A 57,671-nucleotide genomic window follows, 5' to 3' on the forward strand; every position below is an offset into this window, starting at 1 on the left:
TTAAATTTATGAATGGGGGCGCTTTTAAAGATTTAGTGGCACCTGGCACTAATGGAATGGATATGAATAATATTTTTAATTCAATGTTTAAAGATTATGCCTATAAAATTAAAGGCGAAAACGAAAATTTGGACAATAAGATTTTATTTAAAATTCCTTTAACATTTGAAAGTGAATTTGAAAGTTCTTACAGTGTAGATGATTTATTTGTAGGAAAGGTTTCGATAGTAGGGCTTTATAAAGGGAAAATAAAAGTTGATGATTTAAAGAATTCTTTTGAATATTTTCAAGAAATTGGTCAGCTTCAAAATTCTTTTAACATAAATAAAGAGGATGACGAAATACAGGATAGCCATTATTCTGCTCAAAACGTGAATAGCACTCCTTTTGATTTTAAAAGTTCCGGAGATGGTAATGATTATCATTATATTGATTTATTGGCGATAGTTCAAAATGTTAATATTTCATCAAAAAACGACTAGTAATGAGGTTAGAGTTATTATTTTATGAGAAAGATGATTTTTTTGATTATAGAGAATTAAAATACAGTGAAGGATATTCCATTATTAGTGTTTCTAAATTCATAAAAGATAATGAGTTGATTTATGAAGTGGATCCAGAAACGGAAATCATTGACCTTTCAGTTCTTTCAGAGTATGTAAGTCTTCAATTATTACCAGAGCAAATACTGCCTCTATTTGATGATGAAATTATTTTTATTGCTGATAAAAAGCATAAAAAACTTCTATCATATGAATTACGATTTCTTTTTAAAGATTTTAAAGATGTAGAAAAAAGTTATTTAAATAAAGAAGTTAATTTAGAAAATGATTCAAACGAAATACCAAAAAAAAGGCATACTAAAATTATTGATTTAGATGATGAATCTATTGAGGTGTTTTTTCAAAGTTTTAGAGAAAAATTATATGGGCATCCTAAATTTAAAGATGATTTAAAAGAAGAAATTAATACTTTCAGAATTTTTAATAAACTGGGAGAACATAAAATACTTTCTTTGTTTTTAATGGGAGATTCCGGAGTTGGTAAGACAGAAGTAGCAAGAACCATGTTCAATTGTCTTGATGGTAAAAAGAAATTAGCAAAAATAAACTTTGGGAATTATAGTAATGAATTTTCTTTAAGTTCATTAATTGGTTCCGCTAGAGGATATACGGGGAGCGATGATGGCGAAATATTTATGAAAGTTAGAGACACTGATGTCGGGATTCTCTTAATAGATGAGTTTGAAAAATCAAACGCATCTTTATTTAATTATTTTTTGGATGTTTTGGAAAGTGGTAAAATGACAAGCTCCTTAGGTGATGAAATTGACTTGAATGGGTTTATTATTATTTTTACTTCGAATATTAGCAAAGAGGATTTTTCTAAAAGAATTTCCCCTGAATTGAGATCAAGATTTAATTATAAATGTATGTTTACTGTACTAAGTAATAAAGATAAAGAGAAATATATTGAATTTAGGGTTGGAAGTTTAATCAAAAAAGTAAAACAAGAATACAATATTGAATTTCCTGATAATACGATTAATTATTTTGTAAAATTAATTGATGTATCAAAATATAAAAATATGCGTGATATAAATAAACAAATCAAAAAAGTTTTTTTAAAATATATTGAAGATAATAATTATATCGATATTGAGCATGAAGAAGTTCAGTCTGCATCAAAATTTGCTGTAGGCCGGAAAATTATTAGTTTATTTAGATAAATAAAAATAATTCAAGAATATTTTAAATGCCAAATTTGATTTCTCCAAATGAAATAGATGTTGATGGCTTTTTAGATGATTATTTTTTTTATCGATTAGTATTTATAAACGTTTTGGATACTAGTCTAATTGAGATTGAAGATAGTCTTCAGATTGTTGAAGCAACGGATGTTAATTTTCGCTATATAAAACTAATTAATGATGAAAATGATAATTTATCAGTATTACGTTTACAAGAAAAAAACTATGGTGGTAATAGATATTATTTAATAAATAAGTCGTACTCATTTGTACAACAAAAGGGTTACGCGTCAATTTTATACGAATATTGTTTTTGTCATTTGGAATTACCTATAATTTCTGATAAATATCAAACAAAAGCAGGTTCATCAAACTTGTGGAGTAAACTCCATAGAAAAATAAATAAAAACTATGAAATTTTCATTTACAATGATATAATAGAAAAAAGTAAAAGATTAAACTCAAAAGTTAATGATTACTCAGTATGGGGAGTGGACTTAGAGATTGTGGAAATTTATAAGCAAACAAAAGATTTTCAATTTGATGCTATTGACTACCGAGATGTTTTTGAAGTTTATGATCCTTATACAAATATAGGTAACGAATATATTCATAAGCAATTGGAGGATTTTATAAAAAATGGATTAGCTAAGAGGAAAAATAAAAAATCATTCAAGCAAAAAGTTAATGATAGAGTGCATCTTAGGTTAGTCGGTAAAAAAAAAATGACAAAATCTATTCCATGATTTTATAAGATATTATCTGTGTACAATACTTTTCAGTAAAATTTATTAGCTTTATTTAATTAATCAGATAAAAAATACAATTATGGATTTTAATATTTTAGAAGAAGGTGAATTTTCAGAAGCTTTTTTTGTAGAAAAAATTAATCAAGCAAAACGGCGTATTGTTGTTGAAAATAATTTGACAGATTTTAACTTTGATAAAGTTAGGCACTCATTAAGTATAAGCTTAAGCACTAATGGCCGGTCATTTCAAGGTCAGTATATAATTTATGAAGTTCAAAGTGGCAAACATATTATTTGTCATTTAGAATGCTTTATGGATCACAACTTTAAATATATTGATATAGTTGCAAGAAGTATAAATTGAAAAAGTTATTTAGGATGTTTTTTGGGTGTTTATATGAGATAGCACGATTTACAATCCGATATCGATAATTTATTATTATACTTATTCGGGAAATTATCCTTGTAGGATTTTCAAACAGATGGCAAAAATGTTACATCTATATCATTAAGACATGAGTTACGAAAAAATCAGAGAAGAATTTATTAAAAGTGCGGAAGAGTATATAAACGCAAAGCGCCAACCTTTTGAAAAATTATCAGGTATCGAACTAGTAGATGCAAAATCTCGTTATCTGGATGATTTTCAAGATTACATTACGCACCTAAACTTTACATTAAATGCATTGATTGACGAGCATTTGATACCTTTTCAAACCCTTGAAGAGGCAAATGCTTTTCAAGCTTACATGAAACCAACTTTTGGTAGTATTGCTGTAAAGTTTACGGAAGGACTTATTGATTAAATTTCTTCAAAATCATCATAAGGTAATACTTCGATATCCCAACTTTAGATATAAGATTCCATATTTTGTGTCCACAATCAAAATGCTGACGCTAGCGAATGAGCCTTCTTCAACCATCGGAGACGTATAAGCATCCAAATTATACGTCATGCACCGTCAAAATTGAGCCTTTTCGGGTCATTTTTGAGGTCAGAGACGTCAAAATTGGAGTCATGCTACCTCAAATTTGACGTCGATAACCTCAAATTTGACCTTCAAGACGTCAAATTTGGAGCTCGGAACCTCAAATGACCAGTATAGAACGTCAAATTTGGGGTTTGGAACGTCAATTAACCATTATCGAACCTCAAATTTGGGTTTGATTTTCAAAAGAGAAGATTTACATTTTCATAAGCCTTCTCCCGATAACTATCGAGAACGCTCAGGATGACAACCAGGTTAAAATTTCAAAAATAAAATCCCAAATTCCAACTCAAAAAACGATCTCAAAGAAAACCTCTGAACCTTTGTCACTATGTCACTTTGAACCTTAAAAAAATCCCTATTTTTGTATTTCAAAAGAAAGCAAATGTCAATACTTAAGGATTTAGAGCAATTAGCCGGCGAACTCGAGGGCACACTTTTATACGATGATCTTCATAAAACACTTTATTCGACAGATGCATCGGTGTACCGGATTCGGCCAAACGCGGTGGCTTTGCCTAAATCTACGGCAGATATCAGCAGGTTAATTCGCTTTGCGAGAGAACACAATATTTCGGTTACGCCAAGAACGGCTGGAACTTCACTTGCCGGACAAGCCGTTGGCGACGGACTTGTGATTGATGTTTCGAAGCATTTTACCAAAATATTAGGTTATAATGCCGAGAAAAAAACGGTTACCGTTCAGCCCGGCGTTATTCGCGATGAACTTAATTTATATTTAAAACCTCACGGCGTATTTTTTGCACCCATTACATCAACATCAAACCGTGCGATGATTGGCGGAATGGTGGGAAATAATTCTTCCGGAACAACTTCAATTCGTTATGGCGTTACGCGCGATAAAATTGCGGAAGTAAAAGCGATTTTGAGCGATGGATCGGAAGTAGTTTTTGGTGAATTGACTTCTGCAGAATTTATCGAGAAAACCAAAGGCGATTCTTTAGAAAATAAAATCTACAAAAGCGTTTACGACGAACTTTCGTTAAAAGAAAATCAGGAAGAAATTATAAAGGAGTTTCCGAAACCGGAAATTCACAGACGAAATACAGGTTATGCGGTTGATATTCTGCTAAAATCAGAAATCTTTGGCGGAACTGAACCAACAATAAACCTCGGAAAACTACTTTGCGGAAGCGAAGGAACTTTGGCCTTTACAACCGAAATTACTTTAAAAGTTGACGATTTACCGCCGGCGCACAGTATAATGGTTGTTGGGCATTATCATACGATTCAGGAATCTTTGGAATCTGTTGTGGTGGCGATGAAACATCATTTGTACACTTGCGAAATGATCGACGACACGATTTTAGATTGTACCAAAACGAATCGTGAACATATTAAAAACAGGTTCTTTTTAGTTGGCGAACCTAAAGCGATTATGTTGTTTGAAGTAGCATCGCACACTTTAGAAGATGCCGAAAATCAAGCAAACGCGTTAATTGCCGATTTAGAAAAACACAATTTTGGTTACGCGCTCGTAAAAATTTACGGTCCTGATATTGACAAAGCCAACGAACTGAGAAAAGCCGGTCTCGGACTTTTAGGAAGTATTGTAGGCGACAACAAAGCAGCCGATTCAATTGAAGATACAGCCGTAGAATTAAGCGATTTGCCAGCTTATATTGCGGAGTTTTCGGCGATGATGTTAAGCCACGGACAGGAAGCGATTTATTATGCTCATGCAGGTGCGGGAGAATTGCATTTGCGTCCGGTTTTGAATTTGAAGAAAACGGAAGATCTAAAATTATTCAGAACCATTGCGACCGATGTGGCGCATTTGGTGAAAAAATACAGAGGTTCGTTAAGCGGTGAACATGGTGACGGAATCGTGCGCGGCGAGTTTATTCCGTTTATGATTGGCGAGAAGAATTATGAATTGCTGAAAAGGATCAAATTAGCGTTTGACCCGAATTCGGTTTTCAATATCGGAAAGATTGTCAACGCTTTGAAAATGGACGAAAACCATCGTGTAATTTCGGGCAGAGTAGAACCGGATATTAAAACGTTTCAGGATTTCTCAGATAGTTTAGGGATTTTGCGTGCGGCCGAAAAATGCAACGGTTCTGGCGATTGCCGAAAAATGCCATCAGCAGGCGGAGCAATGTGCCCAAGTTATCGTGCGACGCGAAATGAAAAAGAAACAACTCGTGCAAGAGCAAACGCTTTGCGCGAATATTTGACATATTCTGAAAAAGAAAACAAATTTGACCAGAAAGAATTATACGAAGTTTTTGAGTTGTGTGTGAGCTGTAAAGCCTGTGCCAGCGAATGTCCGAGTAATGTTGACGTTGCGACTCTTAAAGCAGAGTTTTTATACCAATACCAAAAAGCAAACGGATTTTCGACCCGAAGCAAGATTTTTGCCAATAACGCCAAATTGAACAAAATGGGAAGCAAATTCCCGTCGATCACGAATTTTATTTCGAATCAGTCATTGGTCAAAAAAACAATGGGAATTGCGCCTGAAAGACAAGTTCCGCTTTTAGCGAAAAAGACTTTTAGAAAATGGTATGAAAACAACAAACCAAAAAACGCCGATTTTCCAAACGGACAATTGTATTTGTTTGTTGATGAATTCACGAATTATTATGACGTAAATATCGGGATTGATGCTTTTGAATTGTTGACGAAATTAGGTTACGAAGTTTTAATCGTAAATCACGAAGAAAGCGGAAGAACGTATCTTTCAAAAGGGTTTTTGGAAGAAGCTAAAAAGATCACGGATATCAATGTCAATATTTTCAAAGACTTAATTGCCGCGAAAGCGCCATTAATTGGAATTGAACCTTCGGCGATTTTGACTTTTAGAGATGAATACTTACGATTGGCATCGGATAAAGAAAATGCTGAACGTATTTCGCAAAACGCTTTCACCATTGAAGAATTCTTCAAAAAAGAAATTATCGACGGAAAAATAACGCCAGATTCGTTTTCGGAAGAAACAAAAGAAATCAAAATTCACGGACATTGCCATCAAAAGTCATTAAGTTCTGTTGAAGCGACTTTCGCCATGCTGAATCTTCCAAAAAATAATACGGTTACGATTTATAATTCGGGTTGCTGCGGAATGGCGGGTTCTTTTGGTTATGAAAAAGAGCATTATAAAGTGAGCATGCAAATGGGCGAGGACACACTTTTCCCAAAAGTGCGCAACACTGCCGAAAAAGTGAAAATCGCCGCTGCGGGAACGAGTTGCCGTCATCAAATTTATGATGGAACAAAACGTGAAGCACAGCATCCGGTTAGTATTTTGAGGAATTGTTTGAAGTAAATTTTAACCGCAAAGGACGCAAAGAATTACGCAAAAGAACGTAAAGTTTTTTTGCCTCTCGCAGATTTTGCTGATTGAGCGGATTATCTAAAATTTGCGTAATCTTTTCATTGCAATAAAATCAGCTATATCTGCTAAATCTGCGAGAGAAAATATAGACACAGATAGAAAAAATAATTCGTGAATTCGTGGCAAAAAAAACATTAGAAAACAAAATCATCTATTATATTTGAAATAAAGATAATTTTTGCATTATTTGCAAAATAAAACAAAAACAACTGAATTAAATTAATTTATAACAGTAAAACATATATGGCATTATCAAGCTTATTCCGAAAGAAAACAGTACAGGATATTCTAAAGCAGGTTGCTCAGAACGAAACAGACGGTCATAATGCATTAGGAAAACATTTGACTACAAGAGATTTAACTGCATTCGGGATAGCGGCTATTGTTGGGGCAGGAATCTTTAGTACGATTGGAAAAGCCAGTGCAGACGGCGGACCAGCTGTTATTTTCTTATTCTTATTTACCGCTTTGGCTTGTAGTTTTGCTGCTTTCGCTTACGCTGAATTTGCTTCGATGGTTCCGGTTTCAGGAAGTGCTTATACGTATTCTTATGTTGCTTTTGGAGAATTAATTGCATGGATTATTGGTTGGGCATTAATCATGGAATATGCCGTCGGAAATATAACGGTCGCAATATCCTGGAGTGACTATTTTACTGGATTGCTCCAGAGTGGCGGAATCCATTTACCACAATGGATTCAGATGGATTATCTAACCGCTTCAAACGGATTTAACGACGCCGAAGCTTTAATGCGTGGCGGAAAATCGTTCGAAAATTTAAGCGTTGCTTTACAACAAGCACATACAGCCTGGACAACGGCACCAACAATCGGTTCTTTTCATTTTGTAACGGATATTCCGGCTTTGTTTATCATTATTTTGATTACAGCTTTGGTTTACAGAGGAATGAAAGAATCTCGTAACGCAAGTAACTTAATGGTAGTTGTAAAACTTTGCGTTGTACTTTTGGTTATCGCAGTCGGCGTATTTTATGTAGATACAGCAAACTGGGATCCGTTTGCTCCAAATGGAGTTGGAGGAGTTTTAAAAGGAGTATCAGCAGTTTTCTTTGCTTATATTGGTTTTGATGCTATTTCGACAACTGCAGAAGAATGTAAAAACCCACAAAGAGATTTACCACGCGGAATGATGTGGGCGATTATCATTTGCACAATATTATATATTGCCATTGCCTTGGTTTTAACCGGAATGGTAAAATATCACGAATTAAATGTTGGAGATCCTCTTGCGTTTGTTTTCGATAAATTAGACTTAAAATGGATGTCGGGAATTATTGCTGTAAGTGCAGTAGTGGCAATGGCGAGTGTTTTATTGGTTTTCCAAATGGGGCAACCTCGTATCTGGATGAGTATGAGCCGTGATGGTTTATTACCAAAGAAATTTTCTACTGTTCACCCAAAATTCAAAACACCATCTTTTGCTACAATTGTAACTGGTTTTGTGGTTGCGGTTCCGGCTTTGTTTTTGAACTTAACAATGGTAACCGATTTGTGTAGTATCGGGACTTTATTTGCCTTTGTATTGGTTTGCGCGGGAGTTCTGGTTTTACAGAATAAACCAGATATTCCAAGAGGAAAATTCAAAACGCCTTATGTAAATTCGAAATACATTTTGCCTGTTTTAATGATTGTGGGTCTGTATTATGCTTTTACATTCAATAATAAAGCAACAATGGCTTTTATTAATAATGAAGCGCAAATAAACGATGCAACGACTATTATTACGTCTTTAAATAAAGAAGAATCGGCTAAAGTTTTCAGTTATTTAGAAAGTATTGATGTTCAAAATAAAACTGCTGAAACATCAGATTTAGAACATTTATTAAGTCAATATCAAGACGATGACGCTAAATATGCTGAAGTTGTAAAAGGTTTACCAATTGATGATTCATTAAAATTTGAATCAGGTTTCAGTTTATTCAAACATAAAATCCCAATGTGGATATTCTTATTCGTTTTGGTTGGATTAGCGGTTTGGGCATTCAGAAAAAACCTGTCTTTAATTCCGCTTTTAGGATTAATCTGCTGCCTTTACATGATGGCCGAATTAAGCGTTTGGAACTGGATTTATTTTACAATCTGGTTGTTAATCGGGTTGTTGATTTACTTTACTTATAGTAGAAAAAATAGTAAACTTAATACTCAAGTTGTGAGTTAAATGTAAAAAGTTATATGTGAAAAGCCGTTCTGAGAATAATTTCAGAACGGCTTTTTTATGTAAACATCACTTAAATTTTCTCGCGCAGATTGTGCAGATTTTACGGATTTTTTATAGATACAATAATCAGCATAATCAGCCAAATCTGCGAGAGATAAATTTTAGCGAACCTCTGCGAAAACTTCTTTACGTCCCGATAGCTATCGGGATTGCGGAATTCAAAATTCCAAGCTCAATCATACAAGCTTTCATCATTTCATAAGTACGATCAATATCATTATCCAAACCAATCGAAAAACGAATCAAACCATCCGTCAAGCCCATTTCTTTTTGTTCTTCTAACGGAATTTCACTTGAAGTTGAGGTTCCCGGCGCGCTGAAAAGTGTTTTGTAAAAACCTAAACTTACTGCCAAATAACCCAAGTTTCTTGCTTGCATTAATTCCATTAATTCATTGGCTTTTTCTAAAGTTCCAACATCAATCGTCAGCATTCCGCCAAAACCATATTCCGGATTAATCATCGTTTTGTATAATTCATGACTTGGGTGGCTTTTCAATCCCGGATAAACCGTTTTTAATCCGTCTTTTTCAAATTGATCAGCTAGAAAATGCGCATTATGACTGTGTTGTTTAATTCGGATATGAAGCGTGCGCAAATTTTTCATCACACTTGCAGAACGCAAACTATCCATTGTTGGTCCCAAAAGCATGCTCGCTCCGGAATTTACATTTTTCAGCGAATTTATAAATTCTTTTGACGCACAAGTCACACCGCCAACCGTATCGCTGCTTCCGTTAATGTATTTTGTTAAACTATGAATTACAATATCAGCACCCAATTTTGCAGGAGAAACTGATAAAGGAGAAAACGTATTATCAACAACCAATTTCAAATTATGCCTTTTCGCGATTTGTGCTAAACCAGCAATATCAGCAACTTCTAATAATGGATTACTTACCGTTTCGCAATACAAAACTTTTGTTTTTGCTGTAATTGCCGCTTCAACAATATCCAATTTTGTAATGTCAACAAAGCTCGTTTCAATTCCGAATCTTGGTGTAAAGTTTTTTAAGAAAGCATAAGTTCCTCCATAAATGGTTCGGCTAGAAACAATATGATCGCCCGCGCCGCACAATTGCAATAGAGTAGGCGTAATCGCTCCCATTCCCGAAGCCGAAACATTCGCTGTTTCCGTTTCTTCCATCGCTGCCAAAGCCTGATCCAAATATAAATTACTTGGCGATGAATGGCGTGAATACAAATAACAGCCTTCCATGTTTCCCTCAAAAGTATCAAACATGGTTTTTGCCGAAAGAAAAGTGTAAGTCGAAGAATCAGAAATCGACGGATTCACACCGCCAAATTCACCAAAATATTGCAAATCCTGAATTTTATCTGCTGGATTGAAGTTTTTCATATAGATAGTTTTTGTTTGTTTTGTTTCAAGTTTCAGGTTTCAAGTTCCAACAACCTGAAACTTGAAACCTGAAACAATTTTTTTTAGGAGCTGTTTCCTGCTATCCGCTGTATCTTTTATGGTTCCCGATAGCTATCGGGACCACCATAAAAGGATGCCGCTTCTATCAGGGCTAGGGCACTCGTTTTCAAAAGAAATTCTATCCAAAATAAGATCTAATAAGAAAATTAATCAACTATAAAATGTATAATTAGATTTTAAAACTATAAAAATGTATTTATAATGATTTTTAATCTAAATTTAAATTAAGAAAACTCAATTGATAGATTTTCTTTCATCTCTTAAAAGCAAGCAAAATGACTCTAGACGCCACAGATAAAAAACTTTTGGTTTTACTTCAAACCGACAGCAAAAAAACAACCAAAGAATTATCCTTAAAATTGGATCTTTCTGTTACAGCAGTGTACGAACGAATCAAAAAATTAGAAAGAGAAGGAATAATTAAAAACTACGTTGCCTTAGTCGATAAATCCAAAATCGAAAAGGGTTTTGTAGTTTTCTGTCATTTAAAATTGATTCAGCACACCAAAGAATTCCTAACCAAATTTGAAAGCGAAGTAATCAAATTAAACGAAGTTTTGGAATGCCATCACGTAAGCGGTGATTATGATTACATTCTGAAAGTATTAGTAAAAGATATGGAGGCTTATCGTGAATTCTTAGTTACAAAACTTACTTCACTTCAACACATTGGCAGTACGCAAAGTATGTTTATGATTAGCGAAGTGAAGAATTCAACGGTGATTTCTTTTTAAAAAGGTACAAAGATTCAGAGGAGCAAAGGATCAAAGGTTTTTTCTGTAGAGACGTACTTCAGAGCGTCTAACGTCCTTTTTGTCATCCTGAGGAACGAAGGATCACACGCGAAACTCTACAAAGATTGGCGATTTTGCATGCCGAGCTTCTAGTGTGATCCTTCGTTCCTCAGGATGACAAGCTTGCGTATAAACTTTGCGACTCTGCTCCCGATAGTTATCGGGATTGCGAGATTCAAAAAAAACAAAAAAACTTGGTGTCTTTGAGTCTTCGTGGCAAAAAACTTTCACTAAACTTTCACACAAAAAACATTGAAAATTAAACTTCAAACAAAACTTTATTCCTTAATTTTGTAACCGCTAAAATAAAAACAAAATACTATGAGTTCATTTGACGTAGTCATTATAGGTTCAGGTCCTGGAGGATATGTATCAGCAATTCGTTGCGCACAATTAGGTTTCAAAACTGCAATTGTAGAAAAATATAATTCATTAGGCGGAACTTGCCTTAACGTAGGTTGTATTCCTTCAAAAGCATTATTATCTTCTTCTCATCATTATGCTGAAATTGCTCATTTTGCAGATCACGGAATCGAAGTTTCTGGAGATGTAAAAATCAATTTAGAGAAAATGATCGCGCGCAAACAAGCTGTTGTAGATCAAACTGTAGGTGGAATCAACTACTTAATGGATAAAAATAAAATCACTGTTTTCAATGGTTTAGGTTCTTTCGTAGACGCAACACACATTGCTGTTGCAAAAGCTGACGGAACTTCAGAAACTATCGAAGCAAAATATACTGTAATTGCTACAGGTTCAAAACCATCTTCTTTGCCTTTCATCAAAATTGATAAAGAAAGAATCATTACTTCTACTGAAGCTTTGGCTTTAAAAGAAGTTCCAAAACACTTGGTAATTATTGGTGGAGGAGTTATCGGAATCGAGCTTGGACAAGTTTACCTTCGTTTAGGAGCTCAGGTTTCTGTAGTTGAATTCATGGACAGAATCATTCCAGGAATGGACGGTTCTCTTTCTAAAGAATTAACTAAAGTATTGAAAAAACAAGGAATGAAATTCTATGTTTCTCATAAAGTAAAATCGGTTGAAAGAAACGGTGATGCTGTTACCGTTCAGGCTGAAAATGCAAAAGGAGAAACAATCACTCTTGAAGGAGATTATTCATTAGTTTCTGTTGGTCGTCGTCCTTACACAGACGGATTAAACGCTGACAAAGCCGGAGTTAAAATTTCAGATAGAGGACAAGTTGAAGTAAACGATCATTTACAAACTAGCGTTCCAAATATCTATGCAATTGGTGACGTTGTTCGTGGAGCGATGTTAGCGCATAAAGCGGAAGAAGAAGGAGTTATGGTTGCTGAAATTTTAGCAGGTCAAAAACCACATATCGATTACAACTTAATTCCTGGTGTAGTTTACACTTGGCCAGAAGTTGCTGCAGTTGGACAAACTGAAGAGCAATTGAAAGCTGCTGGAGTAAAATACAAATCAGGAAGTTTCCCGTTCAAAGCGTTAGGACGTGCTAGAGCAAGTGCTGATTTAGACGGATTCGTAAAAATCTTGGCTGATGAAAAAACAGATGAGGTTTTAGGAGTTCACATGATTGGAGCACGTACAGCTGATTTAATTGCTGAAGCGGTAACTGCAATGGAATTCAAAGCTTCTGCTGAAGATATTTCAAGAATGAGCCACGCGCACCCAACTTTCGCGGAAGCGGTAAAAGAAGCAGCATTGGCAGCAACAGAAAACAGAGCTTTACACGTATAAATTTTTACGTAAATCATATTTCAAAAACCGTCTCGTTTTTTAACGAGACGGTTTTTTTATTAGTTTATTTTGTGTAGCAAATAATTATGTTTCGTTATATTATGTATAGTCCCTACGGGACATTTCTATTGCGTTTGTTTTATTCTACCGATATTAAACTCCTAGCGGAGTTGAGATTGTGAGAAAAAAATAAAATGGAGGAGTTATTTAACAACACTGTATTTGAAGAATGTTTTTTAAATCTCGGAGAGATTAAATTTCGGTAGAAAAGATAGTATTATGGTCTTCGTTATGTCCCATAGGTATTAAATATTTATGCGACTAATAGTTCCTACAAGACAAGTTGGAATTACGATGTACTAAAATATGGGTTCAACTCCGCTAGGAGTTTAATATCGGTAGAACAAAATAAATAGCAATAAAATGTCCCGTAAGGACTAAATATTTATGCGACTGATAGTTATGCAATATTTTAATTCGAAAAATATAAACCTAAAGAAAAATTTTGTAAATTAGATGTGTATTTCAGATGCTATCTTTATGATAATTAAAAAGATAACATTATGAAAAATACATATGTCGCTCCAATTCTTCTTGGAGCAGGAATTGCAGCTTTACTTTATTCCTGCGGTTCTACTATACCAAATAAAGCTGTTGCCGTGACAAACTTTGACAAGGCAAAATATTTGGGAAAGTGGTACGAGATCGCAAGGTTAGATTATAAATGGGAAAAAGATTTAGATAATGTCACCGCCGAATATTCGCTGAATGATAATGGTACCATAAAGGTTGATAATAAGGGCTATGATGTCAAAAAAGACAAGTGGGAGGAAAGTATCGGGAAAGCCAAGTTTGTCAAAAAGGACAATGTTGGTATGCTTAAGGTCTCATTTTTTGGTCCTTTTTATGCTGGATACAATGTTATCGCAGTAGATAAGGATTATAAGTATGCCCTTGTTGCAGGCGAAAGCTTAAAATACATGTGGATACTTTCAAGAGAAACCACGATTCCTGAAAGTATAAAAGCCGATTTCTTAATCAAAGCGCAGGAAATAGGATATAAAGTTTCAGATCTGATCTGGGTAAAACATGACAAAACAAGTTGAAAAAGAAACCCGACACTTTAAAGGTGTCGGGTTTTTTATTTTAAACTGAAATGATTTAGGCAGTAAAAACACTTTTGTAGTTATCCCAATATCTGTAAATCAAAAATAAATTTCCTAGAAATAATAATCCTGCGATTGGTAGGCCGTCCGGAGTTAGGAAGTAATTGATAAACAAGATATTTACCGTAATAGGCAAGATCAAAATATTAGCTAATGTTACATAACGTCCTGTTACAAATGCGATTCCGCAAAGCAATTCAATTGATTTAGCCATTGGCATTAAATAAGTAGAAGCCATTAAACCTACATTAAAGGCTTTAAAATTCCCTGTTGTTTCTGGCTCTGGCATTAGGTGGAAAAAATAACTGATTGAGGCAAAAAGTAACAAAAGACCAATTAAAACACGGACAATAATAGTAGCAATTTTCATAATACTTAGGATTTTTAAATAGTTAAAAAAATATAAATAATCTGCTGGAAATCGTTTAACCTAAATTCTGAATAAAATGAAATTCAGTTTTTAAAGTCATTTTATTGAGAATTTTACAATCAATTTTGATCTATTTTGGTATTTATTGAATGCTATATCAAATATAACGATTTTTTCATTATTAAATTGCTATTTTATTAACACTTTTCTTATTTCTTAACGTATTTTTTGTAGATAAAAAAACCACCTAAACCAATAAGTACAAAAGGCCAAAGATTAACAAAGAAAACCAGAATAGCTTCCAATATATACCAGCCACTTTTTAAAGCATCAATTGTCTGAATCCCTAGATTTGGCTTATAAGCAGCGCTGTCTTTTTCGCTTGCCATAGTTTCTTGTCTAATCGTTTCGTTTTGATAAAGCTGTAATGTTACCGTGCTGAAATTAATCTGATCCTGTATAGACAAATTCTCTATTGTGTGATTGTCATTAGCTTCTTTTTGATTGGCCAAAGCGTTTTCGGCTTGCATAATATCGTTAATTTTTTTGCCTTTAGAATCAATTGCTTTTTCGACTCTTTTTTCAGAAACAGCGCTTCTTTTTTGCGAAAGCTGATTCGCAAGTAATTTCAACGAAACATCATCGGCTTTTATAACTCTGAAATCTAAAAAGTCAATTTGCTTGGCAATACTTTTAATAACAGTATCGAGTTGTGTGTTAGGCACTCGGATTGTGATATTATTTTCGACAGTGTATTTTGTAGTTTGTAAAGTACTGTCCTGGCTAATTTTGGTTTTAATCTGATTCTGAATATTGCTTTGAAGATTCGTGTAAGTAACAAAACCGCCAAATTTTGTAACGGCATTTTCAATTGCATAAGTTGACTTGACGACGTTTTTAACCTTGAATTTGATGTCAGCAGTTCGAATGAATTTCTGTTTGCTGTCTTTTTGTTCCACTGCTGCCGATGACGAAACTGCGGTGCTGTCTGTGGCCATTTTTAAATCTGCAGATTCTTCTGAAGCATAATCTGCTTTTTTACAAGAAAATAGTAATGCGATAATCATCAAGGAAGTCAATCCTAATTTTGCAATTGTTTTCATAAAGGTTTTAAAATTTGATTAATAAATATACTCGCCTGTTTTTCAGGTTTGTTTGGTTTTTTGCCACAGATTATATGATTTAAAAAGATTTTTAATCTGTGGGAATCTGTGAAATCTGTGGCATTTTTTGATGAGTAATTTTTTAATCAAATGGCAAGAAAAGTTTTAATAATTAGCACTAATTCGATATACTAAAAAGTGTGCCAATAATTTTTCGGGATTACTTTATTGAAGGATTTTTTTTGTCGTAATTTTGAAGTCTAAAATTTATACTTTTTTGAGAGTTTCCATTCATAAACAAATTTCAAATCCAGAGCAGTTTAAACAACAGCTTTTAAGCTGGTCACAGCAGTTTCGGGAGATTGTTTTTCTAGACAGCAATTCGTACCCGCAGGAATATTCAAGTTTTGATTTTATCTTGGCGGTCGACGCTTTTACATCTTTAAAAACCGATTTTCAAAACGCTTTTGATGATTTAAAACAATATCAGCAAACTACCAAAGACTGGCTTTTTGGCTATCTTTCTTATGATTTGAAAAATGATACAGAAGATTTAAGTTCTGCTAATTTTGACGGATTAGATTTTCCCGATTTATTTTTCTTTCAGCCAAAAAAAATATTCTTACTAAAAGGCGACCAACTTGAAATTAAATATCTATTTCTTTGTGACGACGAAGTTGAAGATGATTTTGATGAAATCGTACAAACCCAGAATGATTCGTTTGTCACACTGAGCGATCCCGGGGCTTCAGGAGAAGTGCAACAACGTATTTCAAAAGATTTATATATTGAAAAAGTAAATAAAATGCTCGAACATATTCACATTGGTGATATGTATGAAGCTAATTTTTGTATGGAATTTTTCGCTGAAAACGCCGAAATAAATCCGTTGGAAAAATTTCAAAAACTGAATACTATTTCACAAGCGCCATTTTCAGTTTTCTTTAAAAATAACAAACAATATCTGCTTTCGGCTTCGCCAGAACGTTATTTGAAAAAAGTAGGCGAAAATGTTATTTCGCAGCCTATAAAAGGAACTTCAAAACGATCTTCAGATCCTGTTGAAGACGAAAATTCGAAACAATTTCTAGAATCCGATTCAAAAGAAAGAGCCGAAAACATCATGATAACCGATTTGGTTCGTAATGACTTATCACACACCGCTCAAAAAGGTTCCGTTGAGGTTGTAGAACTTTGCAAAATTTATTCGTTTCTGCAAGTGCATCAAATGATTTCGACAATAACTTCAAAAGTTGATCCTCAATATTCTGCGGTTGATGTTTTAAAAACGACTTTCCCAATGGGAAGCATGACAGGAGCACCAAAGATTTCGGTTATGAAAATTATCGAAAATCTGGAAGAAACAAAACGTGGTTTATACAGCGGAGCAGTTGGTTATTTTACACCAGAAGGCGATTTTGATTTTAATGTCGTAATCAGAAGTATTTTATACAATCAGGAAAATAAATATGTTTCATTTTCTGTTGGAAGTGCCATCACATCGCTTTCAGATCCAGAAAAAGAATACGAAGAATGTTTATTGAAAGCTAAAGCAATGCACGAGGTTTTGCAGTAATTTTTTGCCACAGATTTTGCAGATTGAGCTGATTTTTTTTTACGCAGATTTTGCTGATTAAGCAGATTTAATTTCAAATAAATAAAATCTGTGTAAATCTTTTCAAGAGTAAAAAAAATCAGCTCAATCTGCAAAATCTGCGTGAGAAAATATTTGTGTAATTCGTGGTTAATAAACACCACTTAACATTTCATTTAAAAATAGAACGAATTTAATTTTTTACTTTTATCAGATGTTTTCAAAATTTCAAGATCATATCGTTTCGAGATTTCCATTTTTGGAAAGTAAAAAACTATTTCTGGCTGTTAGCGGAGGCTTGGACAGTATGGTTTTGTTGCATTTAATGAAGCAATTGCCTTTTGAAATTGCAGTTTTGCACTGCAACTTTCAGCTTCGCGGTATAGAAAGTTTTGGAGATCAGGAATTTGTCCAGAAGTATTGCAATCAAAATGACATTCCGTTTTTTACTACTCAATTTGATACTAAGGCTTTCGCCGAAGATTATAAATTATCCACACAAGTCGCTGCGAGAGAACTACGATACAGCTGGTTTTACGAACTTTTGGATGAAGAAAATTTCGATTATATCTTAACCGCACATCACGCCGACGATAATCTGGAAACCTTTATTATAAATCTAACCCGCGGAACCGGATTAGATGGATTAACCGGAATTCCGGAAGAAAATGACCGAATTATTCGTCCGCTTTTGCCTTTTTCAAGAGAAGAAATTCTGAAATTTGCCGAAGGAAATAATATTGAATGGCGCGAAGACAGCAGCAACGCTTCAAACAAATATCTTCGAAATAAAATTCGGCACGACTTAGTTCCGGTTTTAAAGGAAATCAATCCAAATTTTCTGGATGCTTTTCAGAAAACGCAATCCTATTTGCAGGAATCACAAGAAATGGTTGAAGATGCTTCGATTATGATTTATCAGCAAGTAGCGAGAGAAGAAGGAGAAGATATTCACTTTGATTTGAATCAGCTTAAAAAATTACCCAATTATAAATCGTATCTGTATCAATGGCTGAATGAATTTGGTTTTACAGCCTGGAATGATATTTATGATTTGGTAAAAGGACAATCAGGAAAGCAAGTGATTTCTTCTGCATTCAGATTACTTAAAAACAGGGAAACGCTTATTTTGAGTCCACTTTCTGAAGAGTCAGAAAACGAAGAATTCGAAATTCAGGAAAACGATACAGAAGTTAATTTTCCCTTAAAATTGAGACTTTGTAACGTAGATCACATAAGTATAGAATCAAATAAGGCTATATTTGTGGATTCTGAAAAAATCCGGTTTCCTCTAATTTTACGTAAATGGAATGAAGGAGATGTTTTTCATCCTTTTGGAATGCAGGGAAAATCAAAAAAAGTAAGTAAGCTTTTTAAAGATGAAAAACTATCGCTGATTGAAAAAGAAAAAACATGGATTTTGTCTTCAGATAACCAAATTGTCTGGGTTGTTGGACTGAGACAGGATGAGCGCTTTAAAATTGAAAATACCACAAATAACATACTTAAAATAGAATTGCAATAATGAACTTTAATCAATACCGTCAAACGATAATGCTAAAAAATTACTGGAGCAAATCCCTTTTATTTCTGCTGTTTTTCTTTTTTGCTTTTGCAAAAGGTAATGCACAGGTTTTAGAACCGGTTAAATGGACTGCTAAAATTGAAAAGAAAACAGGAAATAATGCTGTTTTAGTTTTTGATGGAACAATTGAAAAAGACTGGCATATGTATTCACAGTTCACGCCTGAAGGTGGACCACTTGCATTGGAAATTGCATTTAAAAATCAAAAAGGAAACTACGAATTAATAGGCAAAGCCAAAGAAGGAAAAACCAAGACAGCTTTCAATGATGTTTTTGGTGTAAATGAAACTTTCTTTGAAGGAAAAGCACACATTGAGCAGGAAATCAAGATCATCAACCCAAATTTAAAAACGGTTGATGTAGAGTTTGATTTTCAGGTTTGTAAAGAAGTTTGTATCAATTCGAATAAAAAATTCTCTATTGCTATTCCGTCAACTTTCAATATGGAAGCAGTTCCGGCAATAACAGAGGCGAAAAAAGATGAAACAAAAGTACCTGGAATTGCTGTAGATACAATCGCGAAAGCAACAGATACTGCAAAAACTCAAGTTGTAAAATCGAACATAGAAGAACCAGTTTCAAAAGAAGATATGCCGGCACCTGCAGCAGCAAGAAGCTTGTGGTCAATCTTTTTCCTTGCTTTTTTAGGTGGTTTTGCGGCCTTATTTACACCTTGTGTTTTCCCAATGATTCCAATGACGGTGAGTTTCTTTACGAAGCAAAGCAAAAGCAGAGCAAAAGGAATTAGAAATGCTATTATATACGGACTTTCAATTATTGCTATTTACGTGATTTTAGGTTTAATTGTAACTAAAATATTTGGTGCAGATGCCTTAAATGCATTGTCTACAGATGTTTGGTTCAACTTAATATTCTTTGTTATTTTAATCATTTTTGCTACATCATTTTTGGGAGCTTTTGAAATCATGTTGCCAAATTCGTGGGCAAACAAAGCCGATCAACAAGCAGACAAAGGCGGAATAGTTGGAATATTATTCATGGCTTTGGCTTTAGCAATCGTATCTTTCTCTTGTACGGGACCAATTGTTGGAACATTATTAGTAGACGCGGCTTCAAATGGTGGAATCGCTCCGGTTGTTGGAATGTTAGGATTTTCTTCAGCTTTAGCTCTTCCATTTATGTTATTTGCAATGTTCCCTGGTTGGTTGAATTCATTGCCAAAATCTGGCGGATGGTTAAATACAGTAAAAGTTGTTTTAGGATTTTTAGAATTAGCTTTAGCGTTTAAATTTTTATCAAATGCCGATTTAGTACTTCAATTGCATTTCTTAGAAAGAGAAGTTTTCTTAGCGATCTGGATTGCTATTTTTGGAGCTTTGGCGTTTTATTTATTCGGAAAAATTACATTGCCACACGATAGCCCGACGAATCACATTTCGGTTGGAAGATTGTCTTTGGGATTACTTGTTTTAAGTTTTACAGTTTATATGATTCCGGGATTATGGGGAGCGCCTTTAAAATTAATTAGTGCTTTTCCACCTCCTCAAACCTATAGCGAAAGCCCTTTTGGAGTTGGTGGTTCAGGAAATTCAGTTGGAAGTGCAGAAACAGTAAAGGGGCTTCCTGAAGGAGCAGAATTAGGTCCTCACGGAATTATGGTTTTCCATGATTATGAAGATGGGGTGGCTTATGCAAAAGAAATCAATAAGCCAATTATGTTGGACTTTACAGGTTATGCATGCGTAAACTGTAGAAAAATGGAAAATAATGTTTGGTCGGACCCAGCGGTTTTGCCAATCTTAAAAAATGAAGTTGTTTTGATTTCTTTATATGTTGATGACAAAAGAGAATTGCCAAAAGAAGAGCAATTTGTAACAAAAGCCGGTGATGAAATTGTTACAGTAGGTGATAAGTGGACTGATTTTATGATTTCAAAATATAAAACAAATACGCAGCCTTTATATGTTATTACAGATTTAGAAGGTAATAATTTACATACTTCTAAGCCAACAATTAGTTATGTAAGTACTGCAGAATATTTGGAATGGCTTAAAGAAGGAATTGCGAATTTTAAATGAATTATTTAGTTCTTAGTGATTGGTAATTAGTTCCTAGTCTTTTTCCTTTATAATTTTATGAAGTTAAATGGTTGAACTAAACAAAGTAACTAATCACTGATAACTAATTACTAAGGACTAATAAGTTGATATTAATTCAAATGAAAATCCCTCTAAGTTGTAGCTTAGAGGGATTTTTTTGTAAAGGCAAAAAGAGGGTAATTAATTTTTATAGATATTCTCCGTGTTGAGAGATGTCTAATCCTAATTCTTCTTTTTCTTCAGTAACTCTTAGAGGAGTAATTTTATTTACAATGAAGAATAAAACATAAGAAGCTACAAAAGCAAAGATTGAAACGATTACTAATGCTTTCAATTGTGTTAAGAATAATGTAGCGTCACCAAAGATCAATCCTTCGTGGTCACCTACAACAGAGTTTACACTTTTAGAAGCAAAAACTCCAGTTAATAACATTCCTACCATTCCTCCAACACCGTGACAAGCGAAAACATCAAGAGCATCGTCAATTTTCCCTTTAGGGAATTTACTAACCACAAGATTACTTATTACAGCAGCAATAATACCGATTGCTAAAGCGTGAGGAATACTTACGAAACCAGCAGCAGGTGTAATTGCTACTAATCCAACAACAGCTCCAATACAAGCGCCCATTGCAGATAATTTATGTCCTAATATTTTGTCAAGGAAAACCCAAGCCATAGCAGCAGAAGCAGCAGCAATTGTAGTTGTTCCTAAAGCCTGTGCAGCAAGACTGCTTGCTCCAACTGCAGAACCTGCATTGAAACCAAACCATCCAAACCATAATAGACCTGTACCTAATAATACATAAGTAATTCTGGCAGGATTTACTTTTTGAACTTTACGTTTTCCTAAGAAAATTGCTCCAGCCAAAGCAGCCCATCCAGCACTCATGTGTACTACAGTACCACCAGCAAAGTCAAGAACTCCCCATCCGAAGAACAATCCGTCAGGATGCCAAGTCATGTGGCAAAGTGGAGCGTATATGAATAAGATGAATAAAACCATGAATAATAAGTAAGCCCAGAAACGTACACGCTCAGCAAAAGCTCCCGTGATTAGCGCTGGAGTAATGATGGCGAATTTTGCCTGGAATAAAGCAAAAAGAATCATTGGGATTGTTGGTGCCAATTCCCATGCCGTATTGGCGCTTACGCCCTGGAAAAATATATTTGAAGAAGGATCTCCAATGAAACCGCCTATAGATGGTCCAAAACATAATCCGAAACCAATTACGATCCAAAGAACGGTAACAATTACCATTGCCATGAAACTTTGTAGCATTGTGCTGATTACGTTTTTCTTTCCTACCATTCCGCCATAGAAAAATCCTAGTCCCGGAGTCATTAATAATACAAATGCAGTAGCAACTACCATCCATGCTGTATCACCCGTGTCTAATTTTAGTTCGACAACATGAGCGCCTAATGTTTTTGATTCAGTAACAAATGAGATAGAAAAAATAGATAGTAACAAAATCGTGATGAGGATCACACTTAAAATAATTTTTCGCATAGTTATTTAGTTTTAAATTTTTGATAAAAGTATGAAATCATTTAATACCCCCTAAAAAAATAGGGTTGTGTGTTTGATTTTTGTTAAATTTAAAATTTAACCCCTTGTATTTTGCGTGAATTTCTTAAAACAAACTTAAAATTTACAATTTAGCAACATTTTTTTTTCACTTATCCTCATTTTTAATAATTTTTGGGGTAATTGATTGCTATTTTTTGTAGGATAATAGATATTTGTTGTTTAAAAAACGTCTTTAGTTTGTTGTGGGAGATTTTTTTTAATCTTTTTAACAATTTTGATGATTATAATATAAGAATGGAAAATAGAAGAATTAAATGGGGAATAATCGGACTCGGAAATATTGCAACTCAGTTTGCGTCTGATTTAGTATTGATTGAAAATGCCGAATTAACTGCTGTTGCATCAAGAGATATAGTAAAAGCGAAAGACTTTGAGGCAAAATTTAAATCTTCAAAAGTATACGATTCATATGATTTACTTTTTGAAGATCCGGAGGTTGAGATTGTGTATATCGCAACGCCTCATAATTCACACGCCGAATTGTCTATAAAAGCATTAGAAAGCGGTAAGCACGTTTTATGCGAAAAACCAATGGCATTATCTTATAATGATGCACTTCGAATGACAGAAGCTTCAGTAAAATACAATAGGTTTTTTATGGAAGCTTTCTGGACGCGTTTTATTCCTTCTGTTCAGGATGTTTTGGAAAAAATTAAAAATGGATTAATTGGAAATGTTAACTATATAAATGCCGATTTTGCCTTCCACGGAAGTGAAACAGAACATAAAAGACTTTTTGATAAAAAACTAGGCGGCGGAGCATTGTATGATATCGGCGTATATCCCTTATTCCTTTCTTATATACTATTGGGAAACCCGAAAGAGGTTTTAGCGAAAGCGATTAAACATAAAAATGATATCGATTTACAGACTTCTATGATTTTACAATACGAATCGGCTCAAGCTGTTTTGCACGCTTCAATTGTTTCTGATTCTGAAATGAAAGCCATCATTTCAGGAACAAAAGGACGAATCGAACTCAACGCACCCTGGTTTGTTGCTGACGGATATTCTATATTTCAAAATGGAGAAAAGGAAGCAGTTTTTAGTTTGCCAACTCTCGGAAAAGGATATTCACATGAAATTATAGAATGTCAAAAATGCATCCAAAACAACCAAATCGAAAGCGAGCTTTGGTCGCATAAAAACTGTTTGGAATTGAGTCAATTGGTTGAAGAAATTAAAAATCAAATTAATTTGTCTTTCTAGAATATTTTTGAAAGAAAATATTTACATAACAACATTTTTTCATTAGATTTAAAAATCATTTAATGAAAAGATAATTATGTTAGTAAAAGTTTACGGAAGTGCTGTTTTTGGAGTTGAAGCCACAACTATAACCATAGAAGTACATATGGACAAAGGGATTGGCTATCATTTAGTTGGCCTTCCAGATAATGCAATAAAAGAAAGCAGTTACCGAATTGCTGCGGCGCTCAAAAACAACGGATTAAGTTTTCCTGGAAAAAAAATAACCATAAATATGGCACCGGCCGACCTTAGAAAAGAAGGTTCGGCTTATGATTTACCACTCGCAATGGGAATTCTTGTTGGTTCTGATCAGATCAAAGCACCGGAAATTGAGCAATATATCATTATGGGCGAACTTTCCTTAGATGGAAGTTTGCAGCCTATTCGCGGTGCATTGCCTATTGCCATAAAAGCAAAAGAGGAAGGTTATAAAGGTTTTTTTCTGCCAATACAAAATGTAAAAGAAGCTGCAATTGTCGCGGGACTTGATGTTTATGGAGTAAGTAATTTGCAGGAAATTATTGACTTTTTTATCGGAAAAGGTACTTTATTACCAACCGTTATTGACACAAGGGCAGAGTTTTACAAAACCCTCGATTTTCCCGAATTTGATTTTTCTGACGTTCGCGGACAAGAAAGTATAAAACGCTGCATGGAAATTGCAGCAGCAGGTGGACATAATATTATTTTAATTGGTCCGCCCGGCGCAGGAAAAACGATGCTGGCCAAAAGAGTTCCGAGTATTTTGCCGCCAATGACATTGCGTGAAGCGCTCGAAACAACTAAAATTCATAGCGTCGCCGGAAAATTAAAGGAAGTCGGATTAATGAATCAGCGGCCTTTTCGCTCGCCGCACCACACTATTTCAAATGTTGCGCTTGTTGGTGGAGGAAGTTATCCTCAACCTGGAGAAATTTCTATGGCGCACAATGGTGTTTTGTTTCTGGACGAATTGCCCGAGTTTAAACGCGATGTTTTAGAAGTCATGCGCCAACCTCTTGAAGATCGTGAAGTAACTATTTCGCGCGCCAAATTTACCGTTACTTATCCGTCTTCATTTATGCTTGTGGCAAGTATGAATCCCAGTCCAAGCGGATTTTTTAACGATCCAAGCATGCCAAACACTTCTTCTCCGCATGAAATGCAGCGTTATATGAGTAAAATTTCCGGTCCGCTTTTAGACCGAATCGATATTCATATTGAGGTTACGCCCGTTCCTTTTGAGAAATTGGCGGATGACAGAAAAGCGGAAAACAGTGTAGAAATCAGAAAACGCGTTACTGCAGCCAGAGAAATTCAGACCCAACGTTTTGAGACTGTCGAAAACATTCATTACAATGCGCAAATGAGCAGTAAATTGATTCGTGAGTATTGTATGTTAGACGAACAATCCAAAGAACTTCTCAAAAATGCTATGGAACGTCTGAATCTTTCTGCCAGAGCCTATGACAGAATTTTGAAGGTTTCCCGTACCATCGCCGACTTAGATAACGCACCAAATATAATCGCGCAACACATCGCCGAAGCTATTCAATACAGGAGTCTGGATAGGGAAGGTTGGCTTGGATAATTTTCTTTAGGAGCAGAAAAAAAAGTATTTCAGGAACAGTTGTCCCGCTTTCGCCTATATCTTTTTGTCCCGCAGTGGCGGGACAAAAAGGATACCGGCTCTATCGGGGCTAGATCGGAAATTTCATTTTCATAAGATTATGGAAGCGAAATAAAATCGGAAATCTTTATTTCTTCCAAAAACAAATCATCGTGCGAAACCACAATTAATGTTCCGTCATATTCATTAATGGCAGCAGTAAGGATTTCGATATTCTGTATGTCGAGATTGTTTGTGGGTTCATCAAGAATAATAACATCCGGAGCTTTTGTATTTATGGTTAAGCAACACAATAGTAAACGCATTTTTTCGCCTCCGCTTAAGGCACTGCAAGGTTTAGCCCAGTCATTCTGTGAAAACAAAAACTTATTCAGTTTCATTTTTAAAGTATGTTCTTCTAAACCGGAATCATTAAACTGCTGAATCTGATCAAAAACCGTTAATTGATTTTGAATCAACGAATAATCCTGATCTATGTAAATTACTTTTGCATCGGTTTTGTAAATTGTTCCTGTTTTTGGTTGCAGAGTTCCGATGATCATTTTGATTAAAGTGGTTTTTCCGGAGCCGTTTATACCTTGTATGGCAATTCTGTCGCCACTTTTTATTTGAAGGTTTAAATTCTCTCGCCACAAATATTGATTCTCAAAACTGTGATTGACATCTTTCGCCGTAAAAAGAATTTTGCCTTTATGTAAAGCTGTTTTCTCAAAACCAAATTTCATTTTATCGATTTCTGGCAAACCAGAACGCAAATCTTGCAAGTTCTGCGAAATGTTTCCAATTTTTTCTGCGTGAATATCTTTCGCTTTAGCAGTACTATTTTCTGCATTGTTGCGCAAAGTATTCATCATAATTCTGGAAACGCCCGCTTTCTTTTGTTTCTTTTCGCCTCTGGAATCTAATTTGTTTTGACGTTGTAGTGTTTCGCGCTCTTTTTCTTTCGCTTTGCGTAATGCTTTTTCCTTGCTCTGAATATCATTGGCTAAAGCATTCTTTTCAATTTGTTTTTGTTCTGCATAAAAGGCATAATTGCCGCCATAAACAGTAATTCCGTGTTTGCTTAATTCGTAAACAGCGTTTAGCAAATTCAATAATTTTCGATCATGACTAACGATAATTAAAGTTGCAGTTGTGTTTTTTATAAATTGATACAGCAGCGCTCTTGCAACAACATCCAGATGATTGCTCGGTTCATCCAACAGAATAATTTCAGGCTGATGAATAGAAATTCCGGCCAGAAAAACTTTTGTCTTTTGGCCTCCGCTGAGTGTTTCCAGTTTTTGATTCAGGTTTAAATCATTGAGTTCCCAATATTGCAAAGCTTCATTGCAACGTTCTTCGATGGTCCAGTCGTCGTTTAAAATATTTAGGTTTTCTTCAGAGACATTTCCGTTCAGAATTTCATGAAATGCAGTTAGTTTTTCATCTATCTGTAAAGCCTGAGCAATTGTAAGATGATTAAATTGTCCGAAAATCTGCGGTATAAAATAGGGTTTAGAAGCTACTTTAATCGATCCTTCAGCAGGTTGTAATTCTCTTGAGATGATTTTTAATAAAGTGGATTTTCCAACACCATTGTTGCCAATTAAAGCAACTTTTTCGTGACTGTTGATTGTAAAAGTAATTTTATCGAACAGCAAGTGTCTGTTCGCATGTAGATATGAGATGTTTTGTAAAGTAAGCATAATTTCTTCTTTGAAAGTGAATAATCATAGCAAACCCATTGGGAGCTATCTATTTTTTCCTAAAGAAATTATTTCTCACATAAAATTACCTGTTTGTTTTTACTGCGGCAAAGATACAAATGTTTTTGCAAAACCTGAAAAGCTTAAGAAATCTGCTTTTAATTATTTGTTTTTCAAAATAAGACTATCAATTTCAATATATTTTTCCTTCATCAAACTCAAAGCAAAACAAGCCGCCGAACCTGTAAAAACTGAATAATCTAAAGGCGCTTTTATGCCAACTGAAAAGACCATCGAAAGACCAAAAAGCAATAACAAATAACCGCTAAGTTTCGCGAATAGCTCCGTTTTAAATCCGATTAAGAGAAACAAAGGAAAAATGATTTCGAGAGCTGTTGCTACAATGCCGATTGGTGAAATTAAATTATCAGGTAAAAAAGGATTTAGAACTTTCGTATAACTAAGAAAGTTTTCCCAATTTCCCCAAGTAGAGTTTTCTTTACTCCATAACCCAAATCGGTCTGCAACTGCAGATAGAAATCCAATCGAAATTGCAAGGCGTAAAAAGAGTTTAACTAGATTTGAATTCATAAAACAGGATTTAAAAAGTTGCTATTTATATTCTAATTATTCAATTATTGGATAGAAGAATTTAAAGGAATTCGAAACAGCAGGATGCAAAATGGTACCATGATTTTCTAATGGAAAATAGTCAAAATACACTTTAATGTTTTTGCTTTTCGAAGCTTTTATTTTATCCGCCAATATATTTGCATCAACTTCCATAACTCTTGGTATTGCTGTTGGAGTTAATCCTTCCTTGCCAACCGCAATATAAATCTCAGTCGGTTCTTTGAAACTTTCCTTAAAAATTTCAGAATCTAAATTTAGAATAGAACCGTTATTCCACCATAAGCTCGGACTTACAATTACATATTTATTAAAAAGAGAAGGCTTTGTCAGCAGGATTTCCGTTTCTAATAATCCTCCTAAAGATTGACCGATAATGGTTTTGGATTCTGTGGTTTTGTATTTTTTATCTATAAAAGGCTGTAATTCTTTTTCGATAAAAGCAATAAAATTATCCGAATGTCCGGTAGTTGGAAAACGTTTTTTATCTTCTTCAAGAGTGGTTGGAAAAGTAAAATCCCTGCGTCTATCAACTGTTGCAATACCAACTACAATCGATTTTGGAACCTGATTAATCCATTCGAAACTATTAAATTGAACCAATCCTGCGATGTGAATAAAATCTTCATCGGCAGAACCGTCTAATAAATATATAACAGGATATCGCGTTGCATCTTCGGATTTATAACCTTCCGGAAGATAAATATTTAAAGTCCTTTTTTCGTTTAATTCTTTCGATTGAATTTCATCAATAACACCTAAAACGAATGGTTTAGAAGTTTCTGTAGTTTTTTGTTTTACTTTTTGGCTGAATATGAAAGTGGGTGCTAATAGTAAAAAGGCTAAGGCAATAAATTTGTTCATTAAGTGGAAAGTAAAATGTTTTGTAAAAACGAAAATACGAATTTAATATCAGTTCACTTTTCTTTTGCATTAGCCTTTTTGCGTAAGCTGGAATATTATTTTGCCTGTTCTGCAAAAATTTTGTCCAGACCTTCCATTGCAATGGTAAAACCTTCTTTGAAGCCCATTTCAATAATCATTTCCAGGTCTGAAAGCTTATCGTGTTTGATTACAATGTCAACAAAAGTAGTAGCGCCTTGTTCAGAAAAATTAACATCCCAGTCAGAACGCGGAAAATCTTTATTTAAATTTCCGTCACTATCTGAGAAAGCATCAAGATATTTAAAATTAGTTTTAGGAGTTATCGAAGTAAAATCGGCAATTGCCCAATGTTCTTCTCCTTGTGGGCCAACCATAGCGTAAAGTCTGCGACCACCTTCTTTGAATTCCATACTTTTTGTTCTCGCTTTCCACGGAGCCGGCGCCCACCATTGATCCAGAATTTCAGCTTCTGTCCAAGCCGACCAAACATTAGCTAACGAAGCCGCAAATTCACGTTTTACATGTACTGTACTTGTTTCTTTATTTACAGTAAAATCCATTAATAGATTTGATTTCATTTTCTTGAGATTTTAGATTAGTCAATAATTTGAAAAGTCTTTATTTTTTTGCCTCCAGGATTTTTTCCAAACCTGTCAGTGCACTTGTAAATCCTTCTTTAAATCCTGTAGCAATTAGTTGTTCAATTTCGGCAAAATTGTCACGACTAATTGCGATATCGACAACTGTCAATTCGCCTTTTTCAGAAAAAGTAATATCCCAAAGCGAGCTTCCAAAATTCGGAATCGGATTAGCATCAGCATCACAAAAAGTAGAAGTATGTTTGAAGTTTGTTTTTGGAGAAATCGAAGTATATTCAAAAAAACTCCAGCGTTCATCGCCTTCAGGACTTACCATGGCGTACATTCTTCGTCCGCCTTCTTTAAATTCCATACTTTTTGTTTTAGATTTAAAAGGAGCCGGCGCCCACCATTGATCCAGAATTTCTGCTTCTGTCCAGGCAGACCATACATTTGACAATGACGCGTTAAATTCGCGTTTTACATTTACGGTTTTATTTTCCTTATCTATGGAAAAATTCATAATAAGATCAGATTTCATTTTCTTTAGATTTTAAATTTATTAATACTTGATCTAATTGACTAAATCTGCTTTCCCAAATCTTTTTGAATTGCTCCAGCCATTGATCAACTTCTTTCATTTTTTCAATTTTGAGCTGGTAGTAAATTTCCCTGCCCATTTTTTTTTCTTCCAATAAATCACATTCACTTAAAATTTTAATGTGTTTAGATACTGCTTGTCTTGTAGTTTGAAATTGTTCTGCAATAGCATTTGGTGTTAATGCACTTGAAGAAATCAAAACTAAAATCGCTCTGCGGGTCGGATCGGCAATAGCCTGAAAAATATCTCGTTTCATTTTTGTGAAAATTAATTCGCAACTAATTAGTTGCAAATATACGCAACTTTTTGGTTGCGCAATGTGAAAAAATGATTTTTATTTAAAAACCAATATAATGCAATGAAAAAAGGCACATAGAAATGTGCCTTAAAAAAATAGGGAAGATGTATTTTTACAACTTATGTGGTTGTTTCAAAAGAAATGGGAAATACTTTTTAAAAAGTCTCAATAGCACATTTTACATTAAAATCAAAATTATTGCCATATCCAAAGCTCCAGTAAGAAACAGGTTCGTAACTTCCTACAACTTTTAATCCATCAGTAGTTAGTAAAGGAAATAAGGGATATAATTTTGTATCAATGACTTCGACCAGTTTGTATTCGGAGTTGAATTTATGAATTTTCTTTTCACCTTGTACAGTAGCATAGATGTTGTTTTGAGCATCAAAAGCAAACTGAAAATAATGTTTACCGGTAATATCATTTAATCTTATTTCGGGTTTTAGCGTGCTGGTATTAAAAACACAACCATTAATTGAAGAAATGCATTTTGATTTGTCAGTATTCCATGAGAAAATATTAGCATCTATTGAATTGGGTTTTAGAGCCCACGGTGTATAATAGTAAGTGACAGGAGAGCAATCCATAAAACCCGGACAATTTGCTGGAGTATAACCTACAAATCCCATCGAACCATATTGTTCATTTTGGCAATACAACAACAAGGTTTTGTCGTTGCCCATATATTCTGAGTAGTCTGAATTACTAATATATCCTGTTTTTGTAGATGTTCGCGCAGAAGTATCATAAATGCACCAATCTTCGTCATCCTGATAGTAAATACGATTTCCTGAAACGGAAAAAGAATTCAGATTATCAGTAACTAAAGCTAAATAAGAGTCTATAGTTTCATAGCTATTAGTATTAATTCGGTATATTCTGCCTTTTGTATCAGCAATGTAAATTTCATTGTTGTTTACAATATGAAATTTATTATTTAGGTAGAAACCATTTTCAAATGTGGTAGTATGCTCAATACTATTTTTTGTACTATTATATTTTATTAAAGAACCGGCTTGATCTTTATTTAGAATATGAAAAATATTGGGTTGAGTAGGATCTTTTTGAACCTGAAAAGGAACACGATCGAATTTTATAATATCGCGTATGAATTTTTTTGTTTCGCTTTTCATTTCGTTACCGTAAGTAGGTACCTTCTCTCGTTCGTCTCTGTATAAAATTCGAACAGAGTAAGAAACCTCTTCTTTGTAGGGAACATCGGTGTCAACAAATGAGGTTTCATTTGAAGGCAGATTTGCTATCATCTTTTCCTGGTAAAAATCAGATTCACCATTTTTTTCAATTCGGTAAATTGTCAAATCGTCAATAATAACACCATCTGGTCTTTGAAGTTCCCAATCGATTTTTACTTCATTGTAAGAAGTTTTAAAATTGGTGATTGTAAGTTCTAATGGTTTTTGCGGTTCTTCATCAGCAGAACATCCAAAGACAATTAAGCTCAAGATGATAAATGCTGCATATTTTTTAAAGTATTCCATTTAAGATTTCTTTTCTTAGTTTTTGCGTGTATATTGTATTTTGGTAATAAACAGACCAACTGTTTCGTAGATAGTAAATTTGATTATTGAGTGTGAAAAACTGTTCACTATAACCAAATAGACTGTCCATATCTAAGTTTACAGATTTATTGGTCTCCATATTTATAAAAAATGACCAGTAGTTTACATCTTTTACAATAATGCTATTGCCATAATCAAAAAACAAACGATAATGATTAGGATTAGCGGTCACAGCAAGACTAGGAGTAATTTTGAAAATTCTGTAATTAATGCCATCGGAAAGATAAAGATTACCTCCATTGAAGATATACTTACATTGACCGGAACTTCCATTGGCTACAAGTGGAATAGGAGAGAATGCTGTACTAGCCAGTTCAGTCCATGTATTATTATTTTTAGAATACTTATATTTTTGAGTACGAACAGTTGTATTACCCTGATCATTATTTAGTCCGCTTAGCAAATAAAGATTGTCCTGATAAGCAAAAATCATTGGGCCTTGAATTTTATTGCTCGGAAGCGTTATCGCTGTTTCTTTGAAAGTATTCATATTCAGTTTTGTCATGCTATACGTTTGGCTGGCAACTGACAATCGATACAAATAAACGGTATCTTCACCATCGTATACGGCATCTGCAATATACCCTGAATATTTAAAGGAAGATAATTCGGTCCATTTTTCTGTTACTGGAGAGAATTCAAGAAAAGAATAGGTACGATTTGCCGAATCGTTAGCATCATTCATAGCATATTTAAGAGCGTATGCTTTATTGTTATGAGTAAATATAGTATGATCAATACCAGCATTATCAATATGATCAACCATTATAAAATCGTTTAATATTTTTACGTCATAATCATAACTAGTGGTTAATCCCGCAGTTTTATAGGTGATGTTGGTGATTTTAAAATCCTTATAAGGTCCTGGAGGCATAATAACTTCTACAGTTTTATCATTTACTGTAAAATAATTACTAGGGACACCATTGATAAATAATTCCCCCAAACTACTATCGGGATTGAAATTTTCGACATTTATGTATAAATAAGTCTGCAACCAAACACTGCTATTACGAATGCTTTTGATAATTGGAGCTTTTAGAGCTAAAGCCACTGATGAAGTTGTTTCCTGCAACTGTGATTTAACTTTTACCTCTAGATTGGCTTTTGTGATTTTGGTCGGAATTTGTATTTCGATTTTGTTGTAATCATTGTTTACAATTACCGCTTTTTCATCATTTACAAAAACGGAGATAAAATCTTTATTGGTATCGAAATTTTCACCATAAACAGTAAGTGTTTCATTAAAAGTAGCACTTTCGCTGCTGTAGCTGGAAACGATCGGTTTTTTTAACAAAAAGGTCTTTTCGACGATTGTTTTGTTTTCGTTAAGATCAATAATTTTTAACGTTGGATTATTTCTTTTAATAGTTCGCGGAACAATTACAGTAATTCCGTTTTCAGAACTTTCTTCAATTCTTGCTTTTTCCATGTCAAAAAAAACCTGTAATTTGTCGGCTTCAAAATTCTTAAGCTCGATCGAAACAGGCTGACCCAATAATCCAGTTTCCTGAAGATTTACAAGCGTAGGAGGCACATATTGTGCATCTTCGGTGCTGCTGCAAGAATTGAATACAAATGATAATAAGGCAAAAAATACAACAATTGAATCTTTGAAAATCTTCATAAAATCTGCGTAAAAAGGATTGTTTTTGTGATGCGAAAATAATCCTTTTTTACTACAAATGTTAAAATTTTGAAAAGAAAATAATGATGTTTATTAAGAAAAAACAACTGGTTTTTATCTCCCTAACTTCGGAACTTATTTCGAACAATAATGTCTTTAAGTTTCGCTTTCAGGTCTTCTCCGGTATCATAGACCATTTGCTCATTATTAGGAAATGGCACAGCGCGTTTGTCGAAATAGTTTAGATAATTATCTTCACAAGCATTTCGATTTCCTTTATAAGTCGAGTAAATGTTCTCAAAAACATATTCGCTGCTCAAAGGAAAAGTCTGAACAAGCTGATTGGTTTTGCTGTCAACATAATCAATTTTTGCAGTTACCTGACACGATTTAAATTGTCTGAATTCGTATACTGTTGCGCGAAGCATTTTAAAATTATCAACCTTGATTTCTTTACCAAGACTATCTTTTACAGGCTTTCCGCGGCTGTCCAAAAGTGTTTTTACACCATCTTTAACCTGTCTTTCTTTAATAAATTCTTTTTCTTTTATCTGTTCAGGCGAAATAAAAATTTGTCTGAAATTGATAATCAGACTATAATCATAATTAACATTTTTCTGTCTGGCACTATGATAAACGGTCCATTTATCATTCAGTCCGTAAGTTTTAAAATCCAATAAATCATCCTGCAACATTTTCGGAATCACCATATTGGTTTCGTTTTTGGCGTATACATCTACAAAATCAGTACCTTTAAACTGCGCGTCGCTCATCAGTTTTTTGGTGTTTTTGTAATTTGGATTAATGCTTTCCAAATAGAAAAAATCATCATACGCTTTTCTGAAGTCCAGTTTGTTGTTCGATTTTAAAAGGGCAGAAGCGTTTTCATACAGGTATTTCGAAAGCGCATTTTTACTGTTTACAATGGCATCCGAATAATTATCAAACTGAAAACTGGCATTTTTGCCTTGTTTCAACAAAGGCAGCGGCAATAAAGGTCTTATTTTTTCCTGACGGTCATTTAGTTGCAAATACGTATTATAAATACGTTCAGCATTTGACGGATTTGCTTCTTTAGACAGTAATTCCAGATTACGTAAATCTCTGTCTTTAGCTTTCGCGAAAGCTTCTTCAAGCAAATAAACATAATCTTGTTTCCCTTTTGAGTCTTTTTTTGTTCTTAATGCCTCTATGGCGCGATCAATTGCACCATCGTAATTTCCGTCGCTAATAAGTGATTGCGTGGTTTTTACGCCACAAGACGAGAAGGTTAGAAATAATATAGAAAGGAGTAAAGTAATTTTTTGCATAGTCGATTTTTGAAGGCGTAAATATATCTTTTTTAACTTTCAACAACTATGCCTTTCTTTCAATTTATTTTAGGAGCAGAAAGAAATGTTTTCACAACGAGTCCCGTCCCGCTGTTCACTGTATCTTTTGTGGTGAACCCCACCACAAAAGGATGCCGTTTCCATCGGGGCTAAATTAGAAGTTTTGTTTTTACAAGAAGTAAGAAAACGAAGCTGGTTTATTCGCTAACCTTTTTATATTCGAAAGTTCCAACTTGTGCATTTGTTATGACACGTTTTTCATTATCGAAAGAGTCAATGCGAAATTCAATTGGTAATATCACCGAAATAATAGTCAGTTTTGAATTGTCTTTAGATAATTTCCATTTTGCTTTGTGTGATTCCTCACCAACAAGACTTTCAAAATCGCCATTCTCTTTAAATACCTGAAAAACCTGATCGGTCTTAAAACGATCCTGAATACTTTTTTCTTTCCCGTTTTTAGTCCATTTCACCAGTTGCCATTTTCCAATAAGCTCTTTAGAAGTTTGAGCGGAAGCAGATAAACCAATTAAAAATACAAAGATAAAAAGTACGTTTTTCATTTTTTTTGAGTTTTAGAATTGAATTTTAAATTTAATGAATTCTAAAGATGTGAAAGAAAAATTAAAGTTAACTTTTACTTGTTTCTGTTTCAAATGTTTGAAACTGATTTGGATAAGACTTATTTTTTCTCAGATTTATTCATTCTGATTTTTATCTGATATATAATCTCCCAAAATACAATCGAAAAAACAGCATTCGCAAATATGGCAGTTTTAACCTGATATGGATCGTATTTTAATAACAAGTGCAAATTTGTAAATTTCAAAGCCAGAAATAATGCTAAAACAGCAATTGCAACCGCATAAATTATATTAAGCAACGTGTTCCATTTTAAGGCGAAAAAAGCGTAGATAAGATTTAAAACTGCAAATCCACAGCCTAAAGTTACATAAGGATCAGTTTTTAGCTTTTCTCCCAAAGTGAGTAAAGCAGTGGTTGTTGTAAGGTATAAAAAGAATAATATGGAGTAAATCAAGATTCTTATTTGTAGTTTCATTTTTTGTACTATTTATTAAAATAAAAAACAAAGATAAGCATAACCTTTGATGTTGTTCACGAGATTATAGCATCAAATTGCTGCTAGTTTTTACTTCGATTTGTTATGTATTATTTTTTCAATTTGGCGTTTGTGTCTAAGAATATGAACAATAGCGTGTTCTGTAAGTTGTTCAATATCGTAAGATTGTCCCCAACCTGTTTTTATTTTTAGAGCATCGTTATACTCTTCTAATTCATCATCCGTAAATGCTCTGAAAACATTTTCTGTATATTCGAAAACGTTAGTTAAGTCCTCTAAATAGTCGGCAATAGTTAAACGAAAAACCTTTTCTGGCTTGCTTATAGTGTGTTCTTTAAGACTTTGAATATTTATAGCATAAATGTAGCCTGATCGTACAACATGGGATAAAATAGTTTGTAAAGATTTACAATCTTCATTAGCTGTTTCATCTATTATTTTAGTCAAAGCATTGTCAGGAATACTTTTAATAACGTTTTTAAGATCTGAAATTGCTTGTTCATAGATGTCAAGCAATGCTCCAATTGCTCCTTTTCGATTCATTTTTAGAATTGTTGATTATTGTAAAAGAGTTTCTATTTTAGCTTCAGACTTTTCTCTAAGAGGACTATCCGAACGGAGACTCCAAATAATCAAAAATTTACCTTTTGCAATATATTCTTCTGGGTGTTCATCTGTTGGCTGACCGTCTTTTCCCCACAATAATCCTTGCAGAAAGCGATCGCCTTTAAAAACATGTTCAAATTCAAAATACATAATAGACCCGCGATCACCTTTACTTCTAAAGCTCTGAATGGATTTGTTTTTAACAGTTCCAACGATGTTACTGTAGGTTTCAATGTCATTGTAAAAAGTGCAAGCCTGAGGCGTTATGCAAATATTACCATCATTTAAAGTATAGTTTTTGGGAATTTCCTTAGGTTTTAATTTTAAATCAGCTAAAGTTTGGCTGAATACATTTGCGGTAAGCAACAGGAATAATAGCGATAGGGGAATCGTAATTTTCATTGGTTTTGGGGTTTGATTTAGGTAAAGGCTAAAATAATATTTTTATTTGAGTTAGTCGATTGCGGAGTGAAAAGTAAATGTTACGCAGATATTTTATCCGTATCATTTTCATCTTCCAAAATATAATTAGAAGGTGTTTTTCCTAAATGTTTTTTGAACATAAAAATAAAAGCACTCGCTGTTTCATAACCCAAATCTAAAGCGATTTCTTTTATGGATTGTTTTTCGCCTAATCGTTTAATGGCTTCGATTAATTTTAAGCGCGTTCTCCAATCGCTAAAATTCATTCCTAATTCTTTTATGAATAAACGAGATAAAGTTCGGCTGCTCATAAACGAAAGTTCGGCGTAATAATCAATATTATGTTTACTGGCTACGTCATTTAATAGAAGATCAACAACTTTTTGCAATCTTTCATTATTTGTTGTGGGCAAAAAAGTAGCACTTGGTACAATTTGAGCGAGTTCATCAAGAAAAACCGCAATGATTCTGTGTTGAGAATCGGTTAAATTTCCTTCTGTTCCGAATGTAATAATTTTAAAAACCAGTTGTTTTAAGAACATCGGAATATCAAAAGAAAAACTATTTATGGGCAATCCGTCAGTAGCCGATGGATCGATAAAAACACTGTAATAATTAACATCTTTCTGAAAAGTAACCTCATGTTCGATACCGCTCGGAAGCCATAATCCTTGTAACGGATTTACAACCCAAATATGATTGCCAACCACAACATGCATCACACCGCGTGTGGCATAAATAAGCTGCGCTCTAGGATGCGAGTGAGAAATGCACATTTCGTTATTCACCATTTCAGTATAACCAATAACAGGAATTGATGGATCGACTTGGTATCCATAATCCTGCGCCATTCGATATGTCCGAATCTGATTATTCATTGTCCAAATATAGCAATTTTGACATTGTAATTTGTTTCAATTTTGCAAATAAATAATACAGCTGTTATTTTAAAAATGAAGATTAACCTAAATACAACTCATGGAAACCGTTAAAGTACAACCAGAAGTAATTAAAAAAACAACGTATTCAATACTTTTTATAATCAGTTTTTCGCATTTAATCAATGATCTTTTACAAGCTGTAGTTCCGTCTATTTATCCGCTCATCAAAGAGAATTTCGGATTGAGTTTTACTCAAATCGGAATTATCACTTTTACCTACCAAATCGTCGCGTCTATTTTACAGCCATTTGTGGGAATGTATACTGATAAAAATTCAAAACCGTATTCACTTATTATTGGAATGTGTTTCACAATGACCGGATTATTTCTGGTTTCTATAGCTTCTAGTTTTACTTTTCTGTTATTATCAGTAAGTTTAATAGGAATTGGGTCTTCGATTTTTCATCCGGAATCTTCAAGAGTGGCGCATTTGGCTTCGGGCGGAAAAAAAGGATTGGCACAGTCTATTTTTCAATTAGGAGGAAATGCAGGAAGCGCAATCGGACCTTTATTGGCAGCATTTATTATCATTCCGCACGGACAAAGTTATGTGGCTTGGTTTTGTATTATAGCTTTAGTCGGAATTTTTGCTTTGTACAAAATTGCGCTTTGGTACACGGAACATTTATCAGAAAGAAATGCAAATAAAGCGGCTCTTAAAATTGAAACGCATCATTTATCTAAAAATAGAGTTATTGGTTCGTTGATCATTTTATTGGTTTTGATTTTCTCTAAATACTTTTACATGAGCAGTATTACGAGTTATTATACGTTCTTTTTAATTGATAAATTCCATATTTCGATTCAGCAATCTCAAATATATTTGTTTTTATTCTCGGGTGCTGTTGCTGCAGGAACCTTAATTGGCGGACCAATTGGCGACCGTTTCGGAAGAAAATATGTAATCTGGGTTTCTATTTTGGGCGTTGCGCCTTTTACTTTGATGCTGCCTTATGTTGATTTATTTTGGGTTGGAACTTTATCTGTAATTATCGGATTGATTCTTTCTTCGGCCTTTTCTGCAATTCTAGTTTACGCAACCGAATTATTGCCTGGAAAAGTTGGTTTAGTAGCCGGTCTTTTCTTCGGATTCGCCTTCGGAATGGGAGGTTTAGGTTCAGCAGTTCTAGGAAAAATAGCCGATGCAACGAGTATAGAATATGTTTTTAAAATTTGTGCGTTTTTGCCTTTGATTGGGATTATAACAGGATTTTTACCGAATATTGAGGGGAGGAAGAAGGTTTAATTTTTTTAAACACATAGAGACATAGGATTTGGATTGTCTGAAAAAGGCATTTTATTTTATTTAAACACACATAGTTTTTCTGGATGGAAAATTATGTGTGTTTTTTCGTGGAGAATCCTTAATCTTTGTAAATGTATTTATCACTTAAACTTTTCGAAACTGATTGAGTAATTACTTCTTTTGCTTTTAATCTATCTATAATTAAGTCAGAGATTAATTGTGCTATTTCAGCATCTATTTTTCCTGGTTTTGGGATTAAATTTTTTAGTAAGGAATATGGAGTGATTCCTTTTTTATTTCTATTGCTTTCTTCTTCAAAGTGTTTTTCAATATGTTCCACTTCACGTTGAATTTCATAAGTTTCAAGTTTTCCTAATCTTTTTAGTCTTTGTTGAAAAACATCGAATCTTGTCATTAAAAAAAAGATTAAATCATCTTTTGAAAATGTAATTATTCTTTGATTATCAATATATTCATAGTTTTGATGATTTGTCAAAAGCCATTTTATAAAAATTGAGAAAATGTAGTTTTGATTTGATTCTAATTTGTATCCTCGCTTTATTTCTTCATCTCGTTTTTCAGATGAATTTATTTTAATCCAAAGAATGGCTGTTAATAGTAAACTTATAATCCATACGATTGTAAATTCTGCATTATAATTGTAAAGAGTTTTAAGTATGGGATGTTCTTTTATTACAGTTGGAAATGCCCAAAGTGATGTAATTATTGATGTTATTACAATACCTGTAATTTTAGGAGCTGAATTTACTTTGTGATATGAAACTATACTTTCTTGGAGTTTGTCAGTCAAAGCTAGATTCTTGGCATTAATGTTTTCGACAATTTTTTCTTGTTTTTTCTCAAATGTTAAATCCGATATTATTTTCATTAAATCTGTATTTTCATTTCGTAGAGATAATGAATTATTCGATTTTTTGGTTTCAAAAAAATGTAAGGCAGATTGAATTTCGTGATATAAACTTTCATCCTTCGTATCTTTGAATTCTCCTTTGTTAATATCAGGATGAACTTTTTTAATTAACTTTTTTAGTTCCTTTTTTATTTCTTTTCCATTTTGTGTTTTTAATTCAAAGTGAGAAATTATATCTTCTGTAGAGTTAAAGTCCATATTTTAAGTTGTTTGATTTTAATATTGTTTGATTTTTTATTGGTAATACAGCTTATTTCGGACATATCTTCTAATAGTAAGTTTCAGCAAGCTTTATGTAATTTAGTTACTCAATTTGTATTAATTAAGTCATGAAAATTTAATTCTGTTTGAGACTATCAATTAGTAATCTTTCACTAAGATCCTTTCCATTTGTAGTTAATTTAAAATAATATTTATTTCCACCATCATGAGTATCACGTTCAATTAATCCGAGAGAAATAAATTGTTTGACTTCCGAACTTCTATCATTCATAACTATATCATTTAAAATATTATCTACAATTGTTTGGAAATCAGTTGTTGTATTTTCTTTTTTAAATTTTTCATATATTAAATCGAGTTTACTCTTTTCTTTATTTATTGAAGGATATGATTTGTCAGAATCTTGAAAGTCGTTTTTAGAGTTTTGAATAATTTGTTCCTGTTGTTTTAGCAATAGCGCAGAAAGTTTTTGTTCTAATTTATCATATTCATCCTGTAATTTTATTCTAGAAGATCTTTCTTCATCTACACGTTTTTCTAATTTTTTTCGCTCTTCTTCAGAAATATCATAGATTGATTTTAATACAATACTTGTTTTGTCTGTCCACTTATACATTAAAGGAGTTACTTTCTTTTCAAAAAAGTTAATAATAAGTCTAGATATGTTAATTAAACAATAGGAAATTAAAAGAACGAAGAATGCTTTTAATATACATATAAAAATATTTTCTATAAGCGGTAATTTTTTAAAATGATCGAATATGAAATTCTTTTTGGTGTGAAGAGTTGTTTTATTGTCAAAATTAAAAAGAGTGTAGAATAGTTCCCAGTTTTTTAAAAACCAAATTATTATTAAAGTTCCAAAAAATGGATTTGAAGATTTTGTTTCTAAATTTTCTTTGAAGGATACTAGAAATTCTTTAATCATATGTTTTTTTGAATGATAAGTTTTTATTCAGCTAAAATAGATGTTTTTTCTTACTATTACACTTGATTTTAAAGCTAATTTTAGTGCCGATTTGTTACATAAAGTTAGTTCTTGTTATTATTTTGGTTAATTTCAAATATATAAGAAAAAAAGATAATTATTTTACGGTAAACCGTAAAAACAAAAAAATCCCGCCTCAATTAAGAAACGGGATTCAATAGATATTCTCTTTTTTTTTATTTTAAACTGTTGCAGCAACTTCTTGTGGCAACGGAATTTGATTTTTAAGTAAATCTTCAAATGTTTCAGCTTGGCGAATTAAGATTCCTTGACCGTTCATCCATAAAACTTCGGCTGGTTTGTATCTTGAGTTGTAGTTCGAAGACATTGAGAAACAATATGCTCCGGCATTTCTGAAAGATAAAATATCACCTTCAGTAATTTCCTGAATTCTACGGTTGTTTGCGAAAGTATCAGTCTCACAAATGTATCCTACAACAGAGTAGAAACGCTCTTTTCCTTTTGGGTTTGAGATGTTTTCAATGTGGTGTGAAGATCCGTACAACATTGGACGAATTAAGTGGTTGAAACCACTGTCAACTCCAGCGAAAACTGTTGATGTTGTTTGTTTTACTACGTTTACTTTTACTAAGAAATGACCTGCTTCGCTCACCAAGAATTTTCCTGGTTCGAAAATCAACGTTAAATCTCTTCCGTATTCTGTACAGAAAGCGTTGAATCTTTTTGATAATTTTTTACCTAATTCTTCGATGTCTGTTTCGATATCGTCTTTTTTGTAAGGAACTTTGAAACCACTTCCGAAATCTAAGAATTGTAAATCTTTGAAATGTTTAGCTGTATCAAATAAGATTTCAGCAGCATACAAGAATACTTCGATATCTAAAATATCAGATCCTGTGTGCATGTGAATTCCAACAATACTCATTTTTGTATTTTCAACAATTCGCAAGATATGCGGAATCTGGTGAACAGAAATTCCGAATTTACTATCGATATGTCCAACAGAAATATTGGCATTTCCACCCGCCATTACGTGTGGATTGATACGAATACATACCGGAATATGTGGATGTTTTGTTCCGAATTGCTCTAAAATAGATAAATTGTCGATATTGATTTGTACACCCATTGCGGCAACTTCTTCGATTTCTTCTAGAGAAACGCCATTTGGTGTAAAGAAAATTTTCTCAGGATCATAGCCAGCATGAAGTCCTAACTGAACTTCCTGAATAGATACAGTGTCTAAGCCAGACCCCATGTTCTTTAATAACTGAAGAATCGCAACGTTTGACAATGCCTTCATGGCGTAATTAACTCTTAAGTTTTCTACCTTAGAGAAAGCTTTAGTTAATCTGTTGTACTGAGATTGGATTTTTTCGGCATCGTAAACATACAATGGACTTCCAAATTGGTCTGCTAACTGCAGTAAATCTTTTGCTTGCATTTTTAAATCATTTTGGACAAAGTTATTACTCTTTTGTGTATCAGCAAATAAATTGTAGAAAAATAACAAATTGTAACAAATTGTTTGTTTTTAAACAAAAAGTTGCTGTTTTTGGAATTTTATAACGTGGTAAGAGGTTCAAAGGGGCAGAGGTACAAAGATACAAAGGTTTTCTGCCAGGAATTCACGAATTTAACTTATTCTTAAATGCTGTTGAAATTGCTTTTTTTATGGGTTACACTAATTAAATGCATTTCTTTTTTACCCTAATTTTTAAAAGAAGCCAAATGTTTGGATTTAGCCCCGATTGAGGCGGTATCCTCGCAGTGGAACGGAGAGATATAGCCGAAAGCGGGAACTATGTTTATTAAAATGCCAATTGTAATGCTTCAAAATATTTTTTTAGCCACGAATTGCACAAATTTCCACGAATTTTTAATTGTAGATTTTTCGCAAAATGCTAAAACATAGCCCGTGGTTTCAACCACGGGAAACGTTATGGATTGAGCGCAATCATATATTGCGTTCCCGTAGTTGAAACCACGGGCTATATTTGAAATAGAAATCGGCCAGAAAATAAAAATTAGTGGAAATTTGTGCAATTCGTGGCAGTCAAAAAAAAAACAAAACCCCTGAATTTATATTCAGGGGTTTGTTAGTAGTTATGTTGTTTGTCGGAATAAAGATTAAATAAAATGCTAAGAAAAAAACTTAGAACCTTAGCGCCTTAGTATCTCAGAACCTTAAAAAATTATAGACTCGGTAAATCTCCTTTTCCTTTAGTAGGCAAGTTTGTAGATCCCATAAGGAACAAATCTACTTCTCTTGCTGCTTCGCGACCTTCTGAAATAGCCCACACGATTAATGATTGTCCTCTTCTCATATCACCAGCAGTGAAAATGTGAGGAACGTTTGTCTGATAGTTATGCGCTTTATAGTTGCTTCTCATATCAGTTTCGATTCCTAATTGTTCGCTTAACGTTTTCTCAGGACCTGTAAATCCTAAAGCCAATAAAGCTAAATCGCAAGGCCAGATTTTCTCAGAGCCTTCTTTTTCGATCAATTCAGGACGCTGACCTGGAGTCATTTTCCATGCCACTTCAACCGTTTTTAATCCAGTTAATTCGCCTTTATCGTTAGAAATGAATTCTTTAGTGTTGATCAACCAGTTTCTGTCACAACCTTCTTCGTGAGAAGAAGATGTTTTTAACTGCAACGGCCAGAAAGGCCAAGGAGTTGACTCGCTTCTTCCAACTGGAGGTTTTGGTAAAATCTCAAAGTTAGTTACCGATTTCGCTCCGTGTCTGTTAGAAGTTCCGATACAGTCAGAACCAGTATCTCCACCACCAATAACGATTACATCTTTACCAGTTGCTTTAACTTGATCTGGAATTGATTCTCCGTATAAAACTTTAGTTTGTTGAGTCAAGAAATCCATTGCCTGAACAACGCCTTTGCTTTCGATTCCTTTAGTTGGCAAGCTTCTTCTTTCAGTTGCTCCTCCGCATAAAACGATAGAATCGAATTGGTTTAATTCTTCAACACTGAAGTTAACTCCAACGTTTACATTTGTTTTGAAAGTGATTCCTTCTGCTTCAAGAACAACTACACGTCTGTCGATGATTCCTTTTTCTAATTTGAAATTTGGAATTCCGTAACGTAATAAACCTCCAATTGCGTTGTCTCTTTCAAAAACAGTAACGGTGTGACCCGCTCTGTTTAATTGTTGAGCAGCCGCAAGACCTGCAGGTCCTGAACCAATAACGGCAACAGTTTTTCCAGTTCTTGTTTTTGGTGGCTGCGGTTTAATCCATCCTTCAGCGAAACCTCTTTCGATAATGCTTTTCTCGATGTTTTCGATAGAAACCGGATCTTTGATGATTCCTAATACACATGATTTCTCACATGGAGCAGGGCATAAACGACCTGTAAATTCAGGGAAGTTGTTAGTAGATTGTAAAATCTCTAACGCACTCTGCCATTCTTCCTGATGCACCATGTCGTTGAAGTCAGGAATTAAATTTCCTAACGGACAACCACTGTGGCAAAAAGGAATTCCACAGTCCATACATCTTGATCCTTGTTCTTTTAATTTATCTTTTGGTACCGGAATAGTAAATTCGTTGTAGTTCGAAACACGTTCTGCTACTGCTAAATTACTTTCATCGGCTCTGTTATATTCTTTAAATCCGCCTATTTTACCCATGACTTTTTAAATTAAATTCCAATTTCTTTAAATTCCAAATTCCAATCCTTCTCCCGAAGTTTCGGGATCGCTCAGGGAGACATTTCCATTGATATTGGAATTTGGGATTTTATTTTTTGAAATTGATTTTTATCCCGCTATTAATTCTTCTATTTTTTTCTCTTCTGCAATTCTTTGTAATGCTTTTTTGTAATCCGTTGGCATTACTTTTACGAAGTGCTGTTGTTGGTTTTCCCAGTCTGCTAAAATTCTTTTTGCTAATGGACTGCTTGTGTACAATGAATGATTTTTGATCAGTTTTCTTAGTTTCGTAAGATCTTCTTCTTCCATTGGGTCGAATGCAACCATTTCCATGTTGCAAACTGTAGAATCGAATTTCTTATTTGGATCGTAAACATAAGCTACACCACCGCTCATACCAGCTGCGAAGTTTCTTCCTGTTTTTCCTAAAACTACTACTGTACCACCGGTCATGTATTCGCAACCGTGATCTCCAATTCCTTCAACAACGGCTGTTGCTCCAGAATTTCTAACACAGAAACGCTCTCCGGCCATTCCATTAATATAAGCCTCTCCGGTAATAGCTCCGTAAAGGGCAACGTTTCCAATAATGATATTTTCTTCAGGTTTGAAAGTTGCAGTAGGAGGGACTTTTACAATTAGTTTTCCTCCAGAAAGACCTTTTCCTAAGTAATCATTACAGTTTCCGTGAATTTTAAACGACAATCCGTTTGTTGCAAAAGCACCAAAACTTTGTCCGGCAGAACCTTCAAAATCAACTAAAATAGTGTCATCAGGTAATCCTTGTGCGCCATAAATTTTTGAGATTTCGTTACTCAAAATCGCACCTACAGAACGGTCTGTATTTTTAATTTTAAATGTTACTCTTGTTTTTTCTTTTCTATAAATAGACGGAATCGCTTCTTTGATAATGTCAAAATCTAATACGTTTTCAAGTTGGTGATCTTGTTGAGTTGTATTGTGATTTGGCTGTGTTTTTGCTTTTTCCGGTTTGTATAGAATTGGTGATAAATCTAAACCATTTGCTTTGTAATGTTTGATCGCTTTGTTCACATTTAATTTTTGTGACTGACCAACCATTTCTTTTAAAGTTCTGAAACCTAACTGCGCCATGATTTCTCTTAACTCTTCAGCAATAAAATACATAAAGTTGATTACGTGCTCTGGAGTTCCTTTGAAATTTTTTCTCAATTCAGGATCCTGAGTTGCAATACCAACCGGACAAGTATTTAAGTGACAAGCTCTCATCATGATACATCCAGAAGCTACAAGCGGTGCAGTTGCAAAACCAAATTCTTCAGCTCCTAATAAAGCTGCAATGGCAACATCACGACCTGTTTTCAACTGTCCGTCACACTCTAGAACTACACGGCTTCTTAAATCATTTAAGATCAAAGTTTGTTGTGCTTCAGCTAAACCAAGTTCCCATGGAATACCTGTGTGTTGTAAAGATGTTAATGGTGCAGCTCCCGTTCCTCCGTCGTAACCAGAAATTAAGATAACGTCAGCTTTTGCTTTGGCAACACCGGCAGCGATAGTTCCAACTCCAACTTCAGAAACTAATTTTACGTTTACACGTGCTTCACGGTTTGCATTTTTCAAATCGTAAATTAATTGAGATAAATCCTCAATTGAGTAAATATCGTGGTGAGGCGGAGGTGAAATTAAACCTACATAAGGTGTAGAGTTTCTAGTTTCAGCAATCCAAGGCACTACTTTTTCTCCAGGTAACTGACCACCTTCACCAGGTTTTGCTCCCTGAGCCATTTTAATCTGGATTTCTTTAGCATTTGTCAAATAGTTGATCGAAACACCAAAACGTCCTGACGCAACTTGTTTGATAGCAGAGTTTCTAGAATCTCCGTTAATTTCTTTCTGGAAACGTTTTGGATCTTCTCCACCTTCTCCAGAGTTACTTTTTCCGCCAATTCTGTTCATTGCAATCGCTAAATTCTCGTGTGCTTCTCTAGAAATAGATCCGTATGACATTGCACCCGTTTTGAATTTCTTCACAATTTCTGTCCAAGGTTCTACTTCATCAATAGAAATTGGATCTAGGTTGTTGAATTCAAATAAACCTCTAATAGTCATTAAGTTTGAGCTTTGCTCGTTAACGGCATTTGAGTATTCTTTATAACTTTCTGGGCTGTTTAAACGAACCGCTTGTTGTAATTTAGAAATAGTCGTTGGGTTAAACATGTGTTTTTCGCCACCACGTCTCCATCTGTAAATACCTCCAATTTCAAGAGAAAGCAAACTTGCTACTTTTGAATTTGGGAAAGCTTTTTGGAAACGTTTTTTTACTTCTTTTTCCACTTCCATTAAACCAATTCCTTCAATTCTTGATGGCGTGTAAGGGAAGTATTTAGATGTAAATGTTTTGTTTAAACCTAAAATCTCGAAAATCTGAGCAGCTCTGTACGAATGTAAAGTAGAGATACCAATTTTGTTCATGATTTTTACGATTCCTTTTGCAATCGCTTTGTTGTAGTTAACTACAGCATAATCCGCTTTTACTTTTGTAATGAAACCTTTTTCAACTTGATCGTGAATGATTTCGTTTACCATATAAGGATTGATTGCACTTGCACCGTATCCGAACAATAAAGCAAAATGATGTGGTTCTCTAGGTTCAGCAGATTCGATAATGATTCCGAATTTAGAACGAACCTGTAAAATGTTCAAAGAATGGTGAATATAAGAACAAGCTAATAACATTGGAATTGGAGCTAATTCTTCGCTTACACCTCTATCAGATAAGATAATGATGTTACATCCTTCTTCAACCGCTTTAAAAGTAGCCTGAACACATTTTTCAAGAGCTCTTTCTAAACCGTTAACTCCTTTTTCTATTTTATATAAAGTAGAAATTGTAGCCGATTTGAAATCTGCGTGATCGATATTTCTGATTTTATCCAAATCCTCGTTAGAAATAACCGGATTCTGGATTTTTAATTTTTTACATTGTTTCGATTCAATTTCGAAAATATTGAAATCTCCACCAATCGCTAAACTGATATCAGTAATAATTTCTTCACGAATACCATCCAACGGCGGGTTGGTAACCTGAGCAAACAATTGTTTGAAGTAATTGTACAACAACTGAGGCTGATCTGAAAGAACTGCCAAAGGTGTATCGTTACCCATAGAACTAATTGCCTCAGCTCCGTCGCTACCCATTGGGTTGATGATTGTTTTTAAATCTTCAATAGTGTAACCAAACAAACGTTGTCTTGTTAAGAAATCTAATTTTTCAACAGGAGTAGGGTTGTTTGTGTAAGGAACTTTTGCAAGTGGCAATAAGTTTTCGTCAACCCATTGTTGGTACGGACGTTTTGTAACTATCGCTTTCTTAACTTCTTCGTCTTCGATGATACGGCCTTCGTTCATATCAACCAAGAACATTTTTCCTGGCTCTAAACGACCGTGCTGAATTACATCTTCTGGATCGATGTCTAATACACCAATTTCAGATGACATAATTACGAATCCACTATGTGTTAATGTATAACGAGAAGGACGCAATCCGTTTCTGTCTAGTAATGCACCAATTACGTTTCCATCTGTAAACGGAATAGAAGCAGGACCATCCCAAGGCTCCATGATACAAGCATTGTACTCATAGAAAGCTCTTTTCTCCGGAGACATTGTTTGGTGTTTTTCCCAAGCTTCAGGAACAACCATCATCATTGCTTCTGGAAGCGAACGACCAGTCATTAATAAAAGTTCAATAACCATATCCATAGAAGCAGAATCTGATTTTCCTTCTAAGATAATTGGGAATAATTTTTTAATGTCTTCGCCAAAAACTTTGCTCTGCATAAGCTCTTCACGAGCACGCATGCGGCTTACGTTTCCACGAAGTGTGTTGATCTCACCATTATGACACATGTATCTAAACGGTTGAGCTAAGTCCCAAGAAGGGAATGTATTTGTAGAGAAACGTTGGTGTACAAGCGCTAAACGCGTCACCAAGTCCGGATCTTTCAAATCTATATAATAACGGCTGATGTCTTCCGGCATCAATAGACCTTTATATATTATAGTAGTTGTCGATAAACTAGTAAAATAAAACATGTGGCTTTCTGAGGTTTTAGATCCTCTTACGGCATGTTCTGCAATTTTTCTAGCTGCAAAAAGTTTTGCATTAAATTCTTGTTCAGTTAAATCCTGTCCGTTTTTAGAAACGAAAACTTGTTTAATTGTTGGTTCTTTTTCTGCGGCAATTTCACCTAGATTTTCAACGTCAACGGGTACATCTCTCCAACCTAAAACTTTTAAGTTTTGATCTTTGATTGTTGCTTCGAATGCATTAATACAAAAAGAAACCTGGTTTTTGCTTTTTGGTAAAAAAACCATTCCTACTGCATACTCACGCGCTTCAGGGATTTCAAAGTCACAAACTTTCTTAAAAAAATCATGAGGAATGTCGAATAAAATTCCGGCTCCGTCACCAGTTCTTCCATCAGAACTAACGGCACCACGATGTTCTAATTTAATTAAGATGTCTAATGCTTTGTGAATAATATCATTTGACTTAATACCATTCAAATTACAAATAAATCCTGCACCACAATTGTCGTGTTCAAATTCAGGCAGATAAAGCCCTTGTTCTTTAACTCTCATTCTTGATATTTTTTCTACAAAAATAAAGATTTCGTTAAACATAATGTATTGAAATCTCACTTTTGCTTCCATTTTTGTTGTAATATTAAAAAAAGACTTCTTAATTATTAAAAACATTATATAAAGTGCCACGAAATGACAAAATCATAATAACTTTTAAATAATATTAGGAAAAATCGTCGTCAAGCCTTTAAATCCGCAGGGTTTTTTGTTAAATCTCAAACGATATAGTAGTTTTTAGTTAACATTAACAAAGCAATTGTTTAACGATTTGTTTGCTTTGAAAAAGATTATGAAATTAATAACAAATTGGCTCATTTTTTAATTGGAAAAAGATTTTACTATTAAGTTGAATTTTGCTACTTTTGTCGCACTTTTATTCTGAAATAAATTCAGAACCAGACAAATTCTATATTATGAACATACACGAATATCAAGGAAAAGAAATTTTAGCAAGTTACGGAGTACGCGTTCAACGCGGAATTGTGGCTAATAATGCGGTTGAAGCTGTAGCTGCTGCAAAACAATTAACTGCCGAAACTGGTACAGGATGGCACGTAATAAAAGCACAAATTCACGCAGGTGGTCGTGGAAAAGGTGGTGGAGTTAAGTTAGCAAAAAACTTACAGCAAGTTGAAGAGTTAGCAGAACAAATCATCGGAATGCAATTGATCACACCTCAGACTCCGCCTGAAGGTAAAAAAGTAAACAAAATTTTAGTTGCTGAAGATGTTTATTATCCTGGAGAAAGCGAAACTTCTGAGTTTTATGTTTCTGTTTTATTGAATAGAGGTACAGGACGCAACATGATTATGTATTCTACTGAAGGTGGAATGGATATCGAAGAAGTTGCTGAGCATACTCCACACTTAATCTTTACTGAAGAAGTTGATCCTAATGTTGGATTACAAGGTTTCCAGGCTAGAAGAATTGCCTTCAATTTAGGTCTTTCTGGAAATGCTTTTAAAGAAATGGTTAAATTCATCGACGCACTTTACAATGCTTACATTGGTTCTGATGCTTCTATGTTTGAAATCAACCCAGTTTTAAAAACTTCTGATAATAAAATCTTAGCTGTTGATGCTAAAGTTAACATCGACGATAACGCTTTATACAGACAACCTAAATATGCTGAAATGAGAGATATCCGTGAGGAGAATCCAATCGAAGTTGAAGCTAAAGAAGTTGGTCTAAACTATGTTGACCTTGACGGTACTGTAGGATGTATGGTAAACGGAGCTGGTCTTGCAATGGCAACTATGGATTTAATTAAATATGCTGGTTTTGAGCCTGCTAACTTCCTTGACGTTGGTGGAACTGCTGATGCTAAACGTGTTGAAACAGCTTTCAGAATTATTTTGAAAGATCCAAACGTAAAAGCTATTTTGATTAACATCTTCGGAGGAATCGTTCGTTGTGACCGTGTTGCTCAAGGTGTTGTTGATGCTTACAAAAATATGGGTGACGCTATTAAAGTGCCAATTATCGTTCGTTTGCAAGGAACAAATGCTGAAATTGCAAAAGAATTAATTGACAACTCTGGTATGCCAATCTTATCTGCAGTTCAATTCCAAGAAGCTGCTGACCAAGTTAAAGCTGCTCTTTCTTAATTAAATAAGAAATCAATTTATATAGAAAATCCCTCCGATTCTCGGAGGGATTTTTTTGTTTTTTCAAGTTGCGTATATCTGTAGAGGCGCACGGCAGTGCGTCTTCGCAACGCTTATCTACGTGGTTACGTGACGTAGACGCACTGCCGTGCGTTTCTACAATAAATTCGTGTAAAAGTTTTTTGTTTTTTCAAGTTACGTATATCTGTAGAGGCGCACGGCAGTGCGTCTACGCAACGTTTATCTATGTGATTACATGACGTAGACGCACTGCCGTGCGTCTCTACAATAAATTCGTGTAAAAGTTTTGTGATTTTTTATGTAGTCATGTGAATGTAGAGGCGCACGGCAGTGCGTCTACACAACGTTTATCTATGTGGTTACGTGACATAGACACACTGCCGTGCGCCTCTACAATAAATTCGCGTAAAAGTTTTGTGATTTTTTATGTAGTCATGTGAATGTAGAGGCGCACGGCAGTGCGTCTACACAACGTTTATCTATGTGGTTACGTGACATAGACACACTGCCGTGCGCCTCTACAATAAATTCGCGTAAAAGTTTTGTGATTTTTTATGTAGTCATGTGAATGTAGAGGCGCACGGCAGTGCGTCTACACAACGTTTATCTATGTGGTTACGTGACATAGATACACTGCCGTGCGCCTCTACAATAAATTCTGCATAAAAAAAAATCTGCTTTAATTTTTTTGGGAAATAAAATATAACCACAGATTAAAAAGATTAGAATGATTTTAAAAATCTGTGCTAATCTTTTTAATCTGTGGCTAAGATATCTTTACGGTTAAATTAATTATTTCAAAACAGTTGCCAATTCTACGATTTCAAATTCTGAATCGTGTACTAGAAATTCTCTTAGCATAGTAACATGGCTGGCACCAAGCAAAACCATTATTTTTTCGTCTTTGCTTTCAGTCAATTTCTGAATTAAAGAATACATGTATAAGTTTCGTTTGTACCAATTTGAAACTAAAGAAGCTCCTGTAAAATCGTCTGGATTTCCAGCTCTGTTGGCTACTTCTAAATACCATTGCATATCTTCATTATCGCGTTCTTTTTCATTGTAATAAAGCATAAGTTCGGTTAGAGAGCTTTTAGCCATTCTTTCATTATTATCTTTCTGAAACTTTTCTGTTGTCGCCGTATTTTTTTTCATTAAATCCTTCTGATTCGCTTTTTCCATTGACATCATTAAACTGTCATAAGGGAAACGAGTGCGATAATCAATTCCATATAATTTTTTATGCTTTAGTTTTTTTGCGGTGCGAAGTGCAAGCTGTGTAATTTCGTTTTTGCTATTTTTAAATAAACTGTCTGTGTTTTTATTGTAAAATTCATCTAATCCTGCTTGTTTAGCGTATTGCCATTCTACAAATATTTTATCCGGACCAAATTTTTTGATTTTGTCACTCATTATTTCGAGCTCCTTTTGACTTTTTTCAGACATTATATTAAAAGTATTTATTTTGGAAATATCATGTCCTGGATTTGCGTAATGAAAAGTTCCGATTAACAGAATTTGTTTCTTTTTAGTTTGAGCAAATGATAGATTTAATGTAAAAAGGACTAGTAATAAAATGATTTTTTGCATGGTTATTTTGTGTTTAAATTCATTACAAATATGGAGGTAGATTTCAAGCTGTTTTTTCATTTTTGATGAATTACAAGTTTCATTGGATCAACTGCTGAAATTTTGCTTTCAAAATGTTCGTGTAAAGTTTTGAGGTGTTCATCGTATAAAAATTGATGTTTCATATAAATACCATTTTCTTTTAATGTCATAATCGTATTTTTGAACTCATAACTGATATTTATGAAATTTAAAATTCCTTTCTATTACCATATCATTCTTTTTCTCGGACTATTTTTAACTTTTTGTCTTTGGGATTACGGAATGAACAATCGAATAGAAATGCTACGACTGACCACGGTTTATTTCTGGCTTGTATCGACTTTTATGCTTTCTATTTTTGTGGTTTATGTCTTCAATTTTTATACATTCTGCAATTGGTTTCTCAATAAAAAGAAAATTCTTTTTTACTTTTTGAGTATTCCTTTTTCTCTGTTGATTTTTGCCGGTGTGAGATACTTTTTTCAGGAAGTGGTTATGTTTCAATTTACTGGAATTCATAACTATTCTGAAGAAGGCAGAGAAGTATTATTTTATATTAAAGATAATTTTATCTTTGGTTTACCGGCTGTTATTTTAAGTACTTTGAGTTATTTGTTTTGGGAGTTTCAACACACTCAAAAGCAAAATCAGGAATTGCTTTTGGAAAACAAAAAAGCCGAATTTCAAATGCTGAAAGCACAGGTGAGTCCGCATTTTTTGTTTAATACACTTAATTCGTTTTACAGTCAGTTAGTTATAAAAGAAGATGAAATGGCTGATGATATTTTAGTGCTTTCTGATTTGCTTCGATACGTTATTAGCGAAACGGATAAAGATGAAGCAGTACTCTCAAAAGAAATTCAGTTTATTCAAAACTATATTCATTTACAGAAAAAAAGATTTGAAGATCAGTTGTATTTGGATTTTTCGGTTATCGGAAATTATTCGAATGAAAAAATTCTTTCGTCAGCTTTAATTCATTTTGTGGAGAATGTTTTTAAGCATGGAAAACTGAATATTGAAGAAGAGAAAACTGTTATTTTAATCAATATAGAAGATAAATTTCTAGAGATTTCAACACTCAATTATAATGCAGATGGAGAAAATTATTCTTCGACCGGAATTGGCTATGAAAATCTGACCAAGAGACTTGAATATATGTATAAAAACCAATTTATTCTTGAAAAAACCGAGGAAAATAATACCTTTAAAACGTACTTAAAAATACCACTAAAAAAATAATTTATGGCTTTTAAATGTATTATTGTGGACGACGAACCACCTGCAACACGAATTCTTGAAAATTATATTGGAAAAGTAAATTTCTTAGAAAAAGTTGGAGTTTTTAATGATTCATTAAAAGCATTAGAATTTTTAAATACACAAACAGTTGATGTAATTTTTCTGGATATTCAAATGCCACAATTAACTGGTTTGCAGATTTCAAGAATCATTTCAAAAGATATAAAAGTAATTTTTACAACAGCTTATCCGGATTTTGCTTTAGAAGGATTTGAATTAAATGCAGTTGATTATTTATTGAAACCTATTTCGTTCGAACGATTTTATCAGGCGGTTTCAAAACTGAATTCGGAACCTAAAACTATTGTTTCAAATCATAGCAATACAATAGATTTTTTATTTATTAAAACGGATGGGAAAAACAAATTTCAGAAAGTTTTTCTAAGCGATATTTTGTATGTAGAAAGTCTGCAGAATTACGTTTGCATTCATACTTCAAAACAGCAGATTATTACGCATTCGTCTTTAAGAAATGTAATTGAATCGCTTCCTGAAAATGATTTTATACAGATTCATAAATCGCATATTATTTCTTTAAAGCATATTGAATCAACAGATAATTTTTCTGTTTTTATAAATGGAAAAGAGTTACCGATTGGCGCGACTTTTAAAGATGCTTTTTTTGAAAAAGTAGAAGAAAATAAAATATGATTTTAACCGCAAAGGACGCTAAGATATTTACTTTTCTTTGTCATTATAAACGCAAAGTTCGCAAAGCCTTAACCATATAGCTTTGCGAACTTTGCGTTTATAATCGTACAGATTGGAAAATTTCTTAGCGCCTTTTGTGGTACAATTACTTTTTATTCTTCCCGTTTTTGAAAACCACTTTTTCTACAACAACTGGTTTTCCATTTCCTTTTGGGAATGCTTTCTTTTTAGGTTTTCCAGCTGATGAACCTGATTTTGATTTACTTTGATCACCTCTGTATTTTTCTGAGTCTTTTGGAGCAGCTTTAAATTCTGGTCTTTCTTTAGACGTTTCTTTCTTCGGAATCTCAGCTTTATGTTTTGCTAAAACATCATTTGGATTCTTTGGATTTTCTTTGGTTCCTCTTAAATGAATTACCAATCCGTTCAGGAAGTTACGCAAAACCTGATCACCACATTCCATATAATTAGGATGATCTTCAGCTCTGAAAAAAGCACCTAATTCTGATTTTGAAATTCTAAAATCTACTAATTCTAAAATTTCAACTATTTGATCATCACGGAGCATCAAAGCCACGCGAAGTTTTTTAAGTATATCGTTATTTGTCATAATTTTTGTTTCATGTTTAAAGTCTCAAGTTTTTTCAATCTTTACTTGAACCTAAAACTCATTATTTACTTTTTGCAAAGGTAGTTTTTTAAAATGATTAAAAACGAGAATTAAAATCATTTAAAACGCTTACAAGTTTATCCAAATCTTCTTTTAAATGATTTGCTGTGATTACAATTCGGTTCAAAGGTTCTGAATCTTTAGTGTATTTGAAACTGGCAATAATTATTTTTTCAGCTTTTAATTTATCGACCAATTCTTCGGCTAATAAATAAATCAAAGGATACTTTTTATCAAACTTAATAAAATTACTTTGATTAAGAATCGAATCGATATAATTCAAATTCTCTAGTAATTTCTGATGTTGAATTTGATATATTTCTGAAGCATCTGAAAGCGATTGCACAAAGGCCGGATTCATTCCTGCGGCACTCGTAAAAGTTTCAAGTTCTTTTATTTCCTTTATAAATTGTGCATTTCCTGCGATAACGCCGCCAGTTAAGCCAAAAGCTTTTCCTAAAGAAGAGACAGTGATTTTTTGACTAATCAGATATTCAAACGAGGAATATATTCCTGAGCCATTTTTACCAATAATTCCCAGAGAATGAGATTCGTCAATAACTAAAGTAATTTCTTTTTGATGCGAAATCTCATTTAAAAAAGACAAATCAACAGGTTTTGTCTCGAATGAAGGAACGCCATCAGTCAGAATCGTAATCTTTTCAGATTCGGTATTTAATAAACGATCATTTAATTTCTGATTTACAAATACAGGCGAACTATTTTCGACCGTAATAGCGGAATGTATTTCATTTAAATGAAAAAAACAGTCCGTTTCCTTTTTCAGTTTTTCCAAAACCAATTTTCCTGCCAGCATTCCTGATGAAACTGTTACAGTATTTTCTGAACCTATGTGAGAGGCCAGAAAGTTTTCGCCTGCATCATAAGCCGTCAATTGAATATTAGCGGTTCTGGAACTTCCATAAGTAGTTCCCCATTTCAGTATATTATTGATGACAAGATCCTGAAATTCCTTGTGTGTTGGAAGTCCCAAATAAGCAGTTCCTCCAAAATACAAATATTCTTTTTGGTCAACTTCAATAATTCGGTCAGGAAATTTTTCGACTTTCATTTTTATAAAAGTGTAACTCCGGTTCCGTTAAGCTCAGAATAACTCACGACACCGTCTTTAATAGTAACTCCAGTAGCAATATCTTCTGCGAGAAGGAGTGCACCATCCATGTCTACGTAATCTAATTGAGGAAGCAAATGTGCTATTGCCGAAATTCCAACTGTCGATTCGGTCATACAACCTACCATTGTTTTTAAACCTAATTTTTTAGCTTCTTCAATCATTCGCTTGCCTGGAGTTAATCCGCCACATTTTACCAATTTGACATTTACACCATGAAAATGATTAAAACATTTGGAGACATCTTCCTCAATAATACAACTTTCATCAGCAATTATCGGAAGAACGGAATGTTTAAAAACTTCTTTATGTCCTTCCCAATTGTCTGCTTTCATTGGTTGTTCAAGAAATTCTACGCCTAGTTTTTTCAGTTCAATTGCATTATTTATTGTTTCTTCGACGCCCCAGCCGCAGTTTGCGTCAATTCTAAAAACCGCATTTGTATGTTTTCGAAGTTCTTTTACGATAGCAATATCTTCCTTGGTTCCTAATTTGATTTTATAAATAGGCCAAGGCAGTTCCTGCATTTTTGAAACCATTTTATCTATTGAAGCAATCCCAATTGTGTAATCCGTCAACGGATTTTTCTCAGTGGTATAATTCCAAAGCTCAAGGAGTTTTTTGCCCTTTTTTCGTGCATACAAATCATTATAAGCCAAATCCAGCGCACATAATGCAAACATATCATCTTTTAAATATGGATGAATTTTAGACCAAAATGCTTCGGGAGTTTCATTTTCTGACGCCTCAATAATTCCTCTGATTTTTTCCAAATCTTCCATCATGATGGCAACAGTAGTATTGTAGTATGGATTAGAAGTTGCTTCTCCAAAACCCGAAAATCCATCACTTTGAAGTTCTACAATTAACGATGGTTGAAAATCAATGGATTCTCTTGAAATCGTGAAAGTATGTTTTAGTTTTAAATTATACTCTCTTAAAATTAGTTTCATAATTTGTGCTATTTTTTTATTTTTTTTTCGATCAATAACCAAGCCAGAGGACAGCTTTTACAAATCCGTCCCGCCAAAGTTTTTCATTATGTTCGCCGCCAGGAACAATTTTGGTTTTCGTAAGATGGAGACAATAACAGCGATTTTTATCTAATAGTTTTTCCATTTTATGTAAATCATTTACCATATTTTCATCTTCTTTATCTCCACATAAAAAGTAAAATCGGGTTTTGATTTTTGGAGACTTTTCGGTAAAAGTGTAAATTTCATTCGAAAACCAAAATGAAGGGGAAAGAGCGCCTACATTTCCGAAGATTTCCGGATATTTTACACCAGCATAAAAAGAAACCAAACCGCCAAGAGAACTTCCCATAATTGTAGTGTTTTTAGCTTTTGTTTTGGTTCGGTAATTTTTATCAATATATGGTT

General features: G+C 33.8%; 48 protein-coding genes (2 of these 48 cut by a window edge). 19 read left to right on the forward strand and 29 right to left on the reverse strand.

Annotated elements, in window-relative coordinates:
- From BD847_RS00260 to BD847_RS00290, 7 genes are all read left to right on the forward strand, one after another.
- Positions 1-482, forward strand: partial view of a hypothetical protein gene (locus BD847_RS00260; protein ID WP_244201535.1) — the 3' portion only. It extends 379 nt beyond the left edge of the window; only the last 482 of its 861 coding nucleotides appear in the window; its start codon lies beyond the left edge, outside the window; it ends in the stop codon at positions 480-482.
- 2 nt (positions 483-484) lie between these two features.
- On the forward strand, positions 485-1,729 hold the full coding sequence (locus BD847_RS00265; protein ID WP_115886276.1) for an AAA family ATPase: 1,245 nt from the start codon (positions 485-487) through the stop codon (positions 1,727-1,729).
- Between the two features lie 26 nt (positions 1,730-1,755).
- The gene (locus tag BD847_RS00270; protein WP_115886277.1) at positions 1,756-2,496 is read left to right on the forward strand and encodes a hypothetical protein; all 741 of its coding nucleotides are present in this window, start codon (positions 1,756-1,758) and stop codon (positions 2,494-2,496) included.
- 82 nt (positions 2,497-2,578) lie between these two features.
- Complete coding sequence (locus BD847_RS00275; protein ID WP_115886278.1) at positions 2,579-2,863, forward strand: hypothetical protein; 285 nt, start codon at positions 2,579-2,581, stop codon at positions 2,861-2,863.
- A 151-nt stretch (positions 2,864-3,014) separates the two neighbouring features.
- Complete coding sequence (locus tag BD847_RS00280; protein ID WP_115886279.1) at positions 3,015-3,305, forward strand: hypothetical protein; 291 nt, start codon at positions 3,015-3,017, stop codon at positions 3,303-3,305.
- Positions 3,306-3,873: 568 nt separating this feature from the next.
- On the forward strand, positions 3,874-6,780 hold the full coding sequence (locus BD847_RS00285; protein ID WP_115886280.1) for an FAD-binding and (Fe-S)-binding domain-containing protein: 2,907 nt from the start codon (positions 3,874-3,876) through the stop codon (positions 6,778-6,780).
- Between the two features lie 312 nt (positions 6,781-7,092).
- A complete protein-coding gene (locus BD847_RS00290) occupies positions 7,093-9,027 on the forward strand; it encodes an amino acid permease (protein WP_115886281.1) in 1,935 nt (644 codons plus the stop codon).
- A 186-nt stretch (positions 9,028-9,213) separates the two neighbouring features.
- Here BD847_RS00290 and BD847_RS00295 read toward each other — a convergent pair whose 3' ends face one another.
- Positions 9,214-10,446: an aminotransferase class I/II-fold pyridoxal phosphate-dependent enzyme gene (locus BD847_RS00295; protein ID WP_115886282.1), complete on the reverse strand. Its 1,233-nt coding sequence runs from the start codon at positions 10,444-10,446 to the stop codon at positions 9,214-9,216.
- Positions 10,447-10,802: 356 nt separating this feature from the next.
- On the opposite strand from BD847_RS00295, the gene BD847_RS00300 reads away from it, so the two are divergent.
- The 3 genes from BD847_RS00300 (at position 10,803) to BD847_RS00310 (ending at position 14,152) form a co-directional block, all read left to right on the forward strand.
- Positions 10,803-11,261 carry an Lrp/AsnC family transcriptional regulator gene (locus tag BD847_RS00300; protein WP_012024199.1) on the forward strand — a complete coding sequence of 153 codons (459 nt, stop codon included), beginning with the start codon at positions 10,803-10,805 and terminating at the stop codon, positions 11,259-11,261.
- Between the two features lie 381 nt (positions 11,262-11,642).
- A complete protein-coding gene (lpdA, locus tag BD847_RS00305; protein WP_115886283.1) occupies positions 11,643-13,046 on the forward strand; it encodes a dihydrolipoyl dehydrogenase in 1,404 nt (467 codons plus the stop codon).
- Between the two features lie 563 nt (positions 13,047-13,609).
- A complete protein-coding gene (locus tag BD847_RS00310; RefSeq protein WP_115886284.1) occupies positions 13,610-14,152 on the forward strand; it encodes a lipocalin family protein in 543 nt (180 codons plus the stop codon).
- Between the two features lie 55 nt (positions 14,153-14,207).
- Here BD847_RS00310 and BD847_RS00315 read toward each other — a convergent pair whose 3' ends face one another.
- Positions 14,208-14,582: a DoxX family membrane protein gene (locus BD847_RS00315; RefSeq protein WP_115886285.1), complete on the reverse strand. Its 375-nt coding sequence runs from the start codon at positions 14,580-14,582 to the stop codon at positions 14,208-14,210.
- A 209-nt stretch (positions 14,583-14,791) separates the two neighbouring features.
- Complete coding sequence (locus BD847_RS00320; protein WP_115886286.1) at positions 14,792-15,685, reverse strand: DUF4349 domain-containing protein; 894 nt, start codon at positions 15,683-15,685, stop codon at positions 14,792-14,794.
- Positions 15,686-15,962: 277 nt separating this feature from the next.
- Between BD847_RS00320 and BD847_RS00325 the strand changes: the two genes are divergently transcribed.
- From BD847_RS00325 to BD847_RS00335, 3 genes are all read left to right on the forward strand, one after another.
- Positions 15,963-17,261 carry an anthranilate synthase component I family protein gene (locus tag BD847_RS00325; protein ID WP_115886287.1) on the forward strand — a complete coding sequence of 433 codons (1,299 nt, stop codon included), beginning with the start codon at positions 15,963-15,965 and terminating at the stop codon, positions 17,259-17,261.
- A gap of 232 nt (positions 17,262-17,493) precedes the next feature.
- The gene (gene tilS / locus BD847_RS00330; protein WP_115886288.1) at positions 17,494-18,804 is read left to right on the forward strand and encodes a tRNA lysidine(34) synthetase TilS; all 1,311 of its coding nucleotides are present in this window, start codon (positions 17,494-17,496) and stop codon (positions 18,802-18,804) included.
- Complete coding sequence (locus BD847_RS00335; RefSeq protein WP_115886289.1) at positions 18,804-20,903, forward strand: protein-disulfide reductase DsbD family protein; 2,100 nt, start codon at positions 18,804-18,806, stop codon at positions 20,901-20,903. Before tilS ends, BD847_RS00335 begins: the two co-directional genes overlap by 1 nt.
- A 208-nt stretch (positions 20,904-21,111) precedes the next feature.
- On the opposite strand, the gene BD847_RS00340 is transcribed toward BD847_RS00335, so the two are convergent.
- Positions 21,112-22,437, reverse strand: coding sequence for an ammonium transporter (locus BD847_RS00340; protein WP_115886290.1), 1,326 nt, complete (start codon positions 22,435-22,437; stop codon positions 21,112-21,114).
- A gap of 315 nt (positions 22,438-22,752) precedes the next feature.
- Here BD847_RS00340 and BD847_RS00345 point away from each other — a divergent pair, with 315 nt between their 5' ends.
- Entirely contained in the window at positions 22,753-23,727 is a 975-nt protein-coding gene (locus BD847_RS00345; protein ID WP_115887296.1) for a Gfo/Idh/MocA family protein, read from the forward strand.
- Positions 23,728-23,803: 76 nt separating this feature from the next.
- Positions 23,804-25,339: a YifB family Mg chelatase-like AAA ATPase gene (locus BD847_RS00350; RefSeq protein ID WP_115886291.1), complete on the forward strand. Its 1,536-nt coding sequence runs from the start codon at positions 23,804-23,806 to the stop codon at positions 25,337-25,339.
- A 137-nt stretch (positions 25,340-25,476) separates the two neighbouring features.
- On the opposite strand, the gene abc-f is transcribed toward BD847_RS00350, so the two are convergent.
- From abc-f to BD847_RS00420, 14 genes are all read right to left on the reverse strand, one after another.
- On the reverse strand, positions 25,477-27,066 hold the full coding sequence (gene abc-f, locus BD847_RS00355; RefSeq protein ID WP_115886292.1) for a ribosomal protection-like ABC-F family protein: 1,590 nt from the start codon (positions 27,064-27,066) through the stop codon (positions 25,477-25,479).
- Between the two features lie 162 nt (positions 27,067-27,228).
- The gene (locus BD847_RS00360) at positions 27,229-27,657 is read right to left on the reverse strand and encodes a DoxX family protein (RefSeq protein ID WP_115886293.1); all 429 of its coding nucleotides are present in this window, start codon (positions 27,655-27,657) and stop codon (positions 27,229-27,231) included.
- Between the two features lie 36 nt (positions 27,658-27,693).
- A complete protein-coding gene (locus tag BD847_RS00365) occupies positions 27,694-28,560 on the reverse strand; it encodes an alpha/beta hydrolase (RefSeq protein WP_115886294.1) in 867 nt (288 codons plus the stop codon).
- A gap of 95 nt (positions 28,561-28,655) precedes the next feature.
- On the reverse strand, positions 28,656-29,159 hold the full coding sequence (locus BD847_RS00370; protein ID WP_115886295.1) for an SRPBCC family protein: 504 nt from the start codon (positions 29,157-29,159) through the stop codon (positions 28,656-28,658).
- 40 nt (positions 29,160-29,199) lie between these two features.
- The gene (locus BD847_RS00375) at positions 29,200-29,700 is read right to left on the reverse strand and encodes an SRPBCC family protein (RefSeq protein ID WP_115886296.1); all 501 of its coding nucleotides are present in this window, start codon (positions 29,698-29,700) and stop codon (positions 29,200-29,202) included.
- Positions 29,690-30,016, reverse strand: coding sequence for an ArsR/SmtB family transcription factor (locus BD847_RS00380; RefSeq protein ID WP_115886297.1), 327 nt, complete (start codon positions 30,014-30,016; stop codon positions 29,690-29,692). Before BD847_RS00380 ends, BD847_RS00375 begins: the two co-directional genes overlap by 11 nt.
- 197 nt (positions 30,017-30,213) lie before the next feature.
- Positions 30,214-31,557, reverse strand: a complete 1,344-nt coding sequence (locus BD847_RS00385; protein ID WP_115886298.1) for a hypothetical protein — start codon at positions 31,555-31,557, stop codon at positions 30,214-30,216.
- Positions 31,544-33,265 carry an IPT/TIG domain-containing protein gene (locus tag BD847_RS00390; protein WP_115886299.1) on the reverse strand — a complete coding sequence of 574 codons (1,722 nt, stop codon included), beginning with the start codon at positions 33,263-33,265 and terminating at the stop codon, positions 31,544-31,546. Before BD847_RS00390 ends, BD847_RS00385 begins: the two co-directional genes overlap by 14 nt.
- A gap of 122 nt (positions 33,266-33,387) precedes the next feature.
- Positions 33,388-34,575, reverse strand: a complete 1,188-nt coding sequence (locus BD847_RS00395; protein WP_115886300.1) for a hypothetical protein — start codon at positions 34,573-34,575, stop codon at positions 33,388-33,390.
- A gap of 218 nt (positions 34,576-34,793) precedes the next feature.
- The gene (locus BD847_RS00400; RefSeq protein ID WP_115886301.1) at positions 34,794-35,159 is read right to left on the reverse strand and encodes a hypothetical protein; all 366 of its coding nucleotides are present in this window, start codon (positions 35,157-35,159) and stop codon (positions 34,794-34,796) included.
- 119 nt (positions 35,160-35,278) lie between these two features.
- Positions 35,279-35,656 carry a hypothetical protein gene (locus BD847_RS00405; protein ID WP_115886302.1) on the reverse strand — a complete coding sequence of 126 codons (378 nt, stop codon included), beginning with the start codon at positions 35,654-35,656 and terminating at the stop codon, positions 35,279-35,281.
- A 90-nt stretch (positions 35,657-35,746) separates the two neighbouring features.
- Positions 35,747-36,220: a DinB family protein gene (locus BD847_RS00410; protein WP_115886303.1), complete on the reverse strand. Its 474-nt coding sequence runs from the start codon at positions 36,218-36,220 to the stop codon at positions 35,747-35,749.
- 15 nt (positions 36,221-36,235) lie between these two features.
- On the reverse strand, positions 36,236-36,685 hold the full coding sequence (locus BD847_RS00415) for a hypothetical protein (protein ID WP_115886304.1): 450 nt from the start codon (positions 36,683-36,685) through the stop codon (positions 36,236-36,238).
- Positions 36,686-36,765: 80 nt separating this feature from the next.
- Complete coding sequence (locus BD847_RS00420; RefSeq protein ID WP_115886305.1) at positions 36,766-37,584, reverse strand: AraC family transcriptional regulator; 819 nt, start codon at positions 37,582-37,584, stop codon at positions 36,766-36,768.
- 100 nt (positions 37,585-37,684) lie between these two features.
- Here BD847_RS00420 and BD847_RS00425 point away from each other — a divergent pair, with 100 nt between their 5' ends.
- Positions 37,685-38,893 (forward strand): MFS transporter, encoded by a 1,209-nt coding sequence (locus tag BD847_RS00425; protein WP_115886306.1) that lies wholly within the window; start codon positions 37,685-37,687, stop codon positions 38,891-38,893.
- Positions 38,894-39,011: 118 nt separating this feature from the next.
- Here the strand turns inward: BD847_RS00425 and BD847_RS00430 are convergent, their stop codons facing one another.
- The 5 genes from BD847_RS00430 to gltB form a co-directional block, all read right to left on the reverse strand.
- Complete coding sequence (locus BD847_RS00430) at positions 39,012-40,022, reverse strand: hypothetical protein (RefSeq protein ID WP_115886307.1); 1,011 nt, start codon at positions 40,020-40,022, stop codon at positions 39,012-39,014.
- Between the two features lie 139 nt (positions 40,023-40,161).
- On the reverse strand, positions 40,162-40,974 hold the full coding sequence (locus tag BD847_RS00435; RefSeq protein ID WP_115886308.1) for a hypothetical protein: 813 nt from the start codon (positions 40,972-40,974) through the stop codon (positions 40,162-40,164).
- Between the two features lie 241 nt (positions 40,975-41,215).
- Positions 41,216-42,439 carry a diaminopimelate decarboxylase gene (gene lysA, locus BD847_RS00440; RefSeq protein WP_115886309.1) on the reverse strand — a complete coding sequence of 408 codons (1,224 nt, stop codon included), beginning with the start codon at positions 42,437-42,439 and terminating at the stop codon, positions 41,216-41,218.
- A 751-nt stretch (positions 42,440-43,190) separates the two neighbouring features.
- On the reverse strand, positions 43,191-44,645 hold the full coding sequence (locus BD847_RS00445; protein ID WP_115886310.1) for a glutamate synthase subunit beta: 1,455 nt from the start codon (positions 44,643-44,645) through the stop codon (positions 43,191-43,193).
- Between the two features lie 129 nt (positions 44,646-44,774).
- On the reverse strand, positions 44,775-49,292 hold the full coding sequence (gene gltB / locus BD847_RS00450) for a glutamate synthase large subunit (RefSeq protein WP_115887297.1): 4,518 nt from the start codon (positions 49,290-49,292) through the stop codon (positions 44,775-44,777).
- A gap of 416 nt (positions 49,293-49,708) precedes the next feature.
- Between gltB and sucC the strand changes: the two genes are divergently transcribed.
- Positions 49,709-50,902: an ADP-forming succinate--CoA ligase subunit beta gene (gene sucC / locus BD847_RS00455; RefSeq protein WP_115886311.1), complete on the forward strand. Its 1,194-nt coding sequence runs from the start codon at positions 49,709-49,711 to the stop codon at positions 50,900-50,902.
- An 813-nt stretch (positions 50,903-51,715) separates the two neighbouring features.
- Here sucC and BD847_RS00460 read toward each other — a convergent pair.
- Both BD847_RS00460 and BD847_RS21025 read right to left on the reverse strand, forming a co-directional pair.
- The gene (locus BD847_RS00460; RefSeq protein WP_115886312.1) at positions 51,716-52,513 is read right to left on the reverse strand and encodes a DUF5694 domain-containing protein; all 798 of its coding nucleotides are present in this window, start codon (positions 52,511-52,513) and stop codon (positions 51,716-51,718) included.
- A 56-nt stretch (positions 52,514-52,569) separates the two neighbouring features.
- On the reverse strand, positions 52,570-52,704 hold the full coding sequence (locus BD847_RS21025) for a hypothetical protein (protein WP_262511882.1): 135 nt from the start codon (positions 52,702-52,704) through the stop codon (positions 52,570-52,572).
- Between the two features lie 31 nt (positions 52,705-52,735).
- Here BD847_RS21025 and BD847_RS00465 point away from each other — a divergent pair, with 31 nt between their 5' ends.
- Positions 52,736-53,776 carry a sensor histidine kinase gene (locus tag BD847_RS00465; protein WP_115886313.1) on the forward strand — a complete coding sequence of 347 codons (1,041 nt, stop codon included), beginning with the start codon at positions 52,736-52,738 and terminating at the stop codon, positions 53,774-53,776.
- A 3-nt stretch (positions 53,777-53,779) separates the two neighbouring features.
- Complete coding sequence (locus BD847_RS00470; RefSeq protein ID WP_115886314.1) at positions 53,780-54,487, forward strand: LytR/AlgR family response regulator transcription factor; 708 nt, start codon at positions 53,780-53,782, stop codon at positions 54,485-54,487.
- A gap of 145 nt (positions 54,488-54,632) precedes the next feature.
- Here the strand turns inward: BD847_RS00470 and BD847_RS00475 are convergent, their stop codons facing one another.
- The 4 genes from BD847_RS00475 to BD847_RS00490 form a co-directional block, all read right to left on the reverse strand.
- Complete coding sequence (locus BD847_RS00475) at positions 54,633-55,097, reverse strand: DUF1456 family protein (protein WP_115886315.1); 465 nt, start codon at positions 55,095-55,097, stop codon at positions 54,633-54,635.
- 97 nt (positions 55,098-55,194) lie between these two features.
- Positions 55,195-56,229: an aminotransferase class I/II-fold pyridoxal phosphate-dependent enzyme gene (locus tag BD847_RS00480; RefSeq protein WP_115886316.1), complete on the reverse strand. Its 1,035-nt coding sequence runs from the start codon at positions 56,227-56,229 to the stop codon at positions 55,195-55,197.
- A gap of 2 nt (positions 56,230-56,231) precedes the next feature.
- Complete coding sequence (locus BD847_RS00485; protein WP_115887298.1) at positions 56,232-57,242, reverse strand: dipeptide epimerase; 1,011 nt, start codon at positions 57,240-57,242, stop codon at positions 56,232-56,234.
- Between the two features lie 31 nt (positions 57,243-57,273).
- Positions 57,274-57,671, reverse strand: the end of a protein-coding gene (locus tag BD847_RS00490; RefSeq protein WP_115886317.1) for an alpha/beta hydrolase. It continues 403 nt past the right edge of the window; 398 of the gene's 801 nt are visible here — the last part of the coding sequence; its start codon lies off the right edge, out of view; its stop codon occupies positions 57,274-57,276.

The sequence above is a fragment of the Flavobacterium cutihirudinis genome, assembly GCF_003385895.1.
Classification (GTDB): Bacteria; Bacteroidota; Bacteroidia; order Flavobacteriales; family Flavobacteriaceae; genus Flavobacterium; species Flavobacterium cutihirudinis.

Excerpts from the sequence above, each read along its gene's own strand:
- BD847_RS00265 (WP_115886276.1), top strand. The coding sequence starts at position 485 with ATGAGGTTAGAGTTATTATTTTATGAGAAAGATGATTTTTTTGATTAT.
- BD847_RS00270 (WP_115886277.1), top strand. The coding sequence starts at position 1,756 with ATGCCAAATTTGATTTCTCCAAATGAAATAGATGTTGATGGCTTTTTA.
- BD847_RS00275 (WP_115886278.1), top strand. The coding sequence starts at position 2,579 with ATGGATTTTAATATTTTAGAAGAAGGTGAATTTTCAGAAGCTTTTTTT.
- BD847_RS00280 (WP_115886279.1), top strand. The coding sequence starts at position 3,015 with ATGAGTTACGAAAAAATCAGAGAAGAATTTATTAAAAGTGCGGAAGAG.
- BD847_RS00285 (WP_115886280.1), top strand. The coding sequence starts at position 3,874 with ATGTCAATACTTAAGGATTTAGAGCAATTAGCCGGCGAACTCGAGGGC.
- BD847_RS00290 (WP_115886281.1), top strand. The coding sequence starts at position 7,093 with ATGGCATTATCAAGCTTATTCCGAAAGAAAACAGTACAGGATATTCTA.
- BD847_RS00295 (WP_115886282.1), bottom strand. The coding sequence starts at position 10,446 with ATGAAAAACTTCAATCCAGCAGATAAAATTCAGGATTTGCAATATTTT.
- BD847_RS00300 (WP_012024199.1), top strand. The coding sequence starts at position 10,803 with ATGACTCTAGACGCCACAGATAAAAAACTTTTGGTTTTACTTCAAACC.
- lpdA (WP_115886283.1), top strand. The coding sequence starts at position 11,643 with ATGAGTTCATTTGACGTAGTCATTATAGGTTCAGGTCCTGGAGGATAT.
- BD847_RS00310 (WP_115886284.1), top strand. The coding sequence starts at position 13,610 with ATGAAAAATACATATGTCGCTCCAATTCTTCTTGGAGCAGGAATTGCA.
- BD847_RS00315 (WP_115886285.1), bottom strand. The coding sequence starts at position 14,582 with ATGAAAATTGCTACTATTATTGTCCGTGTTTTAATTGGTCTTTTGTTA.
- BD847_RS00320 (WP_115886286.1), bottom strand. The coding sequence starts at position 15,685 with ATGAAAACAATTGCAAAATTAGGATTGACTTCCTTGATGATTATCGCA.
- tilS (WP_115886288.1), top strand. The coding sequence starts at position 17,494 with ATGTTTTCAAAATTTCAAGATCATATCGTTTCGAGATTTCCATTTTTG.
- BD847_RS00335 (WP_115886289.1), top strand. The coding sequence starts at position 18,804 with ATGAACTTTAATCAATACCGTCAAACGATAATGCTAAAAAATTACTGG.
- BD847_RS00340 (WP_115886290.1), bottom strand. The coding sequence starts at position 22,437 with ATGCGAAAAATTATTTTAAGTGTGATCCTCATCACGATTTTGTTACTA.
- BD847_RS00345 (WP_115887296.1), top strand. The coding sequence starts at position 22,753 with ATGGAAAATAGAAGAATTAAATGGGGAATAATCGGACTCGGAAATATT.
- BD847_RS00350 (WP_115886291.1), top strand. The coding sequence starts at position 23,804 with ATGTTAGTAAAAGTTTACGGAAGTGCTGTTTTTGGAGTTGAAGCCACA.
- abc-f (WP_115886292.1), bottom strand. The coding sequence starts at position 27,066 with ATGCTTACTTTACAAAACATCTCATATCTACATGCGAACAGACACTTG.
- BD847_RS00360 (WP_115886293.1), bottom strand. The coding sequence starts at position 27,657 with ATGAATTCAAATCTAGTTAAACTCTTTTTACGCCTTGCAATTTCGATT.
- BD847_RS00365 (WP_115886294.1), bottom strand. The coding sequence starts at position 28,560 with ATGAACAAATTTATTGCCTTAGCCTTTTTACTATTAGCACCCACTTTC.
- BD847_RS00370 (WP_115886295.1), bottom strand. The coding sequence starts at position 29,159 with ATGAAATCAAATCTATTAATGGATTTTACTGTAAATAAAGAAACAAGT.
- BD847_RS00375 (WP_115886296.1), bottom strand. The coding sequence starts at position 29,700 with ATGAAATCTGATCTTATTATGAATTTTTCCATAGATAAGGAAAATAAA.
- BD847_RS00380 (WP_115886297.1), bottom strand. The coding sequence starts at position 30,016 with ATGAAACGAGATATTTTTCAGGCTATTGCCGATCCGACCCGCAGAGCG.
- BD847_RS00385 (WP_115886298.1), bottom strand. The coding sequence starts at position 31,557 with ATGGAATACTTTAAAAAATATGCAGCATTTATCATCTTGAGCTTAATT.
- BD847_RS00390 (WP_115886299.1), bottom strand. The coding sequence starts at position 33,265 with ATGAAGATTTTCAAAGATTCAATTGTTGTATTTTTTGCCTTATTATCA.
- BD847_RS00395 (WP_115886300.1), bottom strand. The coding sequence starts at position 34,575 with ATGCAAAAAATTACTTTACTCCTTTCTATATTATTTCTAACCTTCTCG.
- BD847_RS00400 (WP_115886301.1), bottom strand. The coding sequence starts at position 35,159 with ATGAAAAACGTACTTTTTATCTTTGTATTTTTAATTGGTTTATCTGCT.
- BD847_RS00405 (WP_115886302.1), bottom strand. The coding sequence starts at position 35,656 with ATGAAACTACAAATAAGAATCTTGATTTACTCCATATTATTCTTTTTA.
- BD847_RS00410 (WP_115886303.1), bottom strand. The coding sequence starts at position 36,220 with ATGAATCGAAAAGGAGCAATTGGAGCATTGCTTGACATCTATGAACAA.
- BD847_RS00415 (WP_115886304.1), bottom strand. The coding sequence starts at position 36,685 with ATGAAAATTACGATTCCCCTATCGCTATTATTCCTGTTGCTTACCGCA.
- BD847_RS00420 (WP_115886305.1), bottom strand. The coding sequence starts at position 37,584 with ATGAATAATCAGATTCGGACATATCGAATGGCGCAGGATTATGGATAC.
- BD847_RS00425 (WP_115886306.1), top strand. The coding sequence starts at position 37,685 with ATGGAAACCGTTAAAGTACAACCAGAAGTAATTAAAAAAACAACGTAT.
- BD847_RS00430 (WP_115886307.1), bottom strand. The coding sequence starts at position 40,022 with ATGGACTTTAACTCTACAGAAGATATAATTTCTCACTTTGAATTAAAA.
- BD847_RS00435 (WP_115886308.1), bottom strand. The coding sequence starts at position 40,974 with ATGATTAAAGAATTTCTAGTATCCTTCAAAGAAAATTTAGAAACAAAA.
- lysA (WP_115886309.1), bottom strand. The coding sequence starts at position 42,439 with ATGCAAGCAAAAGATTTACTGCAGTTAGCAGACCAATTTGGAAGTCCA.
- BD847_RS00445 (WP_115886310.1), bottom strand. The coding sequence starts at position 44,645 with ATGGGTAAAATAGGCGGATTTAAAGAATATAACAGAGCCGATGAAAGT.
- gltB (WP_115887297.1), bottom strand. The coding sequence starts at position 49,292 with ATGAGAGTTAAAGAACAAGGGCTTTATCTGCCTGAATTTGAACACGAC.
- sucC (WP_115886311.1), top strand. The coding sequence starts at position 49,709 with ATGAACATACACGAATATCAAGGAAAAGAAATTTTAGCAAGTTACGGA.
- BD847_RS00460 (WP_115886312.1), bottom strand. The coding sequence starts at position 52,513 with ATGCAAAAAATCATTTTATTACTAGTCCTTTTTACATTAAATCTATCA.
- BD847_RS21025 (WP_262511882.1), bottom strand. The coding sequence starts at position 52,704 with ATGACATTAAAAGAAAATGGTATTTATATGAAACATCAATTTTTATAC.
- BD847_RS00465 (WP_115886313.1), top strand. The coding sequence starts at position 52,736 with ATGAAATTTAAAATTCCTTTCTATTACCATATCATTCTTTTTCTCGGA.
- BD847_RS00470 (WP_115886314.1), top strand. The coding sequence starts at position 53,780 with ATGGCTTTTAAATGTATTATTGTGGACGACGAACCACCTGCAACACGA.
- BD847_RS00475 (WP_115886315.1), bottom strand. The coding sequence starts at position 55,097 with ATGACAAATAACGATATACTTAAAAAACTTCGCGTGGCTTTGATGCTC.
- BD847_RS00480 (WP_115886316.1), bottom strand. The coding sequence starts at position 56,229 with ATGAAAGTCGAAAAATTTCCTGACCGAATTATTGAAGTTGACCAAAAA.
- BD847_RS00485 (WP_115887298.1), bottom strand. The coding sequence starts at position 57,242 with ATGAAACTAATTTTAAGAGAGTATAATTTAAAACTAAAACATACTTTC.